Raw genomic sequence first — 55,144 nt, 5'->3', positions numbered from 1 at the left:
TCGCCAGCAGTTCTACCAGGACCACCCCTGGATGCGCGCCTTCGGCGAGAGCCTGTTGGTCTATCGTCCGCCCATCGACACCAAGGCGGCGGTCAGCCTGGCCGAGACGAAGGGCAACGGTAACCCGGAGATCGCCCTGAACTGGATCACCCCGCACCAGAAGTGGGGCATCCATTCCACCTACAGCGACAACCTGCTGATGCAGACCCTGTCGCGGGGCGGGCCCATCGTCTGGATGTCCGAGGATGACGCGCAGTCCATCGGCGTCGAGGACAACGACTGGATCGAGCTGTACAACGCCAACGGCGCCATCGCCGCCCGGGCGGTGGTCAGCCAGCGGGTCAAGAACGGCATGGCGATGATGTATCACGCCCAGGAGCGGATCCTGAACATGCCGGGCTCCGAGATCACCGGCACCCGAGGCGGCATCCACAACTCGGTGACCCGCGTGTGCCCCAAGCCGACCCACATGATCGGGGGCTACGCCCAGCTGTCCTACAGCTTCAACTACTACGGCACCGTGGGCTCCAACCGCGACGAATTCGTCATCGTGCGCAAGATGAAGAAGATCGACTGGCTGGATGGCGAAGGCAATGACACCGTGCAGGAGGCCGTGAAATGAAGATTCGTTCCCAGGTAGGCATGGTCCTCAACCTCGACAAGTGCATCGGCTGCCACACCTGCTCGGTGACCTGCAAGAACGTCTGGACCAGCCGTGAGGGCGTCGAGTACGCCTGGTTCAACAACGTCGAGACCAAGCCCGGCATCGGCTATCCCAAGGAATGGGAGAACCAGCGCAAGTGGAAGGGCGGCTGGCTGCGTCGCCAGGACGGCCGTATCGAGCCGCGCATCGGTGGCAAGTGGCGAGTGTTGGCGAACATCTTCGCCAACCCCGACCTGCCGGAGATCGACGACTACTACGAGCCGTTCACCTTCGACTACCAGCACCTGCACACCGCCAGGCAGGGCGAGCACCAGCCCACCGCAAGGCCGCGCTCGCTGATCTCCGGCCAGCGCATGAACAAGGTCGAGTGGGGCCCGAACTGGGAGGAGATCCTCGGTACCGAATTCGCCAAGCGGCGCAAGGATGCCAACTTCGAGCAGGTGCAGGCCGACATCTACGGCCAGTTCGAGAACACCTTCATGATGTACCTGCCGCGGCTGTGCGAGCACTGCCTCAACCCCACCTGCGTGGCGTCCTGTCCGAGCGGGGCCATCTACAAGCGCGAGGAGGACGGCATCGTCCTGATCGATCAGGACAAGTGCCGCGGCTGGCGGATGTGCATCTCCGGCTGCCCCTACAAGAAGATCTACTACAACTGGAAGACCGGCAAGTCGGAGAAGTGCATCTTCTGCTACCCGCGCATCGAGGCCGGCCAGCCGACCGTCTGCTCCGAGACCTGCGTGGGGCGCATCCGCTACCTCGGCGTGCTGCTCTACGATGCCGACCGCATCGAGGAAGTGGCCAGCTCACCCGACGAGCGCGATCTCTACCACCGCCAGCGCGAGATCTTCCTCGACCCCCACGACCCGGAAGTGATCGCCCAGGCGAGGAAGGACGGCATCACCGACAACGTGATCGCCGCCGCCCAGGCCTCGCCGGTCTACAAGCTGGCCATGGACTGGGGCCTGGCGCTGCCGCTGCACCCCGAGTATCGCACCCTGCCGATGGTCTGGTACGTGCCGCCGCTGTCGCCGATCCAGTCTGCTGCCGAGGCCGGCAAGGTCGAGTTCGACGGCGTGATGCCCAGGATCGAGTCGCTGCGCATCCCGGTGAAGTACCTGGCCAACATGCTCACTGCCGGTGAGGAGGCTCCCGTGGTCCTGGCGCTCAAGCGCCTGATGGCCATGCGGCTCTACATGCGTGGCAAGCACGTCGAGGGCAAGGCCGAGACCGAGGTGCTGGAGAGCGTGGGGCTCAGCGAGGCCCAGGTGGAGGACATGTACCGCTATCTGGCCATCGCCAACTACGAGGACCGTTTCGTGATTCCCACCAGCCACAGGGAGATGGCCACCGAGGCCTTCCCCGAGCGCGGCGGCTGTGGCTTCAGCTTCGGCGACGGTTGCCACGGCGACAGCGGCCAGAGCCTGTTCGGTGGCCGCAAGCAGACCACCACCCTGGTGCAGTCGGTGGAGGTCTTCGACCCCCACGCAGAGACCGAGGAGGCCCGTCATGGCTGAAGCCGCGATGCAACACTCCGAGCCGATGAGCGGCATGCTGAGCCTGCGCGTGCTGGCCCGACTGCTGGACTACCCGAGCGAGGCGCTGCAGGCCGCCGCCGGCGAGATGATCGAGCTCCTCGATGCGGAGCGGCGCTGGTCGGCCGCGTTGCGCACCACCCTGATGGACTGGTGCCAGCGCCTGGCCGAGGCCGAGCTGATGGAGCTCCAGGCCGAATACGTGGCGCTCTTCGACCGCGGCCGGGCCACCTCCTTGCTGCTCTTCGAGCACGTCCACGGCGAGTCCCGCGATCGCGGCCAGGCCATGGTCGACCTGCTGGCCGAGTACCGGGCCGCCGGCTTCGAGCTCGACGCCCGGGAGCTGCCCGACTACCTGCCGTTGTTCCTGGAGTACCTCTCCACCCGGCCCGAGGCCGAGATCGGCCGCTGGCTGGGCGAGATCCGCCATATCCTGGCGCGCCTCACGGCGCGCCTCGAGGAGCGCGACGCCGATCACGCCCTGGTGCCCCTGGCCCTGCTGGCGCTGATCGGTGCCGAGGCGGACGTCGACGCCCACCGCGACCCCGTGAAGGAAGAGGCACGGGACGACACCCCCGAGGCCCTGGATGCGGTCTGGGAGGAGGAGGCGGTGCGTTTCTCCGCCGCCTCCGACCAGGACTGTGCCCTGCAGTCGGCGGAAGGCCGCCGCCTCGCCGAGCGCAAGCACCAGGTGTCGAGCGACCCCGTCAAGATCATGCCCGGCACCGGCTCGACCGACCGCGCCGTGAGCGATCGCTAAAGGAGAACCGTCATGTTTGGCGAATACCTGCAACACCTCATCTACGGCTATTACCCCTACCTGGCCGGGACGGTGTTCCTGGTCGGCAGCCTGCTGCGCTACGACCAGGGGCAGTTCACCTGGAAGACCGGCTCGAGCCAGATGCTCTCCTCGAAGAACATGCGCCTGGCCAGCAACCTCTTCCATATCGGCATCCTGGTGATCTTCTTCGGGCACCTCTTCGGCATGCTGACGCCCCACTGGGTCTATGCGCCCTTCCTCAGCGCCGGGACCAAGCAGGTGATCGCCATCGTGATCGGTGGCATCGCCGGGGTGATGTGCCTGGCCGGTGGCGCCATGCTGCTGCATCGCCGCCTCACCAACCCGAGGGTTCGTGCCTCCTCCAGCCTGATGGATACCCTGATCCTGGCCCTGCTGGTGTTCCAGGCGGCGCTGGGTGTCACCACGGTGTTCTTCTCCCTGGGCCACCTGGACGGCGAGATGATGCTGACCCTGGCCGCCTGGGCCCAGGCGATCGTCTTCTTCGGGGGCGGCGCCGCGGACTACATGACCGAGGTCTCCTGGATCTACAAGCTGCACGTCTTCCTGGGGCTGACCATCATCCTGCTCTTCCCCTTCACGCGGCTGGTGCACGTGTGGAGCGTGCCCTTCGGCTATGTGACGCGCCGCTATCAGATCGTGCGCAAGCGGGGCTGAGACCAAGCAGACACGGGGCCGGGCGTTACCGGCGACAGGCCGTCGAGGGGGCGCTGTGAACCCCTCCCTGGGCGCTACCGATGCCATCCCTGGCATAGGACCCCCTCTCCGGCCTGTCCCCGGCGCCCTCAAGAGTCAGTGCAGGTGCACCAAGGATTCCTCACCATGCAGAAGATCGATATCGAGCAGGTTCCGGGGGGCTCCACTCCGCCTCCCATCCGGGTCGGCGAGGCCGCCATCGACCAGGCCGCCATCGCCCAGGAGATGCAGTACCACCCCGCCGACAGCGCCGGCGATGCCCAGCTCAAGGCGGCCCGGGCCCTGGTGGTGTGCGAGCTGCTGCGCCAGCGGGCGGGCCAGCTGGGCCTGGCGGTGGACGAGGAGGCCGAGATCGAGGCATCCATCGCCGCCTTGCTGGAGCGGGAACTGGACGTGCCCGAGCCCGCCGAGGCGGACTGCCGGCGCTTCCATGCCGCCCATCCGGAACGGTTCAGCGAGCCCACCCGCCTGCGGGTCCGCCATGTGCTGCTGGCGGCGGCGCCGGACGACCCCAAGCACCGGGACGGGGGGTATCGGCTGGGAGAGCGGCTAATCGGCGAGCTGCAGGAGGCGCCGCAGCGCTTCACCGAGCTCGCCCAGCGTCATTCCGCCTGCCCCTCCAGGGACGACGGTGGGGAGCTGGGCTGGCTGGTACCCGGCCAGACCGTGCCCGAACTGGACCGGGCCCTGCAGCACCTGCCGAAGGGGCTCCATGGCCGGCCCCTGGCGTCGCGTTACGGCTGGCACGTGGTTTCGATCGATGCCCGGGAGGAGGGCCGTGAGTTGCCCTTCGATGAGGTGGCCGAGCGGGTTCGCCACAGCCTCCGGGAGCAGGCCACCCGTCGGGCGCTGCGCCATTACCTGCTGGCCCTGGAGGCGGCGATCGGCGTCGAGGGAATCGCGCTCGACGACGATGCCGCCGGCGCGCTGATGCAATAGGCCCGCCTTTCCAAATGCCCGACGTTGATGAGCGCCGGGGACAAGGCGAAGCGAGGGTCTTTTGACCAGGGGCGAGGCGGAAGGAGAAGAACATCCAGTGAATGTTCTTCCCGCCGAGCGGGTTGCCCATGGATGGCCAACCCAGGCCCTGCAAGCGGCGCAGGATGCAAGAGCGCCGCAGGGCAAAAGTAGCGCCCACGGACGGGTTTACAGCGCCCTCGCGAAGGCTTGGCGCCGGGAAAGCTCATTCCAGGGAGATTGTTCATGTCTCATGTTTCCTCCGATGCTCCCTTCGAGCCGCTGGGCATCGCCGTGCTGACGGTCTCCGATACCCGCGGCTTCGACGAGGACGGCAGCGGCGACCTGCTCGGCGAGCGCCTCACCGGTGCCGGCCATGCCCTGGTGGAGCGCCGCATCGTGCCCGATGACGTCTACCGCATCCGGGCCGTGGTCTCGGCCTGGGTGGTGCGCGAGGATATCCAGGTCATCCTGGTCAACGGCGGCACCGGCTTCACCGTCCGGGACACCACGCCCGAGGCCCTGTCACCGCTGTTCGACAAGGCCGTGGACGGCTATGGCGAGCTGTTCCGCGCGCTCTCCCGGGAGACCATCGGCACCTCCACCATCCAGTCCCGGGCCGTGGCCGGGCTGATCGACCGCACCCTGGTGTTCGCCATGCCTGGCTCGCCCCGGGCCTGCGCCACCGCCTGGGACGGCATCCTGGCCGACCAGCTGGACGCCCGCACCCGGCCCTGCAACTTCGTCGCCATGGTCCAACCCGAGATCGCGCCCTGCGCGTCCCGCCAGGCGTCGCCGACCGACGCGGACCGGGTCCAGGGAGCCGAGGCATGAACTGCGGTTGCGAGGCGCCGACGCGCACCGGGCTGCTGGACCTGTTCGACGCCCGGACGCGGATGATCGCCGCCGCCAAGCCCATTGCCGGCGTCGAGTGGCTGCCCCTGGACGAGGCCGGTGGCCGGGTGCTGGCCGAGCCGGTGCGGGCCCGGCGGGACATGCCCGGCGTCGACAACAGCGCCATGGACGGCTATGCCCTGCGCCTGGCGGATCTCGCGGCGACCGGGGGCGCGTTGCCGGTGGTCCAGCGGATACCCGCCGGGGCCGGGGTGCAGTGCCTGGCCGAGGGCGGCTGTGCGCGAATCTTCACCGGGGCGCCGCTGCCCCGGGGCGCCGACGCGGTGGTGCCCCAGGAGCACACCCGCGTGGATGCCGCGGGCCGGGTGCACTTTCCCGCCGAGGTCCCGGCCGGGGGCAATATCCGTCGCCGCGGCGAGGAGCTCCGCGCCGGGGAGGCGCTGCTCGAGGCGGGGGCGGTGCTGTCGCCGGCCGCCGTCGCCCTGCTGGCCGGCCAGGGCATCGACACCGTGCCGGTGCGTCGACGGCTGCGCGTCGCGCTGATCAGTACCGGCGACGAGCTGATCGAGCCCGGCCAGGCCTGGACGCCGGGGGCCGTCTACAACAGCAATGGCGCCATGCTGCGTCAGTTGCTGGTCGCCCAGGGCTGCGAGTGCCTCGAGCTGGGGGTGGTCGTCGACACCCCCCGGGCCTTGGCGCAGGCCTTCCTGCGCGCCCGCGAGGCGGCCGACCTGGTGCTGTGCACCGGTGGCGTCTCGGTGGGGGAGGAGGACCATGTGCGCCCGGTGCTGGAGACCCTCGGCGGTCTCGACTTCCACGGCGTGGCCATCAAGCCCGGCAAGCCCTTCGCCCTGGGCTACCTGGGGACCTGCCGGGAGGCCGGCACGCCGCTGATCGGCCTGCCCGGCAACCCGGTGGCCTCCCTGGTCGGCTGGCAGTTGCTGGCACTGCCCTTCGTGCACGGCCGCCAGGGACGCACGCCGGCGCCGCTGCAGCACTTTCCGGTGACCGCCGGCTTCTCCCGCCGGGCCCCGCGGGGGCGGCGCGAGCTGCTGCGGGTGGTGCTGGACTGGATTGGTGGCGACCCCGTGGCGTTCCTCGCGGGCGGTCAGGGCTCCCATATGCTGGGCGCTGCCCGCCAGGCCCACGGCTACCTGATGATCGACCCCGATACCCCAGTGGAGGAAGGCCATGCCTATGCCTATTGCCCCGGTGCCCAGTTCCTCGACTGAGCTGCTGCTGCGGCCCCGGCAGCTGCGCGACCTCGTGGCCGGCGTGCCCTGGCTGGGCGGCCTCGACGACGAGGCCGTCGGCGCGCTGCTGGCGGATTCCCGGATCCGGTCCCTCAAGAGCCGCGAGTGGCTGTTCCGCCAGGAGGCGCCTGCCCACTGGCTGTACATCGTGATCAGTGGCGCCGTGCGCCTGGTGCGCTCCGCCGCCGACGGCCACCTGGCGACCATTCGCTGCGTCGAGCGCGGTGGTCCGCTGGGGGAGTTGAGCATGGTGTCCCGGGAGGGTCGCTACCTCTATTCCGCCGAGTCCCTGCGGCGCACCCAGCTGCTGGTGATTCCCGCCGATCGCTGTCGTGCCCTGCTCGATGCCCAGCCGGCCTGCCGTGCGGAGTTCATGAGCCGCCTGGCCCTGGAGCTCACCGAGCGTCTGGAGGACCTGGCGCTGCTCACCCAGGCCGATGCGATGGCCCGCCTGGTCAGCTACATCCTGCGTCAGCTGCCGTCGGGACGGGCCAGCGGACCCCGGGTGGTACGCCTGACCATTCCCAAGTGCTGGCTGGCTGCCCAGCTGGCCATGACGCCGGAGACCCTGTCGCGTCTGCTGTCCCGGCTACGCGAGGCCGGTGCCATCAACGTCGAGCGCCAGCGCCTGGTACTGCTCGATGAGCAGAAGCTGCACGACATCATGCTCGCCAACGAATGACGTTGGGAGTATCGCTTTCAGCCGTGCCTTCCGGGGCTGATCCGTCGACAGGTCTTCGAGGGGGCGCTGTAGACCCTTCCATGGGCGCTACTTTTGCCCTCCCTGGTCAAAAGACCCCCTCTTCGACCTGTCCCCGGCGCCCCTCGTTACGTCCCCTGGTGACTACCTTGCTCCCGCAATCCTTAGGAGGTGTCATGTCTCGACCAACCAAGCCGGATGTCCTGGTCTACGCCTGCTCCGGCTGCTCCGACGTGGCCCAGCTCGCCAACGAGGTGGCCCTGCGCCTCGATCACGGCGGCCAGGCGGAGATGTCCTGCATCGCCGGCGTGGGCGGCGGCGTGCCCGGCCTGGTGCGCACCGCGCGTGCCGGACGCCCGGTGGTGGCCATCGACGGCTGCCAGATGCACTGTGCCCGCCACTGCCTGGACAACGCCGGCGTCACGCCCACCGAGCATGTCCGCCTCTACGATCAGGGCCTGAAGAAGCGCAAGGGCCGGCGCTACGACGAGGCGACCATTGCCAGGGTCACCGAAGAGGTCGGCGAGCTGATCGCGCGATTGCCGGTGTAGCGGACAGGCCCGACCTGAACGGCGATGCCCCGCCCGGCTTGCCGGGCGGGGCGCGCTCTGGTCGGCTGGCGCCGGGTGTGAGCGTCAGCCGATCGGTTGGGCGCGGCGGCCGGAGGCTTCGGTGGTCGTGGCCTCGGCGGCGGCGCCGAGGGCGTCACGACTGGCGATGGCCTCGTCCTGTGCTTGCCACAGCTCGCGCTCCGCCTCGCTGGCCCTGGGCGAGAACAGCCCGGTCTGCGCATAGATCAGCCCGATCACCGGCGACAGCCAGCAGGCGAAGGCCAGCGGGATGTACAGCAGGTTCTCGACATTGCCCTCGACGATGCCCAGCCCCAGCGCGCTGATCACGAAGGCCCCGCCGGCGTTCCAGGGAATCAGCGGGGAGACCAGGGTGCCGCCTTCCTCGATGGCCCGGGACAGGTTCAGGGTCGAGTAGCCCAGGCCCCGATAGGTGGGCGCGTACATGCGGCCGGGCAGGGCGATGGAGAGGTAGGGGTCGCCGGCGACCAGGTTGGTGGCGACCGAGGTCAGCACCGCCGAGGTCTGCACGCCCTTGAAGCTGCGCACCCGGGTCATGATGGCGCGGATGATCGCCTCCAGGCAGCCGGTCTTCTCCAGCGCGCCGCCGAAGCCCAGGGCGATGAGGATCAGCGAGATGGTCCACATCATCGACTGGATGCCGCCGCGGTTGAGCAGGCTGTCGATGGCGTCGATGCCGGTCTCGATCCCGTAGCCACTGTTGGCGTAGGTGAGCAGGTCATGCACGCCGACACCTTGAGCGAGCATGGCGGTGACCGCCCCGGCCAGCACGCCGGCGAACAGCGAGGGGATGGGCGGCATGCGCTTGACGGCGAGCCCGATCACCAGCAGCGCCGGCAGCAGCAGCCAGGGCGAGATGGTGAAGTTGGCCTCCAGCGCGGCGGTGATGGCCGTGATCTTGTCGAAGGAGGCGGCCTGGTCATCGATCAGGGTGAAGCCCGCCACCAGGTAGATGACGAAGGCGATCAGCATCGACGGGACCGTCGTCGGCATCATGTTCTTGATATGGGAGAAGACGTCGGTGCCGGTGACGGCCGGGGCGAGGTTGGTGGTGTCCGACAGCGGCGAGACCTTGTCGCCGAAGAAGGCGCCCGAGACGACGGCGCCGGCGGTCCAGTACACCGGGATGTCGAAGCCCGCGCCGATGCCCATCAGCGCCAGGCCCACGGTGCCCACGGTACCCCAGGAGGTCCCCAGCGAGACCGAGACCACCGAGCAGAGCAGCATGGCCGCGGCCAGGAAGATGGCCGGCGAGAGCAGCGTCAGGCCGTAGTAGATCAGGGTCGGCACGGTGCCGCTGGCGATCCACACGCCGATGATCATGCCCACGCAGATCAGCACGGACACCGAGGGCAGGGAGACGTGGATGACGTGGAAGACCCCTGCCTCGATATGCTTCCACTTGAACCCCAGCCTGATGCCCACCAGGGAAGTGATGGCCAGGCCGATGGCCAGGGGAATGTGCGGGGTGAAATCGCCGAAATAGAACAGCTGGATGCCGAGCACCAGCAGGGTCAGAACGACGGGGGTCAGGGCCAGGAGCAGACCAGGCTTGCGATAGCGGCTTGTTGTTGTTGGATCTGTCATCTTGATGTCCTCGATCGTGAAAGGCTTGGTGATGGCTCTTGTTCGGTCAACAATGGCGTTTGCGGTTGGCAACTCCTTGAAACGCTGGGAAGGGGGCCGTGAAACGGGAGCCCCCGCTAGATCAATACCCGCAGGCACTGCCCCGTGTGATAGAGCGTGAAGCCGCCTTCATAGCTACAGCTCCACAGCGGCTTGACCTTGATGGGGTCCGGCGTATGGAGGGGCAACGGCAGCAGGGCATCGTCGCCGGTGGTCAGGTAGTGGGCGAAGCCCTTGCCCACCACCGTTCCGGTGGTGACGCCGCGGCCGTTGTAGCCGGAGACCCCGAGAATGCCGGGCGCCGGCTCGAAGAGCCGCAGCGTGTGGTCCGGCGTGAAGGCGATCCTGCCCGTCCAGGAGGTCTGCCACTCGACCTTGCCCAGTTGAGGGAAGTAGTGGCGCTGGACGCGATCCGCCCAGCAGCGTACATAGGCCATCGGTCGGCCATCGCCCCGGCCCAGGCTGCCCAGGATCAGGCGTCCCTCGGCATCGCGCCGCATGCTGCTGAGCACCATCCGGGTGTCCCAGGCCCCCTGGCGCTCGGGCAGGATGTCGCCGGCGATCTCCTCGGGCAGCGGGGGCGAGGCGACCTGGAAGAAATGGCCGAGGAAGAAGTGGTCCTTGACCCGGTTCCAGTCGTCCTCGGTATAGGCGTTGGTGGCCACCACCACTCGCGGCGCCAGGACACTGCCCTGGGGCGTGGTGACACGCCAGTCGTCGCCCTCGCGGGCCACGCCCCGCGCCGGGCTATGGGTGTAGAGGCTGGCCCCGGCGGCGATGGCGGCACGGGCCAGCCCTCGGGTATAGGCGGCGGGGTTGAGGGTCCCGGCGCGACGGTCGAGCAGGGCGCGGCGAATCTGCCGCGTGCCGACCGCCTGCCGGCAGTCCTGATCCTCGAGCAGCGCCACGGGTGCGCCGCGGCGCTGGAACTGCTCGGCGCGGCGCGCCAGCTCCTGCTCCCCCTTGGCGTTGTGCGCCAGGTGGAGGGTGCCGGTGCGTGTCGCCTGGCAGGCGATGCCATGGCGCTGGATCAGCGAGAAGACCTCGGCGGGGGCCTCCCCGAGGATCGTGTTGACGCGTTCGCCCTGCGCCTCGCCCAGGGCCTCGAGGATGTCGTCCGGCGGGAGCCACAGGCCGGCATTGACCAGGCCGACATTGCGCCCCGAGCCGCCGCAGGGGATCTCCCCTGCCTCGATCAGGCTCACGGCGACGCCCGCCTCGGCGAGATGCAGCGCGGTGGACAAGCCAGTGATGCCGCCGCCGATCACCACCACCTCGGCGGTCCCGTGGCCCTCTAGCATGGGCACGTCCGGCGCTGGTTCCGGGGACGTGCCGTGCCACAAGCACCCTTCCTTCATGACGCCTCCTTCTCGTTGTCGGGGTCGGTTCCTGCCGCCGGCATGGCCTGGCGCCCCGGGGCGGGCACGCGGGCCCGGTCGCCATGAGGTGTCATGGCACGAGGGGCAGGAGCCGTCAGGGCATGAACGGCGATGGCCGCCCCCGAGGCGGGGACGGCGGGGCGGGGTCAGTCGAACTTGATGCCCTGGGCCAGGGGCAGCTCGCGGGAGTAGTTCACGGTGTTGGTCTGGCGACGCATGTAGCTCTTCCAGACATCCGAGCCGGACTCGCGACCGCCGCCGGTCTCCTTCTCGCCGCCGAAGGCGCCGCCGATCTCGGCACCGCTCGGGCCGATGTTGACGTTGGCGATGCCGCAGTCGCTGCCGACATCCGAGACGAAGGCCTCGGCCTCGCGCACATCGGTGGTGAAGACGCAGGAGGATAGCCCCTGGGGCACGTCGTTCTGCAGGGCCAGGGCCTCGTCGAAGTCGCGATAGCTCATGACGTAGAGGATCGGGGCGAAGGTCTCGTGCTTGACCAGCTCGTCCTGCCGGTCGACCTCGACGATGGCCGGCGCCACGTAGTAGCCGTCGGGGTACTCGTCGGCCAGCCGGCGCTCGCCGCCGAAGACCCGGGCCCCCTGCTCACGGGCCTTGCCGAGCACGGACTGCATCTGGTCGAAGGCCTGGGCATCGATCAGCGGGCCGACCAGGCTGCCGCCCATCGGATCGCCGATGCTGACGCCCGCGTAGGCCTTCTTCACCCGCTCGAGGACCTCGTCACGCACGGACTCGTGGACGATCAGCCGGCGCAGAGTGGTGCAGCGCTGGCCGGCGGTGCCCACCGCGGAGAACAGGATGGCGCGTACGGCCATGTCCAGGTCGGCGCTGGGGGCGAGGATCATGGCGTTGTTGCCGCCGAGCTCGAGGATGCTGCGACCGAAGCGGGCGGCGACGCGCGGCGCGACCTCGCGACCCATGCGGGTGCTGCCGGTGGCGCTGATCAGCGGCACGCGGGGATCGTCGGTCAATCGCTCGCCGGCCTCGCGCTCGCCGAGGATGACCTGGCTGAGATCCGCCGGGGCCTCGTCGCCGAACTCGGCCATGGCGCGCTCGAGGAGCGCCTGGCAGGCCAGGGCACAGAGCGGGGTCTTCTCGGAGGGCTTCCACAGCAGGCTGTTGCCGCAGACCAGCGCCAGGGCGGCGTTCCAGGCCCAGGGTGCCACCGGGAAGTTGAAGGCAGTGATCAGGCCGATTGGGCCCAGCGGATGCCAGCTCTCGCGCATGTGGTGGCCGGGGCGCTCGGAGGCGATGGTCAGGCCGTACAGCTGGCGGGACTGGCCGACGGCGAGGTCGCAGATGTCGATCATCTCCTGCACCTCGCCAAGGCCTTCCTGGTAGATCTTGCCGCACTCCAGGGTCACCAGGGTGCCCAGGTCCTCCTTGTGGCGGCGCAGCTGCTCGCCGAACAGCCGTACCAGCTCGCCACGGCGCGGCGCAGGGACCCGGCGCCAGGCCTCGAAGGCGGCCTGGGCACGGTCGATGCGGGCCTGAACCTGCGCACCGCTTTCCAGTCGGACCCGGCCGAGCTCGCCGCCGTCGGTGGGCGAGGTCACGGCATAGTCGCCGTCACGGTAAAGGGCGTCGGCGACCCCGAGGCGCTGCATGATGGACGCGATCATTCTTCCTCCTACTGCTGATAGGCGTGTGCTGAGAACGCAAGCAGTATTGCCGGGCTGATTGACGCGGCTCAAACGACGTTTTATACAGAGGTCATTCCATTTTTTCTTGTTGGGGCCGAAATGAGCCGTCGTCACCTGCCCACCCTGACCGCCATGCAGTGCTTCGAGGCCTCGGCCCGGCACCTCAGCTTCACCCGCGCCGCCGAGGAGCTCAGCCTGACCCAGAGCGCCGTGAGCAAGCAGGTCGCCCAGCTCGAGTCGGTGCTCGAACACCCGCTGTTCCGGCGGGTGCGCAAGCGACTGCAGGTCACCCCGGAGGGGTCGCTGTACCTGACCGAGGTGCGCAAGATCATGGCCCAGGTCGAGATGTCCACCCGCTACATGCAGTCCTACGGGGGCCAGAGCGAGGTGCTCAACGTCACCACCCTGCCGACCTTCGGCGCCCGCTGGCTGATCCCCCGGCTCAACGGCTACCGCTTCCGGCATCCCGGCGTCTACCTGAACATCGCCAACCGGGTGGAACCCTTCGACCTCGAGGAGCAGCGCGTCGACGTGGCCTTCTTCTTCGGCCACGGGGCCTGGCCGAAGGCGGAATGCATCAAGCTGCTCGACGAGACCATGGTGCCGGTCTGCGCGCCCTCGGTGGTACCCGACGGCGGCATCGGCGACCCGCTGGCGCTGACCGACCTGGTGCTGCTGCAGAGTGCGACGCGGCCGGAGGCCTGGCACGACTGGTTCGCCGCCCAGGACTGCTACACCGCGCACAGCTACCACGGGCCACGCTTCGATACCTTCTACATGGCGATGAGTGCCGCCCGGGCGGGCTGTGGCGTGGCCCTGGTGCCCCACTTCCTGGTCGAGGAGGAGCTGGCCGCCGGCCAGTTGACGATCCCCTGGGCGTTCTCGCTGACCAGCCGGGATGCCTACTACCTGGCCTATCCCGAGTACAAGGGCGAGGTGGCCAAGGTGAAGGGCTTCATCGAGTGGATCCTCGAGCACCGGGACGCACCGGCTCGCGTGGACGGGGCCCGGCCGGTGCGTTAGCTCGGGCGGGGGCCGGCCTCGGCGCAGGCCAGGACATGCGTCACGAAGTGGCGAACCTTGGCGAGCTCGCCGAGCGGCTCGGGGTACACCAGGTAGTAGGCGTCGGGGCTGCGCAGCCCATGGGGCCAGGCGAGGCGCAGGCGCCCCGCGTCGAGCTCGTCGTCGACCAGGAAGCGCGGCACCAGCGCCAGCCCGCCCCCTGCCATTACCGTGCGGATCAGCATCTGGAAGGTCTCGAAGCGCGTGCCATGATAGCTGCGGTCGGTGCTCACCCCCTGGTCGGCGAACCAGCGGTGCCAGGCGTCGGGGCGGGTCGAGAGGTGCAGCAGGCGGCGGTCGGCCAGGTCCGCGGCGCATGACGGTGCCTGGCGTGCCAGGTAACCGGGGGCGCCGACCGCGACCACCTCCTCGTCGAACAGCTTGTGGCATTCCAGGTTGGGCCAGCGTCCGTGGCCATGGAAGAAGGCCACGTCGATATCCTCCTGTTCGAGATCGAAGGCCTGTACCCGGTCGGTGATGCTCAGGCTGATGCGCGGATGGGCCTCGAAGAAGGCCGGCAGGTGGGCGGTAAGCCAGCGGCTGCCGAAGGTCGGCAGGGTCGCCACGCGCAGTACCTCGCTATGTCCGCTGTAGGTCATGATGGTGTTCGCGGACATCTCGATCTGGGCGAGGATCTTGCGCACCTCGCTCAGGTACAGCGACCCCTCCGGGGTGAGCACCAGGGTGCGGCGCACGCGGCGGAACAGCTTGTGCTGCAGGTAATCCTCGAGCTGGGCGACCTGCTTGCTGATCGCACTCTGGGTCAGGCTGAGCTCCTCGGCGGCCCGGGTGAAGCTCATGTGGCGGGCGGCCGCCTCGAAGCATTGCATGGTGGTGGTCGATGGCAGGTGGCGTACCGTCATGGCGTCTCGGTTGCTGGTGCAAGACCGCCATTCTAGCCAATCCGGCGCCGGCATGCCGCCACGTGCCTCTGCTGATCCATTCTCTCCAGGCATTCATCATCCCCAAAAGAGGACACCTGCTCGGGGTGTCTCGGGTAATGCATGAACTCCTGGAATGATTAGCGTGTTTTTTTTCGTTTGAAGCCCCCGCGAGGCGCTGGTTTCATCGTGGCCATGACAATTCCCCCGATGAATCGACAGGAACCGGACATGGACTTGCCTCACGTCAGTGGCTCGCTGGGTATCGTGCACCCCCTGTGCCTCGAACGAGGCCGCAACGCCGAGGTCTGGGACGAACAGGGGCGGCACTACATCGACTTCGTCGGCGGCATCGGCGTGCTCAACCTGGGGCATGGCCATCCGGCCGTCGTCGAGGCCGTCAAGGCCCAGGCCGAGACCCTGATGCACTCCGCCTTCAACGCCCTGCCGCACCGCGGCTACCTCGAGGTGGTCGAGGCCCTGGATGCCTTCGTGCCGGTCGGCTATCCGCTGTCCTGCATGCTGACCAACAGCGGGGCCGAGGCCACCGAGAACGCCCTCAAGGTGGCGCGCGCCGCCACCGGCCGCCAGGCGATCATCGCCTTCGACGACGGCTTCCATGGCCGCACCCTGGCGGCGCTGAACCTCAACGGCAAGGTCAAGCCCTACAAGACCCGCCTCGGCGCGCTGCCCGGACCGGTGCATCACCTGCCCTTCCCGAGCCGCGACAGCGGCGTGAGCGCCGACGAGGCCCTGGCGGCCCTGGCGCGGTTGTTCGAGGTGGAGGTGCCGAGCGACGAGGTGGCGGCGATCATCGTCGAGCCGATCCAGGGCGAGGGCGGCTTTCGCCTGCTCGACGCCGACTTCGCCGCCCGCCTGCGGGCCCTGTGCGATGAGCATGGCATCGTGCTGATCCTCGACGAGATCCAATCCGGCTTCGGCCGTACCGGCAAGCGCTTCGCCTTCTCCCACCTGGGCATCGAGCCCGACCTGCTGCTGATGGGCAAGAGCATCGCCGCCGGCCTGCCGCTGGCGGCCCTGGCGGGCAAGCCGGCGCTCATGGATGCCCTGCCCAAGGGGGGGCTGGGTGGCACCTACTCCGGCAATGCCGTCGCCTGTGCCGCCGCCCGGACGGTGATGGACCTGATGAGCGAGGACAACCTGCGCCGATGGGGCGAGGCCCAGGAGACGGCCATCGTCGCGGCCCACCGTGACTGGCGGGAGCGGTTCCCGATGGTCGGTGCCCTGACCGGCATCGGCGCCATGCGTGGCATCGTCCTCGAGGACACCGCGTATGCCACGGGGGCCGAGCACCTGGCGGCGCTGCTGGCCGCCGGCCGTGAGGCCGGGGTGCTGCTGATGCCCAGCGGCCGCCGGCGCAACGTGCTGCGCCTGCTGGCTCCGTTGACCGCCGAGCCCGAGGTGATGGACGAGGGGCTGGCGCGCATCGCCCGGGCCCTGGAGTCGCTGCGCCCATGATCGCCCGGCTCAATGCGGGGGAGGTCGCTGCCGGGGACTACCGGCGCTTCCTCGAGGCCCTGGCGGACGCCGGCTTCGAGGGCGAGATCGCCCCGGACTACGCCAATCGCACGGTGCTGGCCACCGACAACTCCCTCTACCAGCGCCTGCCCCAGGCGGTGCTCTATCCCCGGGGCGTGGCCGACCTGGAACGGATCGCCCGGCTGGCCGGCCGCGAGGCCTTCCGCCGGGTGGTGCTGGCGCCACGCGGCGGCGGCACCGGCACCAACGGCCAGTCGCTCACCGACGGCCTGGTGGTCGATGTCTCCCGGCACATGACCGCCATCCTCGACATCGACGTCGAGGCGCGTCGGGTGCGCGTCCAGGCCGGGGTGGTCAAGGACCAGCTCAACGCCGCGCTCGAGCCCCACGGGCTGTTCTTCGCCCCGGAGCTCTCCACCTCCAACCGCGCGACCCTCGGCGGCATGATCGCCACCGATGCCAGCGGCCAGGGCAGCTGCGAGTACGGCAAGACCCGCGATCACGTCCTCGAGCTCGACAGCGTGCTGCTGGGCGGCGAGCGCCTGACCACCCGGCCGGTGGACGAGGCCGAGCTCGACGCCCTGTGTGTGCGCGACGACGCCGTGGGCCGGGTGCACCGGGTGGCCCGCGAGATCATCGACCGCGAGCGCGAGCGCATCCGCGAGACCTTCCCGCCGCTCAACCGCTGCCTGACCGGCTATGACCTCGCCCACCTGCGCACCGCGGACGGCAGGTTCGACCTCAACAGCGTGCTGTGCGGCGCCGAGGGGTCGCTGGCCTTGACCAGCGAGGCGGTGCTCAACGTGCTGCCGATCCCGAAACACTCGACCCTGGTCAACGTGCGCTACGCCGGCTTCATGGACGCCCTGCGCGACGCCAAGGCGCTGATGGCGAGCCGTGCGGCGCCGACCTCCATCGAGACGGTGGACGACACGGTGCTGGGCCTGGCCCAGCGGGACTTCGTCTGGGACAGCGTCGCCGAGTTCTTCCCGGAGACCGGCGACACCCCGACCCACGGCATCAACCTGGTCGAGTTCAACGACGACGACCCCGCGCGCCTGGCCGAGCGGGTCGCCGCCTTCTGCCGTCACCTGGAAGACGACGCCAGCGTCGAACGCCTGGGCGCTACCCAGGCCGTGGGCCGCGAGGCGATCGCCCGGGTCTACGGCATGCGCAAGCGCGCCGTGGGCCTGCTCGGCAACGTCCAGGGCGAGAAGCGCCCGCTGCCCTTCGTCGAGGACACCGCGGTACCGCCGGAACACCTGGCCGACTACATCGCCGAGTTCCGCGCCCTGCTCGACGCCCGCGGCCTGGCCTACGGCATGTTCGGCCACGTCGACGCCGGGGTGCTCCACGTGCGACCGGCGCTGGACATGAAGGACCCGGCCGACGAGCGGATGATCCGCGAGATCTCCGACGCGGTCGCCGCGCTGACGCAGAAGTACGGCGGCCTGCTGTGGGGCGAGCACGGCAAGGGCGTGCGCTCCGAGTACGCCCCGGCCTTCTTCGGCCCGCTCTACCCCAGCCTGCAGCGGCTCAAGGCCGCCTTCGACCCGCATAACCAGCTCAATCCGGGCAAGATCGCGACGCCCTATAGCGCGCCTATCCAGACCCTCTCCGACGAGGGGGCATCGAGGGCAGGTCGCAGCGAAGGTCATTTGCCAGGGATGGCAAATGTAGCGCCCAGGGAGGGGTTCACAGCGCCTTCGCGGAGGCCTGCCCCCGATATAGCCCCATCCACCAGGGTCGGCGCCCTTGGCCCGCCCGACGCCGCCACGGAACAGGCCACCGAGGAACAGCCGGTCAAGTGGGTCGATCCGGGGCTGCTGACCATCGATGGCGTGCCGACCCGCGGCCAGCTCGACCGCCAGATCGACGAGCGGGTCTGGCAGGCCCACGGCGACGCCGTCTACTGCAACGGCAACGGCGCCTGCTACAACTACGACCCGAATGACGCCATGTGCCCGTCCTGGAAGGCCACCCGCGAGCGCGTCCACTCGCCCAAGGGCCGCGCCAGCCTGATGCGCGAATGGCTGCGCCTGCAGGGCCATGCCGGCGTCGACGTGGTCGAGGCGGCCAGGCAGCAGCGGGCCGAGGGCGCCTGGGGGGCCGTCAAGGCCTTCCCCGGGAAACTGAAGAACACCCTGGCCCGGCGCCGCGGCGCGGCCGACTTCTCCCACGAGGTCTACGACGCCATGGCCGGCTGCCTGGCCTGCAAGTCCTGCGCCGGCCAGTGCCCGGTGAAGGTCAACGTGCCGACCTTCCGCTCGCAGTTCCTGGAGGTCTACCACGGCCGCTACCTGCGTCCCGTGCGCGACTACCTGATCGGCGGGCTGGAGTTCATGGTGCCGTATCTCGCTCCCGTGGCGCCGCTCTACAACGCCGCCCTGGGCAGCCGCCTGGTGGATCGCCTGCTGGCCGGGCCCATCGGCATGGTCGACAGCCCCCGGCTGTCCCGGGCCCGCCTCGACAAGCAGCTCGCCGCCTGGGGCGTGGCCCCGGCCACGCCGACCACGCTCGGCCGGCTCAGCGAGGCCCAGAAGGCACGCAGCGTGGTGCTGGTGCAGGACGCCTTCACCAGCTACTTCGAGTCCAAGCTGGTGATGGACGTCGTCGAGCTGCTCGAGCGCCTCGAGGTGCGAGTGTTCGTCGCGCCCTTCGCCCCCAACGGCAAGCCGCTGCACGTCCAGGGCTTCCTCGGCGCCTTCGAGCGCACCGCGGCGAAGCAGGCGAAGCGGCTCGAGACCCTGGCCGCCTTCGGGGTGCCGCTGGTCGGCATCGACCCGGCGATGACCCTGACCTACCGCCAGGAATACGTGAAGGCACTGGGCGAGACGGCCGTGCCCGAGGTCCAACTGCTGCCGGAGTGGCTGGTCGAGCGGGCGCCGGCCCTGGCACCGGCGGGCCTCGACCTCGACGACCCGGGCTATCGGCTGCTCGCCCACTGCACCGAGACGACCAACGCCCCGGGCACGCCCAAGGCCTGGCAGCAAGTATTCGCCGCCTTCGGCCTCGAGCTCGAGGTGCTGGCCTCGGGCTGCTGCGGGATGTCCGGCACCTATGGCCACGAGGCGCGCAACCGCGACACCTCGGCGACCATCTACGCCCAGTCCTGGCAGCCGCGGGTGGAGGACCCGAGCAATGCCGACCGCCTGCTGGCCAGCGGCTATTCCTGCCGCAGCCAGGCCCGGCGGCTCTCGGATACCACCCTCCCCCATCCGCTGCAGGGGCTGCTCGAGGTGCTGCGCCGGGCATCGCCGGCCCGACCCCATCCTGAGCCCACCAACCAGACACAGACCCCCATGGAGGCATGACCATGACCCAGACGTCCCTCGTTTCCCCCGATACGATCCGCGATCGCTTCTCCACGGCCATGTCGGCCATGTACCAGGCCGAGGTGCCCCAGTACGAGACCCTGCTCGCGCTGGTCGAGCAGGTGAACCGCGAGACCCTCGAGCGCGACCGCGCCCTGGCCGAGCGGCTCGAGGCCCATGACGAGCTGGCTCGGCTGAGCGTGGAGCGCCACGGCGCCATCCGGGTGGGCACCGCGGCGGAGCTTTCCATGCTGCGCCGCCTGTTCGCCGTGATGGGCATGTACCCGGTGGGCTACTACGACCTCTCCGAGGCCGGCGTGCCGGTGCATTCCACGGCGTTTCGTCCCGTCGACGACGCCGCCCTGGCCCGCAACCCCTTCCGCATCTTCACCTCGCTGCTGCGCCTCGAGTTGATCGAGTCCCCCGCGCTTCGCGAGCGCGCCGCGGCGATCCTGGCCGAGCGTGACATCTTCACCCCCGGTGCCCGGGAGCTGATCGCGCTTCACGAGGAGCAGGGCGGGCTCACCATTGATCAGGCCGAGCGCTTCGTCGCCGAGGCGCTGGAGACCTTCCGCTGGCACCACGACGCCACCGTGGGCCTGGACACCTACGAGGCCCTGCACGCCGAGCATCGGCTGATCGCCGACGTGGTCTGCTTCCGCGGCCCGCACATCAATCACCTGACCCCGCGCACCCTGGACATCGACGAGGTCCAGCGCCGCATGCCGGCGGCCGGCATGAACCCCAAGGCGGTCATCGAGGGGCCGCCCCGTCGCGACTGCCCTATCCTGCTGCGCCAGACCAGCTTCAAGGCGCTGGAGGAGCCGACCCGCTTCCTCGGCGAGCGTCAGGGCACCCACACCGCCCGCTTCGGCGAGATCGAGCAGCGCGGCGTGGCGCTGACCGCCGAGGGCCGGGCCCTCTATGACAGCCTGCTCGGCGAGTCCCGCCGCCAGGCCGCCGGGCCGGGCAACAGCGAGCACCAGCAGCGCCTGGCGGCGGTCTTCGCCGACTTCCCGGACCGCGAGGAAGCGCTGCGCCGCCAGGGGCTGGCCTTCTTCGAGTACCGGCTCACCGAGGCCGGCCGCGCGGCCGGACGGGTCGAGGAGACCGACCTGGAGGCGCTGATCGGCAAGGGCCTGGTGCAAGCCCGGCCGCTCACCTACGAGGACTTCCTGCCGGTCAGCGCCGCGGGCATCTTCCAGTCGAACCTGGGCGGCGGCCAGAGCGCGGCCTATGCCGGCAACGCCAACCGCGAGGCCTTCGAGGCCGCCCTCGGCGTGCCGGTGACCGACGAGCTGGCCCTCTACGCCGAGCGCGAGCGGGCCTCCCGGGCGGCGGTGCTCGCGGCCCTGGCGGCCTGATCCCGTGCCGGAGCCCTGATCCCTCCAGCGGCTCGGTTATCATGGGGGCATCGCCCACGGACAGGGATGCCCCATGCCGCTGCTCGACAGCCTCTCGCCGCTTGCCGCCTCCCTCAACCTGCTGCTGATCCTGCTCTCGGTGTTGACCTCGGCCTTCACGGCGGCGGTGGGCGCCGGGGGTGGGGTCCTGATGATCATGGCCCTGGCCCAGGTGATGCCGGCGGTGGCGCTGATTCCGGTGCACGGCATGGTGCAGCTGGGCTCCAACGTCGGCCGCATGGCCATGACCTGGCGGCACGTCGACCGCGCCACCCTGCTGGCCTTCCTGCCCGGGGTGGCACTCGGTGCCCTGGCCGCCGCCTGGTTGCTGATCCGGCTGCCGGACGGGGTGCTGGAGCTGTGCATCGCCGCCTTCGTGCTCTTCACCTGCTGGGGACCGGGCCTTCCCAGGCGCGCCCTGGGCCGGGCCGGCACCCTGGTCGTCGGGGCGGTGACCACCCTGCTGTCGAGCCTGGTCGGGGCCAGCGGCCCGGTGGTGGCGGCCTTCATCAAGCAGAGCCAGCCCGGGCGGCTGGCCAAGGTGGCGACCTTCTCCGCCTGCATGATGGCCCAGCACCTGACCAAGGCCTTCGTGTTCGGCGTGGCGGGGTTCGTCTTCCAGGACTGGCTGGCGCTGATCCTGGCCATGGTCGGCGCCGGCTTCGTCGGCACCTGGCTGGGGCTGCGCCTGCTGCATCGCCTCTCCGAGCACCGCTTCGATCGCCTCTTCCGCGCCGCCCTGACGCTGTTGTCGCTGCGCCTGGCCTGGCTGGGCCTGCAGCGCCTGGGGCTGGGATGAGCCCGGCCCGCGCGCCCCTCGTTGACGCGGCCGGCGCACGGCGGACGAGTGGCCTTGCCGAGCTTGGGATATGCTGAGATGCATGACCGGCCCACACCGGCCCTCCCACAGGCTGCCATCGGGAACCCGCCATGCTGCGTCGAGCCCTCTCCCTGCAGACGCTGATCGCCCTGTCGATCGTCGGGCTGATGCTGATCATGGCGGGGGTGCTGCTGTGGCATGGAGCCCGGGGGGCCGATCGCGTGCTGGTCAGCGCCGTCCGCGACACCGGGTACCAGCTCGCCCTCACCACCGAGGAGCGCTCCCGGCGCCTGATCGACCCGGCGCGGGTGGTGGTGCGCCTGCTGGCCCGGGACGACCTCGCCTCCGACGAGCTGCTGGCCGATCGCCTGGAGGACCTGCCGCTGCTGGCCGGTGCCCTGGAGACCCATGAGGTGGCCAGCGCCGTCTTCATCGGCTATGCCAACGGCGACTTCCTGCTGCTGCGGCCGGTGGCCCGCGTGGCCGAGGACCGCCTGCCGCAGGTCGAGGGCATCGCCCGGGCCCACTACCTGGTGCAGGCGGTCTCCCGGGATCCGCGCGGCCATCGCTACGGCGAGTGGCGCCTCTACGACGAGGCCCTCGAGCTGCTGGGGCGGCAGGCCATGCCCGACTACGACTTCGACCCGCGCACCCGGCCCTGGTACCGGCAGGCCCAGTCCTCCGTCGACGAGCACCTCACCGCGCCCTATGTGTTCTCCACCACCCACGAGATCGGCGTGACCCTGTCCCGACGCAGTGCGGATGGCCGCGCCGTGGTGGGGCTGGATGCCTCGCTGGCGGACCTCGGCGCCGAGATCGCCTCGCTCAGGCTCACGCCGGGGACGCGGCTGGCCGTGGTCTCCCGGCGTGACCGGGTGCTGGCCCACCCCGAGGTGCAGCGCCTGCTCGTCGACACCCCCGCCGGCCCGCGACTGGCACAGCTGCGCGAGCTGGAGGACCCGGTCCTGTCCCGCCTGGATGCGCTCGGCCGGCAGGAGGAGGCGGTGCGCTTTCGCGTCGCGGGGGAGCCCTGGTTCGGCATGCGCCTGCCCTTCCAGGCCATGGGCGAGACCCAGGCCCACCTGCTGTTGGCGGTACCGGAACGCGAGATGCTGGCCGGGACGCGCCGCCTGCTCTGGCAGCGCTCCCTGGTGGCCGGTGGCCTGGTGCTCGCCCTGCTGCCGCTGGGGATCTGGGTCGGGCATCGTCTCGGCGAGCCGCTGTACTCCCTGGCCGAGCAGGTCCGGGCCCTGGCCGGCTTCGACTTCGCCGGCTACCGCGGCACCGTCTCGCCGGTGCGCGAGGTCCAGCAGCTGAGCCAGGCCCTGGAGGGCATGGCCGGCAGCATCGCGGACTTCCAGCGCATGACCCGCACGCTCAGCAGCGAGCCCCACCTGGAGACGATGCTCGCCGGCGTCCTCGATGACCTGCTGCGGATCACCGACAGTCGCCATGGCGCCATCTACCTGGTGGACGAGGCCGACGCGTCGCGCTTCGCCTGTGTGGCGGAGGCGGGCAGCGGAGACGAGGATGCCCGCCTGCCCGGGCACCTGGTGCTGCCGACTGTGACGGAGGAGGGCCTGGCGGCGCTGAGCGGCCGGCTCGAGAGCCGCGGCTATCTGGTTCAGCCGCTGTGCAACCGCAGCGGGCACCGCCTGGGGCTGCTGCTGCTGGCCCTGCGCGGGGAGCCCGATGCGGGCGACGATCTGCCCTGGCGGCGTTTCGTCGAGGAGATGTCCGGGGCCGCCGCCGTGGCCATCGATATGCGCCGCCTGCTGGAGGGCGAGAAGCGCCTGCTGGACGCCATCGTCGAGCTGATCGCCGCGGCGACCGATGCCAAGTCCCCCCATACCGGCGGCCACTGCTCGCGGGTACCGCAGCTCGCCGAGATGCTGCTGCAGGGCGCGGAGCGCGACCGTACCGGGCCCTTCGCCGCCGAGACGGTGGACGAGGAGCGGCGCACCGCCTTCCACCTGGCCGCCTGGCTCCACGACTGCGGCAAGCTGACCACGCCCGACGAGGTCATGGAGAAGGCGACCAAGCTGGAGACCCGCTACAACCGGATCCACGAGATCCGCACCCGCTTCGAGGTGCTGTGGCGGGACGCCGAGGTGGCCTATTGGCAGGGCCGCGCCGAGGGCGGCGAGGCGGGGGCCCTCGTCGAGGATCGGGACCGGCGCCAGGCCGAGCTCCAGGCGGCCTGGCGGCTGGTCGCCGGTGTCAACCAGGGCGGCGAGCGCCTCGACGAGGCCCGGGCCCGGCGGCTGGACGACATCGCCGAGTGGCGCTGGTGGCGGCATTTCGACGATCGGCTGGGAGTCTCGGAGGACGAGGCCAAGCGCCTGGCCCGGGAGCCCGAGGTCGCCCTGCCGGCGGCGGAGACGCTGCTGGCGGACCGGCCCCGGCACCTGATCGACTGGGCCGTCAAGCCGCCGCCGGTGGCCCCGGAGGACCCCGACAACCGCTGGGGCTTCGACATGCGCCCCCCGGAGGTGGCCGGCCACCAGGGCGAGCTCTACAACCTGCGGGTGGTGCGCGGCACCCTCAACGACGTGGAGCGCTTCCGCATCCAGGAGCATATCGTCCAGACCATCATCATGCTGGATTCGCTGCCCTGGCCCGCCCACCTGCGCCAGGTGCCGGCCATCGCCGGCAACCACCACGAGCGCATGGATGGCCAGGGCTATCCGCGCCGCCTGGTGCTGGCCGGGGCGAGCCTGGAGGAGCGCATCATGGCGGTGGCCGACGTCTTCGAGGCGCTGACCGCCGCCGACCGTCCCTACAAGCCCGGCATGACGCTGTCGCAGTCCCTGGCGATCCTGGCGGGCATGGTCCGGGATGGCCACCTGGATCCCGAGGTCTTCCAGCTGCTGCTCGACAGCGGGGTCTGGCGCGACTATGCGGCGTGCTTCCTGGCAGCCGAGCAGGTCGACCGCGTGAACATCGACGACCTCAAGGCCCAGGCGGGACTGGCGCGCCCGGTCTCATGAAGGAAAAAGGGGCGAAGCCGTGAATCGGGCAGGCAATTGGCGCCTTTCGCCCTGTACAGGCTGGCTGGGTGGGTCATAATGCACTCATGTAGCAAGCCAAACATCAGGGGAACGTCAATGGGGTCCACGAGCTTCCTGCGGTGGCGCCAGGCCGCCGTCGTCACGTTGCTGGCCGGCCTGCTGGTCGTGGCCGGCGCCGCCCAGGCGGGGAATCCGCGCTATGCCGGCATCGTCATCGATGCCGACACCCACGAGATCCTCTACGCCGAGAATGCCGATGCGCCTCGCTACCCGGCCTCGCTGACCAAGATGATGACCCTCTACCTGCTCTTCGAGGCCCTCGAGGGACGCAGCATGAGCCTCGATGACCGCCTGCCCGTATCGGCGGCGGCGGCGGCCATGCCGGCCACCAAGCTGTACCTCAAGCCCGGCGAGCGGATCCCGGTGGAGACGGCCATCGAGTCGCTGGTCGTAAAGTCGGCCAACGACGTGGCCGTGGTGGTCGCCGAGGCGCTGGGCGGCAGCGAGGCGCACTTCGCCCGGATGATGACCGACCGGGCCCGGGAGCTGGGCATGCACGACACCACCTTCCGCAACGCCTCCGGGCTGCCGGATGACCGCCAGATCACCACCGCCCGGGACATGGCCGTGCTGTCGCGGCGGCTGATGCTCGACTTCCCCCAGTACTATCCCTACTTCTCGCTGCAGCGCTTCACCTGGCGGGGCAAGACCTATCGTGGCCACAATCGCCTGCTCGCCAACTACCCCGGCACCGACGGCCTCAAGACCGGCTTCATCCGGGCCTCGGGCTTCAACGTGGCGACCTCGGCGGTGCGTGACGGGCGGCGCATGCTGTCGGTGGTGATGGGCGGCTTCACCGCCGCCTCCCGGGACGAGCACATGGCCGAACTGCTGGATCGCGGCTTCGTGCGGGCCTCCCTGGCCGATGGCCGCGGCTGGCTGGCCCGCACCCAGATCGCCGGCGGGCGCCTGATGCCCGGCGCCGCGGCGCCGACGCGCCCCGCGGGGCAGATGCTGGCGAGCCTCGATACCACCACCACCCCCGCGAGCCCGGTCAGGGCCCGGCCGGCACCTGCCGAGCCGGCGGAGGCCGCTACGGCCGGCACCCCGACGGCCGTCGCCCCCTCCATCGACGAGACCCTGGTGCCGGCCCGGCCCGTCATGGCCGAGCCTGTCGAGACGCCGCCGACGACGGCGGTCGGCAGCGTGGACTCGGCCCCGGTGACGTCTCCCGACGATCCCATCCGCCAGGTGCTCGCCGAGGGCGATGCGGCCAATGGCGGCTGGGGCGTGCAGATCGGTGCCTTCAGCGATGCCGACCACGCCCGGCGCCTGGCCGCCCGGGCGGCCGATCGCCTGGCCACCGAGCTGGCAGATGCCCGGGTCTCGGTGCCCCGTGTCGACGGCGCGGGCGTCTATCGCGCGCGCCTGGTGGACATGCAGGAGGGGCAGGCCCGCAGTGCCTGCCGGCGCCTGCAGGCTCAGGGCATGGAGTGCATGGTGGTCCAGGCCAGCCTCTGATCTCTCGATGGCTTGTCCATCCGGAGCCTTCTTAGGATGATCGCAGTTAGCCGTGTCGCTCGGGGCTGATCCGGCGACAGGTCTTCGAGGAGGCGCTGTAAACCCATCCCTGGGCGCTACCGACGCCATCCATGGCGTAGGACCTCCTCTCCGACCTGTCCCCGGCGCCCCTCGTCATACCCAAATGCCATAGCCTTGTGAACCTGCCCGGAAGACTTGCCGCCGTCCACGGCTCCCCTTAGGTTGGTAGGGAATCCTCGCCCCGCCGGTTTCGCCGGCGGGGTGGTTTTTTCTCCCTCCCCGGGTCCCGGGGGAGCCGACGCAAGGAGGCGGTTCGCATGTCATCGTCGCTGAAGGGCATCCTGTACATGTGTGGTGGGGTGCTGTGCCTGGCGTTGGGCGACGCCATCACCAAGTGGCTGGGCGAGACCCATTCGCCGCTGCAGATCATCTTCTTCCGCACCCTGGTCTCGTTGCCGCTGATTCTGCTGATCGCCCGGTTCAACGGCGGGCTGCGGACCCTGCGCACCCGGCGGCCGGGGGTGCACCTGCTGCGTGGCCTGATCTTCACCGGCACCATGATCTGCTTCATGTGGGGGCTGACCCTGCTGCCGCTGGCCGAGACCACCGCCATCGCCTTCGCCGCGCCGCTGTTCGTGACCCTGCTGTCGGTGCCGCTGCTCGGCGAGCGGGTCGACCGCTTCACGGTCCTGGCCACCCTGCTGGGCTTCGTCGGGGTGCTGGTGGTGGTCCGGCCGGGCGGCGACAGCTTCCAGCCCGGGGCCCTGGTGGTGGTGGCGGCGGCGGTGTTCTACGCCCTGACCATGATCACCGCGCGTCGCTACGGCGAGCGCGAGCACCTCTGGGCGATGGTCTTCTACACTACCCTGGTGCCGTTGCTGGTCTCGGCCACGACCCTGCCCTGGGTCTGGCAGACGCCTGCCGCCCTGCACTGGCCGGCCTTCCTCACGGCCGGTTGCCTCGGGGTGGGGGCCATGGCCGGACTGACCCTCGCCTTCCGCCATGCCCCGGCAGCGCTGGCCGCGCCCTTCGACTACACGGCCCTGCTGTGGGCGGTGCTGCTGGGCTGGGGAATCTGGGACGAGGTGCCGGACCTGTGGGTGTTACTGGGCGGCTCGCTGATCATCGTCAGCGGCCTGGCCATCGCCTATCACGAGCGACGCACCGCCCTGAACCGCCGCCCCAGCGCCTAGGCGCGCGGGCAGCCGGGCTCAGCGTCTCGGGAAGGCGCGGGCGGCGGCCTCGGGATCCGGGGTGCCGCAGATGGCGGAGATCACCGCCAGGCCGTCGGCCCCTGCCCGGTACACGTCCCGGGCGTGCTCGGCCTTGAGCCCGCCGATGGCCACCGTCGGCAGGGGGCTCGCCGCCACCAGCTCGGCCAGGCCCGCGAAGCCCAAGGGCTGGGCGTGGTCGTGCTTTGACGGGGTGGCGAAGACCGGCCCCAGGCCCAGGTAGTCGAGCCGCCCCGCGTCGATCCGGGCCAACTGCCCATGGGTCTGCACCGAGAGGCCGAGGATGGCCTCGGGGCCCAGGGCCGCGCGGGCATCGGCCACCTCGCCGTCGTCCTGGCCGATATGCAGGCCATCGGCACCGCTGGCCAGCGCCACCTCCAGGCGATCGTTGATGATCAAGGGCACGCCGCTGCCGGCCAGTGCCGTCTTGAGCCGGCGCGCCAGGGGCACGAACTCGGCGTCGCTGGCATGCTTGTCGCGCAGCTGCACGAGGGTCACCCCCCCGCGCACCGCGGCCATGACGGTCTCGACCAGCCCGCGGGCCTCGCACAGGCCCGGGTCGGTGACCAGGTAGAGGGACAGGTCAACTCGCATCGGTGATCTCCAGGCGCGTGCGCGCGGTGAGAGTGGGGCCGTCCAGGGCATGGAGGGCATCGAGGAAGGCCACGGCGAAGCTGCCCGGGCCGGCGGCGGACTCGCCGGCGGCGGCATAGCCGGCCAGGGCACTCGCCAGGGCGGCGAACTCGGTCACCTCCTCGCGGGCATGCGCCATGGCGGGCGAGGCCCCCAGGGCCAGCAGCACATTGGCCATGGTGTTCATCGCCACATGGTTGGTGATGTTGTGGACCAGCGGCGTGGACGCGCGCACCCGAGCCAGGTGCTCGGCGGGATCGATGGAATGCATAGGGCCTCCCGGGGGAGGGGAGGCGCGGGCCCGGAGGTGAGCCGGCACGACTCCCTCCGCCGGCATTATCCGGGTCAGGTGATGAGGGTGCCTCTCAGCCGGTGCGGCTTGCCGCGCCGGCGCCCCTGTCGTCAGTCGTCACTATCCCCGTTCGGCCGCAGGCTGTAAAGGCGCGGCGGTTCAGGCCGCCAGCTGCAGGGCCACCAGGGTCAGCAGGCTGGCCTGGCTGAGGTGCTGGAGACTCCGCGTGCGGCTGGCGGTCTCGGGCTCGCCGGGATCATCGCGCTCCGGGCGCAGCAGCGCGGTCGCCGCGGCGGCCAGGCCGATCAGGCCCAGCGGCAGGCCGACCTTGCCCCAGCAGGCGATCAGGCCGCCCGCGGCGAGCACCAGCACCCCGCCCATCACCAGCCAGCCGGCTCGCTGCCGGGCGGCGGTCGACGCCATCGGCATCGCCTGTGTCATCGGCATGCTCCTCCCGTGTCGTTGTTGTCGTCATCAAGGCTCACGATGTAACCACGTTAGGGGCGTCAGCTTAAGGGGCGCTTAAACAACGATGACATTTCGATAACAACGGTGACGCGAGGCGGTCAGCGCCGGGGCAGTCGGGCGACGACGCGCAGCCCGCCGCCGGGCGCCGCGTCCAGCTCCAGGTGGCCGCCATGGCGCTGCACGAGGCGGTCGACGATGGACAGGCCGAGGCCGGCCCCGGCTCCGGGCCCGGCGCGGTGGAAGCGCTCGAGGGCCTGGGCACGCCGGGCCGGGGGAATGCCGCTGCCCTGGTCATCGACGCTCAGGCCGAGATGGTGCGCCCTGGCCGTCAGCGAGACTCGCACTCGGGCGCCCTGCGGCGAGTGCTGCAGGGCGTTGCCGACCAGGTTCTGTACCAGGGTGCCGATGGCGCCGGGCTCGGCGATCAGCCCCCAGTCGGCGCCCTCGTCGGCGTCGAGCCGGATGTCCTGGCCGCGATCGGCGGCCAGGGGCATCAGTTCGGCCAGGGCCTCGCGGGTCTCGTGGAGCAGGTCGACCGGCTGGCCCGTGGCATCGGCCTCCTGTTCGGGGTCCAGGCGGGCCAGGGTCAGCAGCTGGGTGACCAGGCGGGTGGCCCGGGCGACCCCGTCGCGCAACTGGGTGAGCGCCTCGCGGCGGTCGTCCGGGTCCTGGGTGGCCAGGGCGTTCTGGGCGTGCAGGTCCAGCACCGCCAGCGGGGTGCGCAGCTCGTGGGCGGCATCGGCGATGAAGCGCTTCTCCCGGGTGCGCATGTCACGGATCCGCTCGAGCAGCCGATTCAGGGCGCCGGCGATGGTGGCGAGCTCCCGGGGCAGCGGCGAGGTGGGCAGGGGGGGCAGGTGCTGGGGATCGCGGCTCCGGATCTGGTCGGCCATGCGGGACAGCGGGCGGAGCCCCCAGCCGATGGCCCACCACAGCAGCAGCGCCAGCACCGGGAGCCCGACGAGGTCCGACATCAGGGTGCGCAGCGCGATGAGCCGCACCAGCTCGCCCCGCACGTCCTCCCGCTCGCCGACCAGCACCCGCAGGCCGTCATCGGGCCCGCTCAGGGCGTAGACCCGCCAGTCATTGTCGTCCAGCTGCACGTCCTCGTAGCCGTCACGCAGCGGGGTGAAGGGCCTCGGCGGCGCGCTGGCCGAGCGCAGCAGCAGGGTGTCCCCTCGCCAGACCTGGAAGGTCAGCTTGCTCTCGTAGCGATGGCCGGCGATGCGCTGGTCGGCCTGGTCGGCCCGTTGCAGGGCGCTCTCGAGGCTGGCCAGCAGGGCGTCGCGGCGCTCCTCGGGCAGCGGGGCGCGCATCAGGCCCTCGAGGAGTCGGGCGTTCTGGGTCAGGCGGGCGTCGAACAGCTCCTCGACCTCGTGGGCGGCATCCCGGTAGCTGGTGACGCCGATCACCAGCATGCTGAGCCCGAACACCAGCAGCACGATCCCCAGGGTACGGCGGCGGATCGAGCTCATTCGCCGCCGTCCCGGGGCGGCTTGTCCATCACGTAGCCGATGCCGCGCAGGGTGCGGATCAGCTCGGGGGCGAGCTTGCGGCGCAGGTGGTGCACGTGGACCTCGATGGCGTTGCTCTCGACGTCCTCGTCCCAGCCATAGACCAGCCGGGTCAGAGTATCCCGCGTGAAGACCCGTCCCGGGTGGCTGAGGAACTCCTGCAGCAGGGTGAACTCGCGTCGCGAGAGCTGCACCGGCTCGCCCCGGAAGCTGACCCGGCGGGTCCCGGGGTCGAGCTCGATGCCCCGGAAGTGGATCACGCTGCTGGCGTGCCCCTGGCTGCGGCGGAGCAGGGCACGCAGCCGCGCCTTGAGCTCGGCGACTTCGAAGGGCTTGGTCAGGTAGTCGTCGGCGCCGGAGTCCAGCCCCTGGATGCGGTCGTCGATGCCGTCCCGGGCGGTCAACACCAGCACCGGGACCCGGTTGCCGGCCCGCCGCAGGTGCTCGAGCACCGCGATGCCGTCCAGCCGGGGCAGGCCCAGGTCGAGGATGACGGCATCGAAGGGCTCGTCGCCCCGCAGGGTGACCAGGGCCGCCTGGCCGTCGTCGAGGATGTCGACGGTGTAGTGCTCCGGTTTCAGCGCCAGGCGAATGCCCGACGCCAGGCTGGGGTCGTCCTCCACCAGCAATATGCGCATGAGCGGTCCTTGTCAGTCATCGAGCTCGGCGAGCCGGCGGCGGATCGCCTCTCGGCGGCCGGCATCGGCCCGCTCGCGCCCGGGCGAGGCGGCGCGTCCAGGGCTCGCCGCGCCTGTCCCGGCTCGTGCAGATAGTCGCCCCAGAAGAACAGGCTGTCGAGTCCCGCGTTGGTCACGGCCGGCACGCTCATGCAGTCGTCGCCCGGTCGCCCGTTCACCGGGGTGGCCCGCTTGTGAGAGTCGGTGAGCTGCTGGCTGTCGAGCACCCGCAGGATCTCGTCGAAGTGACGTCCGGTGCTGGCCGGATAGGTCAGCGTCAGGCGGCGCGGTCAGGGGGCCGGGGCGGCGGCCCCCAGGAAGCGCTCCTGCCAGTAGTCCTGTGACAGCGAGGTGATGCTGACCCGCCGGCCGCGTCCGGGGGCATGGATCATCTCCCCGTCGCCCAGATAGATGCCCACATGGCTGGCCTGGCCCCGCCCGGCGGTGGCGAAGAACAGCAGGTCGCCGGGTCTCGCCCGCTCGATCCGCGGCAGGCGCTCGTACTGGCGACGGGAGGTGCGCGGCACCCGGATGCCGGCCCGGGCATAGACCCGCTGGACCAGCCCCGAGCAGTCCAGGCCGCGAGACGAGGTGCCGCCGTAGCGGTAGGGGGTCCCCAGGGTCTGGCGGGCCTCGGCCAGGATCAGGGCGCGGTCCACGCTCAGCTGCGCCGCGTCGCGGGTCGCCAGGTCGCGGCCCGCGCAGCCGACCAGGGCCAGCAGCATCAGCAGCCAGCCGGCATGGCGGCCGAGGCGGGGCAAGCGGGCGTTGGTCGCCATGCGCTGTCTCCCGTGCACCCTGCCCCGGCTCTAGTCCGCCAGGGCCGGGCTCGTGAACATCAGCGGAAGGAGATGCGGGTCCCGTGGGCGAGCATCTCGTCCGGGGTCATGGCATGGCCCGGCACGCCGATCATCTCGTCCCCGCACTGGTCGGACCAGGTGAGCACGCCATGGGTCAGGCCCAGGTCGCCCAGCAGGTCGCGGATCTCGCCGGTGCCGAGGAAGGTGCAGGTGCGCCCCTCCTTGTCGGACAGCGTGGAGATGCCATTGGCATGGTGGAAACGCACGGTATAGATGCCGTCCATGGACTCCACTTCGACGATCGGCGACAGGCCATGGGACAGGGCATGGGACAACTGCTTGAGGGTGATGTGATCGCCCAGGGACATGTCGATGGCGGTCATGGAGAGCTCCTGGAAACGCGTGGCGTGTATAGCCAATGTAGAATCCTCCGCGGCGGCCTGCCAATCCTTCGTGAGCTCGGGGCGACCACGCCAGGCGCCGCGCGCGACAGGGTCGCGCCCGCTGGCAGGGTCTGTCGTTATTGTATAGGAATTGTATAGGCCTGGGCGGCGCCATGGTCGACCGGGGTGGAAAAGTCCTGCGGTTGCCACCATACCTGTAGAATGTCTCACGACCCCCGACAAGGAGATCCCATGAGTTTCAAGGGCGAGCAGCATCCCGGCGTGAAGACGCCGACCGGTGATACCGACGGCTTCCGCCTCAATCACACCATGCTGCGGGTGAAGGACCCCCAGGCGGCACTGGCCTTCTACTCGCGGGTCTTCGGCATGCGCGTGCTGCGCCGCCTCGACTTCGAGGAGATGCAGTTCTCGCTGTACTTCCTGGCCCGGCTCGACGACGAGGACCGGGTGCCGGAGGATACCGACGAGCGCACCGTCTGGACCTTCAGCCAGCGGGGCCTGCTGGAGCTGACCCACAACTGGGGCACCGAGGACCAGGCCGACTTCGCCTATCATGACGGCAACGCCGAGCCCCAGGGCTTCGGCCATATCTGCTTCTCGGTGCCGAACCTGGAGGCCGCCGTGGCCTGGTTCGATGCCAACAGAGTCGAGTTCATCAAGCGTCCCGACCAGGGCAAGATGAAGGACGTGGTCTTCGTCAAGGACGTCGACGGCTACTGGATCGAGGTGATCGAGGCCGCCCGCATGGTGGGCAAGGGGGACTAAGGCCCTCGGCGCTGGCGATCCGCGATGCGACGAGGCCGCCCTTGGGGCGGCCTCGTTCGTCGTGGTGTCCTCCATGCCGCGGTTCAGGAGAAGGCATAGGTGTCCATGGCCAGCACGCCGTGCTCCACGCTGCGATGCAGCCGCTCGGCCCGCCCGCCGGCGCCCATCGCCACCAGCAGGGGCTGGAAGTGCTCGGGGGTGGGGTGGTTGGCGAGGGCACCGGGGGCGTGCTGCCAGTCGAGCAGGGCGTCGCGGTCGCCTTCGGTCAGGCGCGCATGGACCCAATCGGCGAACTCGCTGACCCAGTCGGGCACCGGCGCCTCGAGGGCGTTCAGCGAGCGCAGGTCGTGGGTCAGGCTGCCGGAGCCGATCACCAGCACGTCCTCCTCGCGCAGCGCGGCGAGCCGCTCGCCGAGCGCCGCCAGTTCGGCATTGGACCAGTCCGTGGGCAGCGAGAGCGACACCACCGGCACCTCGGCCTGCGGGTACATCAGCGACAACGGTACCCAGGCACCATGGTCCAGGCCGCGCTCCACCGGCACGGCATTGAGTTCGCGGGCCAGGCGCTTGGCCAGCTCGGGCTCGCCCGGCGCCGGGTACTGGCACGCGAAGAGCGCCTGGGGAAAGCCGCCGAAGTCGTGGAGGGTCTCCGGATGCTCGCTGGTGCTGACCATCAGGCGCCGGCTGGCCCAGTGGGCCGAGACGACCAGGATCGCGCGCGGGCGCAGGGTCTCGCCCAGCTCGCGGAGGAAGGCATGGGCCGGGGTGCGGGTCAGCGCCAGCATCGGCGAGCCGTGGGAGATGAACAGGCTGGGTAACATGGTCGCGGTCTCCTGGTCAGGGGGAACGCCGCCCGGGCGGGCGGCGTCGCGGCTTGTCGACTCGGTCTAACGGGGGCTCAGGCGAAGCGGGGATGCAGGATCAGGCGACCGCCGCCCAGGCCGGCCTGCACGAGCAGGGCGATGGCCCAGAACACCGGGAATTCCCAGCCGCCGCCCTCGTTGGAGAACACCCAGCCGTTGCCGGCATGTACCCAGGCGGCGCCGAGCAGCGTCGGGATCAGGGCCAGGCTGATCCAGCGGGTGTAGACGCCGAGCAGCAGGGCCAGGCCGCCGCCCACTTCCGCCAGGATGGTCAGGTAGGCGAAGACGCCGGGCAGTCCCAGGGACTCGAAGTAGCCGACGGTGCCGGGCACCGTGAAGACGAACAGCTTGAGCAGGCCATGGGCCAGGGTCATGCCCCCCAGCGAGAGGCGCAGCAGGGTGATGGCCTGGGGCTGGAGGCGGTCGAGCGAGGTCGGCTGGATGGCTTGGGTGGTCATGGTCGTGATCTCCGTCGGGGATGTCTTGCGTTGTGATGGTGTCACTCTAGCCGAGACGAAAACGGAGATAATCGGCGACTTTCGCAAATGACTGTTGCGGTTTTAGCCACAAAGTGCGTCCGTCACAGCCCCAGTTCACGCTCCCAGCAGGGCGGGTCGCCCCAGGCCTCCGACAGTCGCGCCAGGAAGCGCTCGACCTTGGCCGGCAGGTGGCGGCGTGCGGGATAGAGGCCGTGGATGTCCAGGGTGACCGGGGCCTCCTCGATGAGGACGGGCACCAGTCGACCGCTCTGGATGCTCTCGGTGACCAGGAAGCTGGGCTGCTGGGCGATGCCGAGCCCGGCCTCGGCGGCGTGGGTCAGCACGTCGCCGTTGTTGCTCTCAAGCGGGCCGCGCACGGCGTGGCCGCGCCCGCCGAACTGCCAGTCTCCGCCGCTGCCGCCGGTGCGGTAGCGCAGGCACTGGTGGCGCTCCAGGTCCGCCAGGCGGCGTGGCGTGCCGTGCTCGGCCAGGTACCCCGGGGAGGCGCACAGCAGCAGCCGGCAGCGGGTCAGGCGGCGGGCCACCAGGCTGGAGTCGGGCAGGCTGCCGATGCGGATCGCCAGATCGTAGCCTTCCTCCAGCAGGTCCACCCGGCGGTCGTTGAGGTCGAGGCGCACCTCCAGGGCGGGGTGTTCGACCATGAAGCGGGCCACCAGCGGGGCGAGGTAGCGGGTGCCGAAGCTCATCGGGCCATTGAGGCGCAGCCGGCCGCGCATCTCGGTGGCGCCGCTGCCGACCTCCGCCTCGGCCTCCTCCAGGCTCTGCAGGATGCCCTGGGCACGAGCCAGGTAGCCTTCCCCGGCCTCGGTGAGGTGAAGTCGGCGGGTGGTGCGCTGCAGCAGGCGCACCCCCAGGTGCTCCTCGAGCTCCATCACCTGCCGCGAGATCCGCGTCCGCGACAGGTCCAGCGCCTCGGCGGCCCGGGTATAGCTGCCGAGCTCGGCGACCCGCACGAAGGCGGTCATGGCGTCCAGCAGGTTCATGATGGCGCTCCTTGTGTTCAGTAGCCGGTCATCTCGAGATAGCCCTCGCCCCGCGCCGCCCCGCCGTCGCGGTCGCGCACCGTCACCGCGCCCTCCCAGTAGGGCACCGAGGTGGCCATCCAGCGGTTGGGGTGCCGCGCGCTGACCTCCAGGTCGAGTCCCTGCGCCGGCAGGGTCAGCCGCCAGCGGAGGGGCAGCTCGCGGCCGGCGACGCTCCGGGTGGCCAGCGGCACCAGCGTCAGGGCCTCGCCGTCCAGCGCCCGGGTCTCGCCGTCCGCGGCGATCCAGGTGCCGAAGAGGGTCGTGTCCGAGGCCGCCTCGCCGCGCAGCTGGTAGACCATCAGCTTGTGGCCGCTCGCCAGGTGCAGCGAGAACCAGTCCCAGCCGCGGTGCCAGGGGGCCATCAGCCGGTTGCCCCACTCCCGGTCGAGCCAGGCGCGGCCGCTGACCGTCAGCCGCTCGTCCCCCAGGGTGACCGTACCCGTCACCCGGTAGAAGGGCTGGCTCAAGTAGATCGGTCCCGTGGCCTCGGCGCTCCCCTCGCCGAACGCCGGCTTGCCATGGCGTACCAGGGGGCCCTCGGCGTCGAGGGACAGCCGGTAGCCGAAGGCGGCCTCCCCCTGGCCGGCCTCGGCGCTCACCACGAGGCGGTCCAGGGCATCGCCCGCTCCCGCCGCGACCCGGCTCTCCAGGCGCCAGTCGTCGAGCCAGGCGCGGAAGGGGGCGGCGGTGACCCCGGCCTGGCGCGCCTCGGCGTCGCCCCCCTGGCCGGCGCCCCGGGCGAAGCGCTCGGCGACCCGGTGGTCGGCGCCGCGGGAGACCGCCACATGGGCCATCCACAGCTGGTCGGCGGCCCAGGCCCCGGCGGCGGGCGCGCTCGGCGGGCGCAGGGCCCGGCGGAACAGGGTCCACTGGATGCCGAGGGGCGTCCCCTCGGCATCCCGCAGGTTGGCGGTGAGGTACCACCACTCGAGACGGGTGCCGGGGTGGGGGCCGTGATCCTCGGGGAAGCGCAGGCTCGCCTCGGGGGCGACCGGGGTGAAGCCGCCGGCGTCGGCGCCCAGCCCGGCGAAGCCGGCGCGGGGCTCCCCGGCGGAGTCCCGCTCGCAGCCGATCAGCAGCCCTGTCACCACCAGCCCTATCGCCAGCAGCCCCGTCACCAGTCGCCTCCGCCCCCTCATGGTGCCTCCTCGGCGAGCAGCGCCCGGGGCGACGTGCGCCACAGCGCCAGCGACGGCAGGGCCGCCGCCAGCAGGGCGGCCCCCAGGGCGGTCGCCAGGGTCAGCAGCATCTCGCCGGGGAAGACGTGCAGCGGGAGTCGCCAGCCGAAGGCGGCCACGTTGATGGTGTCGACCAGGCAGGCACTGACGGCCAGGCCCAGCGGCAGGGCGAGCAGCCCCGTGGCCAGGGCCGCCGCCCCCAGCTGGGCGAGCTGCACCCGCACCAGCCGGCCGCGGGGCACGCCCAGCGCCCACAGCGGGGCCAGCCGCATGCGCCGCTCCCGGGCCTGGGCCAGCAGGGTCGCCAGCAGCGCCAGGGCCGCCACGGCCAGGGTCAGGGCGTTCAGGGCCCGGGTGATGGCGAAGGTGCGCTCGAAGATGCCGGTGGCGAGCCGCTTGACCTGGCGCTGGTCGCGCAGCGCCGTCGCGTCGAGAGCGAAGCGGCTGCGCAGGGCGGCGGCCAGGGGCGTGGCCGCCTCGCCGTCGGCCAGCACGATGCCCAGGGCCCCCGCCGGGGCCTGGAAGCGGCGTCGCAGCTGGGGCGTGGCGAGCAGCACCTCGCCCCGGGGGTTGCCGTAGTCCGGATAGACGGCGACCACGCGGAGCCGCTCGACCCCGCCCGGTGCGGCCAGGGTGAGGCGATCCCCGGGGGCGATGCCCCGGGCGATGGCCAGCTGCTCGTTGACGAAGGCCGCGCCCCCGGCCAGCGCCCGCCAGGCCGCCTCCCGCCCGGCCAGGGTGGCCTTGAGGGGCCAGCCGGGCCGCACGGCGTCGCCGGGGGTGATGCCGAACAGCGCGACCGGCTGGCGGGGCGTCTCGGCGTCGCCGATCGTCAGCAGGGTCGTCTCGCCGCCGGCGGTGGCCAGGCGTTCGGCCACCTCGGGGCGTGCGGCCAGCCAGGCATCGATCTCGTCGAAGCGTGCCGGCGGGGGGCGCAGGTAGAGGTCGGCGACCAGGCGCTGGTCGAGCCAGTCGAGGAAGGTCAGGCGAAAGCCGCCGACCATGCTGCCGACCCCCAGGTTGGCGGACAGCGCGATCAACAGGGCCATCATGGCCAGGGCCAGGCGTGGCAGCTGCAGCTGCAGGTCGGCCAGCGCCCACTGGACCAGCGGCCGGCGATGCATCCGCCGGCCCAGCCCGGCGAGACCGGCGGCCAGCAGCGGCGGCAGCCAGAGGGCGCCGGCCAGCAGCAGCGCCGCCACCAGGCCGAAGGCGGCGAGCAGCCCCTCGCCGGGCGGCCGCGCGGCCAGCCAGGCCCACAGGCCCAGGGCGGCCAGGGCGCTGGCGGCCCCGGCCAGCGCCTGCCGCCGCAGCTGGCGCTGGAAGCCCGCCCGCCAGGCCTGGGCCTGGCCGAGCCCCAGCACCGGCAGGCGGGCGGCGCGCCACAGCACGCCGCTGCCGGCGAGCAGGAGCCCGCCCAGGACGACGCCGAGCCCGCCCAGCCAGTAGTGCCAGGGCAAGCGCAGGGTGCGGCCGACCTCGGCGCCATACAGGCTCGACAGGGTGGCGGCCACGTCGGGCAGCAGGGCACTGGCCAGGCCGACCCCGCTGGCGATGCCGGCCAGCGCCCCGGCGAGGCCCAGCAGCACGAGTTCCACGGCCAGCAGGCCGACCAGGGTGCGGCCCGGTACGCCCAGCGCCCGCAGGGTGCGCAGCAGGCCCAGGCGCTGCTCGAGGGCCAGGCCCAGGGCGGCCTGGACGATGAACAGCCCGACGATCAGCGCCAGCAGGGCCATGGCGGTGAGGCTGAGGTGGAAGCTCGCCGTCAGCTCGCCCGGGGCCAGCCGCTGCTCGGCCCGAACCAGGCGATAGCCCGGCGGGGCCGCGGCCAGGGCGCCGGCGGGGACGACCAGGCGCGACAGGCCATCGTCGCTCGCCAGCAGGCGGGCCGCGGCGGCGATGTCCATCACCAGGGTATTCGGCGGCAGCGCCGGGGTCGGCGCCAGCGGCGGCAGGCGCTGCCCCCCGGCCAGGGCGGGGGTGGCCCCGGGGGCCGCCCGGCGGGCCAGGCCCAGGGCGGCGAGGGTCTCCGGGGCCAGGCGTGTTCGCCAGGGCGGGGCGAGGAAGGCCTCGAGCCCGCCGCCGGCACCCGGCGAGGCGAGGGCGTTGTCGCCGGGGAGGGTGAGCGGGTCGATGCCGATCAGCGTCAGGCGCTCCCCGCTCGTCGTCGTCACCTCGCCCTCCAGGATCGGCGAGACGGGCAGGCCGGCGCGGCGCAGGGTCACGAAGTCCCACCGCTCGAGCGGCCGGCCGTCGCCCGGGGTCAGGCGGTCGAGGTCGGCATCGAACAGCGCCTCGGCGCGGGCATAGCTGTCCCGGGCCGAGGCGTTGATAGCCTGCACGCCGCTCCACAGGGCGCCGGCCACCCACAGGCCGAGCAGCAGCATGGCCAGCTGGCCGGGGTGGCGCCGGTAGTGGGAGAGCAGGGTCGCCAGGGCCACACCGAGCGGGCTCATGGCGGCGCTTCCCCGAGGCGACCGTGGGAGAGCCGCAGGCGGCGATTCAGGGGGGCGGCGACCCGGGGGCTGTGGGTCACCATCAGCAGGGCGCTGCCGGCCTCGCGCACCAGTTCCAGTAGCAGCGCCAGCACCTCGCCGGCGGTGGTCTCGTCCAGGTTGCCGGTGGGCTCGTCGGCGAGCAGCAGGGCGGGGCGCGGCGCCAGGGCGCGGCCGATGGCCAGGCGCTGCTGCTGGCCGCCGGAGAGCTGTTCGGGATAGTGGCGCTCGCGGCCGGCGAGGCCCAGCCGCGCGACCAGCCGCGCGGTCCAGTCGGGCGACTCCCGGCCGGCCAGGCGCGCCTGGAGGCGCAGGTTGTCGAGCACGTTCAGGCTCGGCACCAGATGATACTGCTGGAACACCAGGCCCAGGCGCTCCCGGCGCAGCCGCGCCCGATGCGGCTCGGCCAGCGACGAGATCGCCCGGCCGTCGAGGCGCACCTCGCCGCGATCGGGCAGGTCGAGGCCCGCGGCCAGGTGCAGCAGGGTCGACTTGCCGCTGCCCGACTCGCCCATCAGTGCCAGGCTCTCGCCCGCTGCCAGGGCCAGGTCGACGCCCGCCAGCACCCGCAGCGGGCCCTGGGGCGTGGCGTAGGCCTTGTGCACCTGGCGGATGTCGAGCATGACGAGCCTCCCCGGGACGGTGGCCTTGATCCTCCCACAAAAACGGCGCCACCCGAAGGTGGCGCCGTTGTCACGCTGTCACGATGCCGTCAGTGGTCGTGGTCATGCGCCTCGTCGTGGGAGGCCGGCTCGTGGGCGGCCTCGTCCTCATGACCGTGCGCGACCCTGCCGTCGTCCGCATCGGCCAGGGCGTCGTGGAGCAGCCGGGCGTTGTGGCGCATCATGCCCAGCCAGGTGCTGGCCTCGCCCTCGGCGGCCAGGGCATCGGCATAGAGGGTGCCGGCGACCGGCAGGCCGGTCTCCTCGGCGAGCTGGTCGATCATCGCCGGGCTGGTCATGTTCTCGTGGAACAGCGCCTGGACGTTGCGCTCGCGGATCACGTCGATCAGCCGGGCCATGTTGGCGGCGCTGGGCTCGGCCTCGCTGGACAGGCCCACCGGCGACAGGAAGCTCACCCCGTAGGCCCGGGCGAAGTGGCCGAAGGAGTCGTGGCCGGTGATCACGCTGGTGGCCTCGGGCAGGGCGTCGACCAGCGCATGGATCTCGGCGTCCAGGGCGGCGATCTCCTCCAGGTAGCGTGCGGCACGCTCCCGGTAGGCCTCCGCGTGGTCCGGGTCGGCACTGATCAGCCCGTCGCGGATGTTGGTGACGTAGAGCGGGCCGAGGCCCAGGTCCTGCCAGGCATGGGGGTCCAGGCCGCCGTGGGCGTGCGCGTCGTGGCCGTGTTCATCTTCATGGGCCTCGTCGCCATGGGCGCCGTGATCCTGGCCATGGCCGTGAGCGTCATCGTCGTCCGCCAGGGCGGCCTCGATGCCGTCGGTGGCCACTACCGTCGGCCCCGCGTAGTCGCTGGCGCCGGCCAGCCGTTCCATCCAGCCCTCGAACTGCAGCCCGTTGAACACCACCAGGTCGGCCTCGGCCAGGGCCCGGGCATCGGTGGGGCGCGGCGTGAAGACGTGGGCGTCGCTGTCCGGGCCCACCAGGGCGGTGACCTCGACATGCTCGCCGCCCACCCGCTCGACCATGTCGGCGAGGATGCTGAAGCTGGCGAGGACCTGGACCCGCTCCGCGGCGGGGGCGTTGGCGGACAGGGCGAGCAGCGCCGAGGCGCCGGCGAACAGGGCGGCTGCCCTGGGCAGGGGGCGGGTCGATGACATCGTGGGGGCTCCGGTAGTGTCAGGGGGAAGAGGCGGCGTCCAGGGGGCGGGCGGTGCGCCGCCAGCGGGCGGCCAGGCTGTGCTGGCGGCCGAACAGCGCGGAGAGCACGTAGGCCACGCCGGCCAGCAGGATGATCGCCGGCCCCGAGGGCAGGCTGAGGTGATACGACAGCAGCAGGCCGCCGGTGCTGGCCACCAGGGCGATGCCGATGGCGATGGCGATCAGGCCCTCGAGGCGCTGGCTCCAGAAGCGCGCGGTGGTGGCCGGCAGCATCATCAGGCCCACCGCCATCAGGGTGCCGAGCGTCTGGAAGCCGGCGGTGAGGTTGAGCACCACCAGGCCGAGGAAGACGCCGTGCACCACGCCGCCGCGCACGCCCTGGCCGCGCAGGAACAGCGGGTCCAGGCACTCCACCACCAGGGCGCGGAAGATCCCCGCCAGGACGATGACGATCAGGCTGGCGATGCCGGCGATCAGTACCAGGGCGGTGGTGTCCACGGCGAGGATCGAGCCGAACAGCACATGGGTGAGGTCCACGCTGCTGCCGCCCAGCGACACTAGCATCACCCCGGCGGCCAGCGAGATCAGGAAGAAGCTGGCCATGGCCGAGTCCTCCCGGTGGCCGGTCATCTGCGAGACGCTGCCGGCCAGCACCGCCACCAGCAGCCCCGAGAGGATGCCGCCCAGGCTCATGATCGGCAGCGAGAAGCCGGCGAACAGGAAGCCCAGGGCCACCCCGGGGAGGATGGCGTGGGCCATGGCGTCGCCGATCAGGCTCATGCCGCGCAGCATCAGGAACACGCCCAGCGGCGGGGCGGCCAGCGACAGCGCCAGGCCGGCGACCACGGCGCGGCGCATGAAGCCGTACTCGAAGGGGGCGAACAGCCAGGCGTCAAGCAGTGCCAGCATGGGAGGCCTCGGAAAAGTCGAAGGGCAGGCGCGGGGCGCGGGGCAGCTGGCCGGCGTGGTGGTCGAGCAGCGCCTCGGGGCTGACCCAGCGGCCGTGGCCGCCGGCCAGCAGCAGGACGTCGTCGGCCAGGCGCGAGAGCTGCTCCATGTCGTGGAGCACCACCAGGATGGTGGCGCCGGCGCGGGCCATGTCGCGCAGCACGTCCATCAGCACCTCGACGGTCTCGCCGTCGACGTTGGCGAAGGGCTCGTCGAGCAGCAGCAGCTCGGCCTCCTGCATCAGGGTGCGGCCGAGCAGGGCGCGCTGGCGCTGGCCGCCGGAGAGCTCGCCGAGCTGGCGGTGGGCCAGGTGCGAGATGCCGAGCCGCGCCATGATGTCCCGCCCCTTGCGATAGTGGGGGCCGCAGTAGCCCCTGAGGGCGCCATGGCTCGGCCAGGTGCCGGTCATGATCAGCTCTTCCACGCTCATCGGGAAGGTCAGGTCGAGGGCCAGCTGCTGGGGCAGCCAGGCGCAGCGCTCGCGGGGCACGCGGCATTCGACGCGGCCGGCCACCGGGGCCAGCATGCCCATGATCGCCGCGATCAGGGTGCTCTTGCCGGCGCCGTTGGCGCCGATCAGGGCGGTGACCGCGCCGTCCTGGAAGCGGCCGTCGAGGTGCTCGAGGACCGTCTGGCCGCCCCGGGCCAGTTGCAGGTCGTGGAGCTGCAGCCGTGCCATCAGCCCGCCCATCCCGCGGCCCACAGGACCGCCATCCAGAGGACGACCAGCGGGGCCAGCGCGAGCAGCAGCCGGCGGGTCGCCGACAGCGACATCAACGAGAAGTGGCAGGGCCCCTCGGGGCGGTGCCGGTGAGTGCGGTGCGCCATGGTGAAAGGTCTCCGAAAATGCGGAGAAGGTTATAACATAACAATATCGGCGCTGACCACTGTTCCGAGCCGCGGGTCAGTAGCGCAGCACGACGCCCAGGCGCTGGGGAGCGACCAGCCAGGCATATTCGCCCTCCAGTCGGAGCTCGCCGAGCGTCAGCCGCGTGGGCTGGAAGCGGTTCACCGCCGCCATGGCCTGCCCCGGCTGGGTGCGCAGCTGCAGCTCGCCGACCAGCATGCCGGTGGCGAAGTTGATCGCGCCATCCTCGGGGCGGTCGTCGCCGACGCCGATCGCCAGCCCGGCGACGCCGTTCACCGCCAGCGAGGACAGCCGTGCCTGCCAGCTGCGCCGCCGGCGCTCCTCCTCGGCCACCTCCCGCAGCAGGCGGCGGGCGCCCTCGAGGTCGTCGCCGCTCTGCTGCAGGCGTCGATGGGCCGCGGGGTGCGGCTGGCGGTCGAGGAACAGGCCGCCCAGGGCGAGCGTCGACTTCACCACCCCCACCCGGGCATCGAAGCGGTCCGCGTCGTCGCTCGCCTCGCTGGCCTGCCAGGCGTTCCACGCCAGGCTGCCGGCATAGATGCCGGTCCAGCCGAGCTGCCACAGCTCGGCCTGGCGGGCGCCGCGGGACAGGGCATCCTCGTAGGCCTGCCATTCGGTCGACGGCGACTGGGCGAGGGCCGGCAGGGGCAGGCAGAGCAGCAGGGCGAGGCAGGGCAGCAGGCGGCGAGGCATCGGGCGTCTCCATGGTCGTCGGGCCTATGCATCCTAGCATCGTGGCGACCGGAGTCGATCGTGCCGCAAGCGACCTGACCCGCCATCCGTCGCCGCGCTACACTGCCGGCCTTCACCCCAAGCGTTCGGAAGGAATCGACATGTCCCGCAAGACACCCCTGCGCTCCCTGCTCGCCGTCTCGCTGGCCGGTGGCCTGGTCCTGGCGGCCGGCACCGCCCAGGCGACCGGCAACACCGGGCCTTACCTGGGCGGCGGCATCGGCCAGATGCACGGCGACGGCGCCTTCGACGACGAGGCGGACCTGTGGAAGCTGACCGCCGGCTACAATGTCGGCTGGCTGCCCTTCCTCGACCTCGGCGCGGAGCTGGCCTACGTGAACGGCGACAGCCTGGACGGCGAGGTCGACGGCCGCTCGGCGACCCGCGAGGTGGCGAGCGTCCAGGCCATGGGCGTGGCCGGGCTCAGCTTCGGCCCGCTGGGCGTCTACGCCAAGGCCGGCATGGCCGACTGGGACGCCGAGCAGCGCGGCCGCGGAGTGAGTCGCGACCACTCCGGCACCGACCCGGTCTACGGCCTGGGGGCCCGTTTCGGGCTGCTGGGGCTGACCGGCCGGCTTGAATACGAGCGCCTCGACACCGACGAGATCGGCAACCTCGACATGGTCACCGCCGGGGCGGTGTATACCTTCTGAGGCGAGGCCAGCCCGGCCAGGCAGGCCCCGCTGTGGCTCTCGGCGCCGGCCACATCGGCAAGGTCCTGTGGCACCGCCGCATGGGCGGCCAGGACGTGCTGGCGCGGATGACGGCACGCTGATCTCGCCGAGCGGGATGGCGCTGGCCCGGGGGGCGGGGTGGCACGCCTCGGCAGGGTCGGCACCGGGATGGAAGCTCCCGCCGAGGCGGGTGCTACGCTTGAAGCGTTCCCCGCGTCATGGACGACCTCGCCGATGCCCGCCCCGCTTCTTCGCCCCCGCCTCCTGCCCCTCGCCCTGACCGCGTGCCTGCTCCCGGGGCTGGCGGGCTGCGGTGATGAGGACCCCGAGCCGCGATCGCCGACGGAGCCCGCCCCGTCCCGGGAGGCGAGTGACGTCCCGAGCGGAGCCCTGGTCGGCCGGGCGCCCCGGATGGACGCCGGGCGCCCGGCGGAGAACGCGGAGGCGCGGGTCGAGGAGCGACGCGCCTACACCCTGCAGTTCGAGGACGCCAAGCGCCTGGTCACCGCCTATCGGGAGACCCAGGCGGCCTGTGTCGCCGTCGACTCCTGTTGGGTGACGCACGGCCGGCTCGACACGCCGCGCCACGGCCTGGCGGGCGGGGAGCTGGGCATGCGCATCGATCGCGCCCGCCTGAAGGACGCCGAGCCGCTGCGGCTGATCGCCGAATCCCCGGCGCTCAGCGGCGTGGAGATCACCCGCCAGGACCGCACCCAGCAGATCATCGATCTCGAGGCCCGACTCGCCCAGCAGGTGGTGCTGCGTGAGCGGCTCACCGAACTGGCCGAGGAGGGGCGCGGCTTCAGCGAGCGGCGCATTCAGGACCTGCTGCAGGTGGAGCGGGAGCTGGCCCGCGTGCAGGGCGAGATCGAGTCCATGCAGGGCCGGCAGCGCCATCTCGCCCGGGTGACCGACAGCGTGGCCATCACCGCCCGCTACCAGGAGCAGCGCTGGGTCGAGCCCCACCAGCACGGCGTGCTCGCCCCCCTGTGGCGGGCGCTGGACCGCAGCGTCTCGCTGTTCTTCGAGTCGCTCGGCCAGGTCATCCTGGTGGTGGTCTTCCTCACCCCCTGGCTGGTGATCGGTCTGCCCGTGCTGTGGCTGCTCAGCCGGCTATGGCGCCCGCTGCGGCGGGGCCTGGGGCGGATGAAAGAGCGGCGGCGGGCGCGGCGTGGACAGGAGTAGGTGGCGTCAGGACCACAGGATCCACTCGGCCAGGGCCTCGCGGTTGACCACCTCGATCTGCTGGGCGCGGGGCTCGGCCTCCACATGGTGCGGATTCACCCCCAGCTCGCGCAGGGCATAGAGCACCAGCGGCCCGCGGCAGTGGAGCCTCAGCTCGCCGTCGCGCATGCCGTAGTCCACCGCCAGCATCTCGCGCTCCTCGGGCGGCAGGCGGCGGTCGGGGATCAGGCGCACCTCGACTCGTGTCTGCCAGTCGGCGTCCCCCGCCTGGCCGTGATCGCCCAGCATTTCGCCGGTGTCTTCCGGCACGCCGCGGAAACGGCTCAGCACGAAGTCCCGGTATTCGCGGTGTTTCTCGCAGTAGGCCCGAACGTGCCAGCGGCCGGCGGCGAAGACCAGGGTATGCGGCACCAGGATGCGGGCCTCCCCGGCGGGATTGCGGAAGGACGAATAGATCGCCTCCAGCCGACGCCCCGCCCGAGCCGCCTTGACCACCTCGCGCACCACGAGCGGGTCCACCGCCCGGCTCGGCAGCGGCAGCGACTCGGTGTCCGCCGCGCCCAGCCCCAGGCCGGCGAAGGGCGAGTCCAGGTCCGCGTGCGCACCCAGCAACTGCAGGTATTCCTCGACCCGGCCCCGGGTGAAACGCGGCCGGAACGCCTCCGTGGGAATGAAACCGCGCCGGGACTCGTCGTAGGCCAGGTTTTCCGGCACATGCTCCCGGTAGCATCGCAGCACCTTACTGTGCCTGTTGACGGCCGATGCCGAAGGCCTCGCCGATCTGCGCGGCCACCACTCGACCCTCCCAGAACGCCAGGATCTCGATCAGCCGATAGCGGGCCAGGGTATCCCAGGGGAGCGGTGTGTCGTTCATAGAGTCTCCGTCCTTGGAGGTCGCGGAGGAGTGGATGCCCCGCATCAAGACCGGGTTGATAAGCATCGTGGATGAATCTTCAGGGTGGCAGAGGGTGGTTAAGAATGCTTGTATGAAATGGCCGACAAGATGCTGCGAGGGACAAGGATGTCGTATTACCTCTACTGGGGTAAAGCTAGGCCGGAGGATGGAGGCGATAGCTGCCATCTGTTGCCATACCACAGCATGGATGTGGCGGCCGTGGGTTGGTACCTGCTCGAGCCTCAACGGCCCCTGGCCCAGCGTTTGGCCAGCCAGCTTGGTCTACCTCCCGACTCCTTGCGACGATTCTTCGTCTTTCTGCTAGGCCTGCACGATCTCGGCAAGTTCGCGCGTGCCTTCCAGGGCGTGGCCCGACCGGAAGGTGTCGAGTTGGTGCCCCCGATCGAGCGGCTGGCCTATACCGAGCGCCATGACCGGCTGGGGGCCTTGCTGTGGCAGTCATGCTGGATCGAGTGGCTGCAGGATGGCACGCTGCGCTGGCCCGATCGAGACCCCGACCGCAGGACGCGTCGACAGCTCAGCGAGACGATGCGGGTCATCCTGGCCCCGATGTTTGGCCATCACGGTCAGCCGGTGGAGGCCGGTCGGTTGGAGCCGACGGAGTTCTTCGGGCACGACGATAGCGCCTCGGATAGCGAGGCCGCCCGCCGGTTCATCGCCGACTGGGCCGCCCTGATCGAGCTCGACTGGCCGATCGACAAGCTGGTTTCGCCGGAGTGGCGAGAGGTTTTCCTGACCGTGAGCTGGACGATCGCCGGCTGGGCCACTCTCAGCGATTGGGTGGGATCGAATCGCGACCATTTTGCCTACTGCCAGGACCCGATGCCGCTGGCCGAATACTGGCCCATCGCGCTCGAACGTGCCGAGCAAGCGTTGCAGGAGAGCGGCTTTGCACAGCCTCCCGAACCGGTGGCTTATGCCGGGCTGGCCAGCTGGTTCGGCAGCCAGTCGGTCACGCCGACCCCGCTGCAGCGGGAAGCCGAAACCCTGCCCATCGGCGACGGCCCCCAGCTGTTCATCCTCGAGGACGTGACCGGCGCCGGCAAGACCGAGGCGGCCTGCATCCTCACCCAGCGCCTGCTGGCGGCGGGGCATGGCGAGGGGCTGTACTTCGCCTTGCCGACGATGGCGACCTCCAATGCCATGTATGAGCGACTGGGGAATCTGCATCAACGTTTCTATGCCGCGGCGTCGCGTCCTTCCTTCGTGCTGGCCCATGGCGCTCGCGAACTGAACGATACGTTCGTGAAGGCCGTGGCCGCGGAGCAGCCGAAAGACCGGGACTATGCCGCCGATGACATGTCGGCCACGACACGCTGCAACCGCTGGTTGGCTGATTCGCGCAAGAAGTCGCTGCTGGCCGATGTGGGAGTGGGCACCATCGATCAGGCGCTAATGGGACTGCTGCCGTTTCGGCATCAGTCGCTGCGCCTCTATGGTCTGACGCGCAAGGTGCTGATCGTCGATGAGGTGCATGCCTACGACCATTACATGCAGACCCTGCTCAATCAGCTGCTGGCCCATCATGCCCGCCAGGGCGGCAGTGCCATCCTGCTCACGGCCACCCTCCCACACGGCATGCGCGAGGCCCTGGCTGCGGCATGGCGGGAAGGGCTGGGGCAGGCACCGGCCTCGATGCAGGAACAGGCGTTCCCGCTGTTGACCCAGGTCGGCCATGACCTGGAGCGGGAAACTCCCCTGGCCACCCGGCCCGAAGTGTCGCGCGAGGTGGGCGTCGACTGGCTGACCACCGAGGAGCAGGCGCTCGACACCGTGATGGCGGCGGTCGAGGCGGGGGAGTGCGTCGCCTGGGTGCGCAACACCGTGGATGACGCCATTCGTACTTACGAGCAACTCCGCCAACGCCATCCCGATTCCGAGCGCTGCCTGCTGTTCCACAGCCGTTTCGCGATGGTGGATCGCCAGCGCATCGAGTCGGACGTCATCGAGCGGCTGGGCAAGGCCTCCACCTCCGATCGGCGTCACGGCCAAGTCCTTGTAAGTACGCAGGTCTTCCAGGAGTCCCTGGACTGCGACGTGGATCTCATGATCAGCGATCTCGCTCCCATCGACTTGCTGATTCAGCGTGCCGGGCGCCTGCAGCGCCATGTGCGAGGCTCGCGTCGCGCACCTGTTCTGTCCGTGCTGGCGCCGGAATGGAGCGATGAGCCGGATGCCCAGTGGCTGAAGCGCGCCCTGCCCGGCACCCAGGCGGTGTATCGCGATACCTCACTGCTATGGCTGACCCAGCGTGTGCTGCGCGAGTTCGGGGCGATCCGCATGCCCGATGAGGGCCGTTCCCTGATCGAGGGCGTCTACGGCCCGGTCGCCGACCGGGTGCCGGATGGCCTGCAGGAAGCGAGGTGGGAGCAGCGCGGCATGCAGGGGGTGGCCGTCTCGATGGCCAACTTCAACGCCCTGTCACTCGAGCAGGGCTATCTTCGCCAGCCGGAGGTCGATCAGTGGCAGGAGGATCTGGAGATTGGCACGCGCCTGGTCGACGAGCCGACGCTCAACGTCGTTCTGCTGAAGCGTTCGGCCGATGGCGAATTGGCGCTGTGGGCCGAGGGCGAGCGCCACGCCGCCATGCTCAGCCAGGTCAAGCTGCGCCAGAGCCAGGCGGAGAAACTGGCGGTCCTCCCGGCCGATTACCAGCCTCGATGGGAGGCACTTCAGGAACGCTACAAGGCACTGCGCTTCACCCGGCCCTGGCTGGTCGAGTCCGATACCACCTGCGCCTATGACGCGCAGTGGGGGGTGGTCTTCTCGACGTCTCCTGCAACAACGACAACCTGAAAAGGAGGTTTCGGTGAACCTGCTTAATGACTCCTGGCTGCCTTTCAGTAACAGGGAAGGGGCCATCGTCTACCGGCCGCCCACCGCGGTGGCCGATCCCGAGATCGTCGATCTCGCCCTACCGCGGGCGGATTTCCAGGGCGCTGCTTATCAGTTCCTCATCGGCCTGCTGCAGACGGCGCTGCCGCCGCAGGACCACGGCGACTGGCTGGATCGCTTTATCGAACCGCCCGACGTCGATGAGCTGGAGGCCGCTTTCGCGCCCCTTGCTGATGCCTTCGAGCTGGATGGAGACGGCCCGCGCTTCATGCAGGACCTCGACCCGCTCGACGACGTCAAGGACGGAACGGTCAGCGGTCTGCTGATCGATGCACCCGGGGCAAACGGCATCAAGAACAACACCGACTTCTTCGTCAAGCGCGGGTGTGCCGAGGCGATGTGCGCGGACTGCGCGGCGCTGGCCCTGTTCACCATGCAGATCAATGCCCCCGCCGGCGGAGCGGGCATTCGCGTCGGCCTGCGTGGCGGCGGGCCGCTGACCACGCTGGCATTGCCTGAGGCACCCGATGCCAGCCTGTGGTCTCGCCTGTGGTTGAACGTCGTGACGCCCAAGGCACTGACACGGTCCGGACTGGTATGGCGGACGCCTCATGTCGATGATGACTCACTGTTCCCATGGATGGCGCCGACCCGGGTCAGCGACAGGAAAGGCACGGAAGTTCTGCCCGAGGGCATGCATCCACTCCATCCCTACTGGTCGATGCCACGTCGCTTCCGGTTGCTGTTCGAGGACGAGCCGTGTCGCTGCGAGATCTGTGGGCGGGAAGCCACACGCGCCGTACGGCGCATCCGCGGCAGGAAGCAGGGTGCCAACTACGATGGACCCTGGCTGCACCCGCTGACGCCTTACCGGCGTGATCCCAAGAAGCCCAATGAGCCCCCTCTCTCCACCAAGGGACAGCCGGGCGGCCTGGGCTATCAGCACTGGTCGAACCTGGTGCTGCAGGATGCCGATACCAGCGGCGCGCTACCTGCCCTGGTGGTGCAGGATTATATCGCCGGCAAGGTGCCGGTCGCCGATGAGGAGCGTCGCTTCGGCGAAGAGATCGCCGCACTGCTCAAGCATGCCCGTTTGTGGGCCTTCGGCTATGACATGGACAACATGAAGCCCCGTGGCTGGTACAGCGTCGAGATGCCGCTGGTGGCTGTGCCCCCCTCGCAGCAGGAGCGGCTGCGTGACTGGGTCCAGCGTTTCACTGAATTGGCCCGCCAGATGGCCTGGATGGTGCGCACTCAGGTCAAGAATGCCTGGTTCGCCCGCCCCTCCGATGCCAAGGGCGACATGAGCCATATCGATCTGCAGTTCTATGACGCCACCCGTGGCGCCTTCTTCCATGCGCTGACCGGTCTCCAACAGGCATTGGTGGAGGCCGATGACACGCCGACCCTGCCTTCCGAGGTGGCCGAGGCGTGGTACCGCACGCTGAAACGCGAGGCGTTGGCACTATTCGAGGAGCAGGCATTGAGCGGTGCACTGGAGGCCGTGGATCTGCAGCGTGCGACTGCGGCACGACGTCAGTTGCAGAGTTTCCTGGCCGGGCGCAGCAAGGGCAGCAAGGTCATTCGTCAATTTGCCGAGACCGGCGGCTTCGCCTTGACCGCCGAGCCGGCCGCTACCGAAGAGGGCATGTCATGAGTGAAACGGAACTCGCACCCGCAGCGGAGGCGCCACCGCGCGTTCCCGAGTGGCTTTATGCCATCGAGCGCAGGGAAGCCGATGCCCTGCGGCGCTGGTGGCAGCGCTTGACGCTGTCCGTCGAGGCGTTGAAGTCCCATACCGATGCTCCGCCTTGGCACAAGGGCATGCGGGCGACGCTGCGGCGCTGTGACACCATCGAGGCAGCCATGCTGACGGAGGCCTTTCGACATCTATGGAGCCTGTTGCCAGCGAAAGATGAACAGTTACAAGGACAGCGTGATCAGCGCCTGCAGCTTTGGGCCTGTATCGCGCTGGTCGCGGCCGAACTTCGCGAGGAGCAGCCCCATATGCCGTTGGGGGCGCGCCTCGGTCAGCAGAAGCGTGAAACCGGCAAACCGTATATGAGTGAGCTGCGCTTTCAACAGCTGATGACGTCTCGCACGCCGGAAGAACTGGTGCAGCGCCTGCGCCGTGCCCTGGCGCTGATCGACAAGCGAGGCGTCAGCGTCGTTCACCTGGCCGACAACATCGCGTTGTGGTGGCGTGAATATCAAGGCGAGGCCTCGCCGCAACCCACCCGCCGTCTGGGCTTCGTGTGGGCCAACGACTATTTCGGCGCCACGGCCGGCTATCGGCAAGACAATCAGTGATTCGTCAACCAAGACAGGGAACCAAGCACATGAGCCACTTCATCCAACTGCACCTGCTGACCGCCTATCCGCCCGCCAACCTCAACCGCGACGACCTGGGCCGACCCAAGACCGCCATCATGGGAGGGGCGAAGCGCCTGCGCGTATCGTCACAGAGTCTCAAGCGCACCTGGCGCACTTCGGCGCTGTTCGAGGAAGCCGTGGGGCAGCATCGCGGCATGCGTACCAAGCGCGTGGGTATCGAGGTCGACAAACGCCTGCGGGAAAAGGGCGTGAAAGAGAAAGACGCCCGTGCCTGGGCCACGGAGATCGCCAAGGTCTTCGGCGAGGTGGCCAAGGGCGAGCTGGAAACCAGCCAACTGGTCCACGTCGGCCCCGAGGAGCAGGCCGCGGTCGATGCGCTGGTCGAGAGGCTGGCCGACGAGAATCGCGCGCCGGAGAAGGAGGATCTCGACCTGCTGCGCCACAGGCCGGCGGCCGTCGATATCGCGCTGTTCGGCCGCATGCTGGCGGCATCCCCGGCTTTCAACGTCGAGGCCGCCTGCCAGGTCGCCCATGCGATCACCGTGCATGCCGCCGAGGTCGAGGACGACTACTTCACCGCAGTGGACGACCTCAATACCGGCGATGAGCATCGCGGTGCGGCGCATGTCGGCGAAGCCGGGTTCGGCGCGGGCCTGTTCTACGGCTATGTCTGCATCGATCGCCGGCAGCTGATCGATAACCTCAACGGCGACGAGGCCCTGGCCGATCGGGCCATTGCCGCCTTGGTGGAAGCCGCCGTGAAGACCTCGCCCAAGGGCAAGCAGAACAGCTTCGGCTCTCGCGCCCACGCCAGCTACGTGCTGGCCGAGAAGGGCGACCAGCAGCCGCGTTCGCTTTCGGCCGCCTTCCTGCGGCCCATCCCGGGTCAGGACCAGGCGCTGGATGCCATCAGTCGCCTGGAGCGCCAGGCGCAGGCGTTCGATGATGCCTACGGGCCGGGTGCCGAGCGGCGTTTCGTCCTGGCCGCGGACCCCGCCTACCGGGAGCCGCGTCTGTCCGGCGGTGTCACCATGGGTAGCCTCACCGAACTGGCCGACTTCCTGACCAACGAGCAGTAAGGAGCCGACATGACGGAGTATCTGGTCTTTCGGCTCTATGCGCCGCTTGCGAGCTGGGGTGAGGCGGCGGTGGGCGAGTCGCGCCCCACCGCCACCTACCCGGGGCGCAGCGCCATCATCGGGCTTCTCGGTGCGGCGCTGGGGGTGCGTCGGGATGACGATGAGGGGCAGCGCCAACTGCGCGATAGCGTCGGGGTTGCCATCAAGCAGCGCTCCCCCGGTAGCCTGATGCGTGACTATCACACCGTGCAGGTGCCGGCGTCGCAATCCAAGGTGACGTACCGCACCCGGCGGGATGAATTGAGCGCTCCACGCAAGGTCATCAACACCATCCTCTCCAGCCGTGATTACCGCTGCGACGGGCTCTGGACCGTCGCCGTCTGGCTGACGCCTCAGGCGGAGTTGACACTCGAAGACCTGGAGCAGGCGCTCGAGACGCCGCGCTTCACGCTCTATCTGGGGCGCAAGGCGTGCCCACCGGCGGCGCCGCTGGCGCCGCGCCGGGAGACGTTCGACCAGCTGCGGGATGCCCTGGACACCGATTTTCCCCCGCTATGTGGGAAGGATCAGGAAGAGGAGCGAAAGGCCCTGAGACTGCCGGAAAACGCGCTCTATGCCTGGGAAGGAACTGCCAAGGCCCTGGATGGCAACGGTCAGGGCGTGGAGTCCAGCGAGGTCTGGGATATGCCGCTCAATCGCCGTCGCTGGCAGTTCGGGCCGCGCGTTGAATACCGCCGCGTGGTACGGGCAAGGGAGGAGCGCTGATGTACCTTTCTCGAGTACGTGTCGACCTCAACGGCCTTTCCCGAGGGGCCTTGTTCGACATCATGGACGGGCGAGCCTATGCCGCCCACCAACTGCTATGGCGTCTGTTCCCTGAGCATCAGGGGGCACGGCCGTTCCTGTTTCGCCAGGAAATGGAAGAGCCCGAGGACGGCGGAGCGCCGCGGGGCTTGCCGCTGTTCTATGTGCTGTCCGACCGCGAGCCTGTGCCGATTCCCGGCTTGCTCGAGGCGCAGTGCAAGGCTTTTTCCCCGGCGCTGGAAGTCGGGGATCGGCTCGCCTTTCGTCTGCGGGCCAATCCTACCGTGGCGAAGTCGGTGGCGGGCAAGCGGGGGCAGCGTGCCGATGTCTTGATGGCGGCCAAGTATCCCTTCGAGGCAGGTGGTGACAGGAAAAGCCAGGCCTGTATCGAGGCGATGGATGGGGCCGCTCATGGGTGGCTGGCAGAGCGTGCCGAATCCTGGGGATTCCGTTTGCCGGTCGAGCCCGAAGTGGGAGCCTATCGTCAGCATGCCTTGCCGAAGGACAAGGGCCGTCCCATCCGCTTTTCCAGCGTCGACTATGAAGGCTTGCTGGAGGTCACCGACCCGGGTCGGTTGACCGAAACGCTGGCTCAGGGCGTCGGGCGAGCCAAGGCCTTCGGCTGTGGCCTGATGCTGCTGCGCCGACCCTGATCGACACCGGGCAAGGAGGCCGAGATGGGATTCATTCCGCTCAAGCCCATCCCTGAGAAGGACCGCATGTCGATGATCTTCGTCGGCATGGGGCAGATCGACGTGCGCGATGGCGCCTTCGTCGTCATCGACGAGGTCAACGGGGAGCGCAAGCACATCCCCATCGGTTCGGTGGCCTGCCTGTTGCTGGAGCCGGGTACCCGGATCTCGCACGCCGCCGTCAAGCTGGCATCGGTCGTCGGCACCCTGCTGATCTGGGTCGGCGATGCCGGGGTTCGCCTCTACAGCGCCGGTCAGCCCGGCGGGGCGCGCTCCGACAAGTTGCTCTATCAGGCGCAGTTGGCGCTGGACGACTCGCTGCGGCTCAAGGTCGTGCGCAAGATGTTCGAGCTTCGCTTCGGGGAGCCACCGCCCTCGCGGCGCAGCGTCGATCAGCTCCGAGGCATGGAAGGCGCTCGGGTGCGCAAGACCTATCAACTGCTCGCCAGGCAGTACGGTGTCAAATGGCAGGGAAGGCGCTATGACCCGACTCAGTGGGATGCCTCGGACGTGGCCAACCAGTGCCTGTCCGCGGCGACGGCCTGTCTTTACGGCATCACCGAGGCGGCGATCCTGGCAGCGGGCTATGCGCCGGCCATCGGCTTCCTGCATACCGGCAAACCGCAGAGTTTTGTCTACGATGTCGCGGATATCGTGAAATTCGAGACGGTAGTGCCCGCGGCCTTTCGGGTGGCGGCGCGCAGTCCGGTGGCGCCCGAACGCGAGGTTCGCATCGCCTGTCGCGATGCCTTCAAGCAAACGAAGCTGCTGCAGCGGTTGATCCCGATGATAGAGGAGGTGCTGGCGGCCGGTGAGATCAATCCTCCGCCCCCGGCGCCCGAGGCCATGCCGCCGGCGATCCCCGAGCCGGAGTCCGTCGGCGACCAGGGGCACCGGAGCAAGTGATATGGCGATGTTGGTCGTGGTAACCGAGGCGGTGCCGCCGCGCCTGCGCGGCCGGCTCGCCGTCTGGCTGCTGGAGATTCGTGCCGGCGTCTACGTCGGCGATGTCACCAAGCGCGTACGCGAGATGATCTGGGAACAGATCGATGCACTGGCCGAGGAGGGCAATGTCGCCATGGCCTGGGCCAGCAACCATGAGTCCGGCTTTGAATTCCAGACCTATGGCGAGAATCGCCGCGAGCCAATCGATCATGACGGTCTACGGCTGGTGCGTTTTCTTCCTCCTCCGCCAACTGACT

Annotated in this window: 52 protein-coding genes, 1 pseudogene and 1 riboswitch (2 of these 54 only partly in view); of the genes and pseudogenes, 28 read left to right on the top strand and 25 right to left on the bottom strand. The window is 70.3% G+C overall.

Annotation, left to right across the window (positions count from 1 at the left end):
• From OCT48_RS18770 to OCT48_RS18730, 9 genes are all read left to right on the top strand, one after another.
• A protein-coding gene (locus OCT48_RS18770) for a nitrate reductase subunit alpha (protein ID WP_263590646.1) crosses the window boundary here: on the top strand, positions 1–622 show its final stretch. The gene continues 3,236 nt to the left of window position 1, outside the view; 622 of the gene's 3,858 nt are visible here — the last part of the coding sequence; its start codon lies off the left edge, out of view; the stop codon is at positions 620–622.
• Positions 619–2,181 carry a nitrate reductase subunit beta gene (narH, locus tag OCT48_RS18765; RefSeq protein WP_263590645.1) on the top strand — a complete coding sequence of 521 codons (1,563 nt, stop codon included), beginning with the start codon at positions 619–621 and terminating at the stop codon, positions 2,179–2,181. The genes OCT48_RS18770 and narH overlap by 4 nt, the downstream gene beginning before the upstream one ends.
• On the top strand, positions 2,174–2,959 hold the full coding sequence (gene narJ / locus OCT48_RS18760) for a nitrate reductase molybdenum cofactor assembly chaperone (protein ID WP_263590644.1): 786 nt from the start codon (positions 2,174–2,176) through the stop codon (positions 2,957–2,959). The genes narH and narJ overlap by 8 nt, the downstream gene beginning before the upstream one ends.
• 12 nt (positions 2,960–2,971) lie before the next feature.
• Positions 2,972–3,655, top strand: coding sequence for a respiratory nitrate reductase subunit gamma (gene narI / locus OCT48_RS18755; protein WP_263590643.1), 684 nt, complete (start codon positions 2,972–2,974; stop codon positions 3,653–3,655).
• A gap of 165 nt (positions 3,656–3,820) precedes the next feature.
• On the top strand, positions 3,821–4,633 hold the full coding sequence (locus OCT48_RS18750; RefSeq protein ID WP_263590642.1) for a peptidylprolyl isomerase: 813 nt from the start codon (positions 3,821–3,823) through the stop codon (positions 4,631–4,633).
• Positions 4,634–4,897: 264 nt separating this feature from the next.
• Positions 4,898–5,485 carry a molybdenum cofactor biosynthesis protein B gene (gene moaB, locus OCT48_RS18745; RefSeq protein WP_263590641.1) on the top strand — a complete coding sequence of 196 codons (588 nt, stop codon included), beginning with the start codon at positions 4,898–4,900 and terminating at the stop codon, positions 5,483–5,485.
• Positions 5,482–6,738, top strand: coding sequence for a gephyrin-like molybdotransferase Glp (gene glp, locus OCT48_RS18740; protein WP_263590640.1), 1,257 nt, complete (start codon positions 5,482–5,484; stop codon positions 6,736–6,738). The genes moaB and glp overlap by 4 nt, the downstream gene beginning before the upstream one ends.
• Positions 6,698–7,441: a Crp/Fnr family transcriptional regulator gene (locus OCT48_RS18735; RefSeq protein WP_263590639.1), complete on the top strand. Its 744-nt coding sequence runs from the start codon at positions 6,698–6,700 to the stop codon at positions 7,439–7,441. The genes glp and OCT48_RS18735 overlap by 41 nt, the downstream gene beginning before the upstream one ends.
• Positions 7,442–7,635: 194 nt before the next feature.
• Positions 7,636–8,010, top strand: a complete 375-nt coding sequence (locus OCT48_RS18730) for a putative zinc-binding protein (RefSeq protein WP_263590638.1) — start codon at positions 7,636–7,638, stop codon at positions 8,008–8,010.
• 84 nt (positions 8,011–8,094) lie between these two features.
• On the opposite strand, the gene nhaC is transcribed toward OCT48_RS18730, so the two are convergent.
• The 3 genes from nhaC to OCT48_RS18715 all read right to left on the bottom strand — a co-directional run bounded on the left by nhaC (position 8,095) and on the right by OCT48_RS18715 (position 12,694).
• Positions 8,095–9,636, bottom strand: coding sequence for a Na+/H+ antiporter NhaC (gene nhaC / locus OCT48_RS18725; protein WP_263590637.1), 1,542 nt, complete (start codon positions 9,634–9,636; stop codon positions 8,095–8,097).
• Positions 9,637–9,752: 116 nt separating this feature from the next.
• A complete protein-coding gene (locus OCT48_RS18720; protein ID WP_263590636.1) occupies positions 9,753–10,976 on the bottom strand; it encodes an NAD(P)/FAD-dependent oxidoreductase in 1,224 nt (407 codons plus the stop codon).
• 224 nt (positions 10,977–11,200) lie between these two features.
• The gene (locus tag OCT48_RS18715; RefSeq protein WP_263590635.1) at positions 11,201–12,694 is read right to left on the bottom strand and encodes an aldehyde dehydrogenase family protein; all 1,494 of its coding nucleotides are present in this window, start codon (positions 12,692–12,694) and stop codon (positions 11,201–11,203) included.
• A 120-nt stretch (positions 12,695–12,814) separates the two neighbouring features.
• Here OCT48_RS18715 and OCT48_RS18710 point away from each other — a divergent pair, with 120 nt between their 5' ends.
• The gene (locus OCT48_RS18710; protein ID WP_263590634.1) at positions 12,815–13,738 is read left to right on the top strand and encodes a LysR family transcriptional regulator; all 924 of its coding nucleotides are present in this window, start codon (positions 12,815–12,817) and stop codon (positions 13,736–13,738) included.
• Here the strand turns inward: OCT48_RS18710 and OCT48_RS18705 are convergent.
• Positions 13,735–14,640 (bottom strand): LysR substrate-binding domain-containing protein, encoded by a 906-nt coding sequence (locus tag OCT48_RS18705; RefSeq protein WP_263590633.1) that lies wholly within the window; start codon positions 14,638–14,640, stop codon positions 13,735–13,737. The genes OCT48_RS18710 and OCT48_RS18705 overlap by 4 nt on opposite strands.
• A gap of 249 nt (positions 14,641–14,889) precedes the next feature.
• Here OCT48_RS18705 and OCT48_RS18700 point away from each other — a divergent pair, with 249 nt between their 5' ends.
• The 7 genes from OCT48_RS18700 to OCT48_RS18670 all read left to right on the top strand — a co-directional run bounded on the left by OCT48_RS18700 (position 14,890) and on the right by OCT48_RS18670 (position 27,441).
• Positions 14,890–16,137: an aspartate aminotransferase family protein gene (locus OCT48_RS18700; RefSeq protein ID WP_263590632.1), complete on the top strand. Its 1,248-nt coding sequence runs from the start codon at positions 14,890–14,892 to the stop codon at positions 16,135–16,137.
• Positions 16,134–19,472, top strand: a complete 3,339-nt coding sequence (locus tag OCT48_RS18695; protein WP_263590631.1) for an FAD-binding and (Fe-S)-binding domain-containing protein — start codon at positions 16,134–16,136, stop codon at positions 19,470–19,472. Before OCT48_RS18700 ends, OCT48_RS18695 begins: the two co-directional genes overlap by 4 nt.
• Before the next feature lie 2 nt (positions 19,473–19,474).
• Positions 19,475–20,836: a VOC family protein gene (locus OCT48_RS18690; RefSeq protein ID WP_263590630.1), complete on the top strand. Its 1,362-nt coding sequence runs from the start codon at positions 19,475–19,477 to the stop codon at positions 20,834–20,836.
• Between the two features lie 73 nt (positions 20,837–20,909).
• Positions 20,910–21,674, top strand: coding sequence for a sulfite exporter TauE/SafE family protein (locus OCT48_RS18685; protein WP_263590629.1), 765 nt, complete (start codon positions 20,910–20,912; stop codon positions 21,672–21,674).
• A gap of 131 nt (positions 21,675–21,805) precedes the next feature.
• A complete protein-coding gene (locus tag OCT48_RS18680; protein WP_263590628.1) occupies positions 21,806–24,685 on the top strand; it encodes an HD domain-containing phosphohydrolase in 2,880 nt (959 codons plus the stop codon).
• 117 nt (positions 24,686–24,802) lie between these two features.
• Positions 24,803–26,227, top strand: coding sequence for a serine hydrolase (locus OCT48_RS18675; protein WP_263590627.1), 1,425 nt, complete (start codon positions 24,803–24,805; stop codon positions 26,225–26,227).
• Between the two features lie 338 nt (positions 26,228–26,565).
• Entirely contained in the window at positions 26,566–27,441 is an 876-nt protein-coding gene (locus tag OCT48_RS18670) for a DMT family transporter (protein WP_263590626.1), read from the top strand.
• Positions 27,442–27,459: 18 nt separating this feature from the next.
• Here the strand turns inward: OCT48_RS18670 and thiE are convergent, their stop codons facing one another.
• The 8 genes and pseudogenes from thiE to OCT48_RS18630 all read right to left on the bottom strand — a co-directional run bounded on the left by thiE (position 27,460) and on the right by OCT48_RS18630 (position 32,247).
• Positions 27,460–28,074: a thiamine phosphate synthase gene (thiE, locus tag OCT48_RS18665; protein WP_263590625.1), complete on the bottom strand. Its 615-nt coding sequence runs from the start codon at positions 28,072–28,074 to the stop codon at positions 27,460–27,462.
• A complete protein-coding gene (locus OCT48_RS18660; RefSeq protein ID WP_263590624.1) occupies positions 28,064–28,384 on the bottom strand; it encodes a hydroxyethylthiazole kinase in 321 nt (106 codons plus the stop codon). The genes thiE and OCT48_RS18660 overlap by 11 nt, the downstream gene beginning before the upstream one ends.
• 34 nt (positions 28,385–28,418) lie before the next feature.
• A riboswitch (TPP riboswitch) is annotated at positions 28,419–28,521 on the bottom strand.
• A gap of 43 nt (positions 28,522–28,564) precedes the next feature.
• Complete coding sequence (locus OCT48_RS18655) at positions 28,565–28,846, bottom strand: hypothetical protein (RefSeq protein ID WP_263590623.1); 282 nt, start codon at positions 28,844–28,846, stop codon at positions 28,565–28,567.
• Positions 28,847–28,971: 125 nt separating this feature from the next.
• On the bottom strand, positions 28,972–30,348 hold the full coding sequence (locus OCT48_RS18650) for an ATP-binding protein (RefSeq protein ID WP_263590622.1): 1,377 nt from the start codon (positions 30,346–30,348) through the stop codon (positions 28,972–28,974).
• Positions 30,345–31,025: a response regulator transcription factor gene (locus tag OCT48_RS18645; RefSeq protein WP_263590621.1), complete on the bottom strand. Its 681-nt coding sequence runs from the start codon at positions 31,023–31,025 to the stop codon at positions 30,345–30,347. The genes OCT48_RS18650 and OCT48_RS18645 overlap by 4 nt, the downstream gene beginning before the upstream one ends.
• Before the next feature lie 173 nt (positions 31,026–31,198).
• Positions 31,199–31,348 (bottom strand): annotated as a pseudogene (locus tag OCT48_RS18640) (peroxidase); the annotation flags it as partial.
• A 6-nt stretch (positions 31,349–31,354) separates the two neighbouring features.
• Positions 31,355–31,843, bottom strand: a complete 489-nt coding sequence (locus tag OCT48_RS18635; protein ID WP_263590620.1) for a C40 family peptidase — start codon at positions 31,841–31,843, stop codon at positions 31,355–31,357.
• A gap of 59 nt (positions 31,844–31,902) precedes the next feature.
• On the bottom strand, positions 31,903–32,247 hold the full coding sequence (locus OCT48_RS18630) for a hypothetical protein (protein WP_263590619.1): 345 nt from the start codon (positions 32,245–32,247) through the stop codon (positions 31,903–31,905).
• A gap of 252 nt (positions 32,248–32,499) precedes the next feature.
• On the opposite strand from OCT48_RS18630, the gene gloA reads away from it, so the two are divergent.
• Positions 32,500–33,033 (top strand): lactoylglutathione lyase, encoded by a 534-nt coding sequence (gene gloA, locus OCT48_RS18625; RefSeq protein WP_263590618.1) that lies wholly within the window; start codon positions 32,500–32,502, stop codon positions 33,031–33,033.
• An 83-nt stretch (positions 33,034–33,116) separates the two neighbouring features.
• On the opposite strand, the gene OCT48_RS18620 is transcribed toward gloA, so the two are convergent.
• From OCT48_RS18620 to OCT48_RS18570, 11 genes are all read right to left on the bottom strand, one after another.
• Positions 33,117–33,854 (bottom strand): DODA-type extradiol aromatic ring-opening family dioxygenase, encoded by a 738-nt coding sequence (locus OCT48_RS18620; protein WP_263590617.1) that lies wholly within the window; start codon positions 33,852–33,854, stop codon positions 33,117–33,119.
• 77 nt (positions 33,855–33,931) lie between these two features.
• Entirely contained in the window at positions 33,932–34,354 is a 423-nt protein-coding gene (locus tag OCT48_RS18615) for a DoxX family protein (protein WP_263590616.1), read from the bottom strand.
• 122 nt (positions 34,355–34,476) lie between these two features.
• Positions 34,477–35,379, bottom strand: coding sequence for a LysR family transcriptional regulator (locus OCT48_RS18610; RefSeq protein ID WP_263590615.1), 903 nt, complete (start codon positions 35,377–35,379; stop codon positions 34,477–34,479).
• A 17-nt stretch (positions 35,380–35,396) separates the two neighbouring features.
• A complete protein-coding gene (locus tag OCT48_RS18605; RefSeq protein WP_263590614.1) occupies positions 35,397–36,560 on the bottom strand; it encodes a lipocalin-like domain-containing protein in 1,164 nt (387 codons plus the stop codon).
• Positions 36,557–39,055 carry an ABC transporter permease gene (locus OCT48_RS18600; protein ID WP_263590613.1) on the bottom strand — a complete coding sequence of 833 codons (2,499 nt, stop codon included), beginning with the start codon at positions 39,053–39,055 and terminating at the stop codon, positions 36,557–36,559. The genes OCT48_RS18605 and OCT48_RS18600 overlap by 4 nt, the downstream gene beginning before the upstream one ends.
• Complete coding sequence (locus OCT48_RS18595; RefSeq protein ID WP_263590612.1) at positions 39,052–39,717, bottom strand: ABC transporter ATP-binding protein; 666 nt, start codon at positions 39,715–39,717, stop codon at positions 39,052–39,054. Before OCT48_RS18595 ends, OCT48_RS18600 begins: the two co-directional genes overlap by 4 nt.
• A gap of 89 nt (positions 39,718–39,806) precedes the next feature.
• Positions 39,807–40,874: a metal ABC transporter solute-binding protein, Zn/Mn family gene (locus OCT48_RS18590; protein WP_263590611.1), complete on the bottom strand. Its 1,068-nt coding sequence runs from the start codon at positions 40,872–40,874 to the stop codon at positions 39,807–39,809.
• A gap of 19 nt (positions 40,875–40,893) precedes the next feature.
• Entirely contained in the window at positions 40,894–41,784 is an 891-nt protein-coding gene (locus OCT48_RS18585; RefSeq protein ID WP_263590610.1) for a metal ABC transporter permease, read from the bottom strand.
• Positions 41,768–42,502, bottom strand: a complete 735-nt coding sequence (locus tag OCT48_RS18580) for a metal ABC transporter ATP-binding protein (RefSeq protein WP_263590609.1) — start codon at positions 42,500–42,502, stop codon at positions 41,768–41,770. Before OCT48_RS18580 ends, OCT48_RS18585 begins: the two co-directional genes overlap by 17 nt.
• Positions 42,502–42,651 (bottom strand): hypothetical protein, encoded by a 150-nt coding sequence (locus OCT48_RS18575; RefSeq protein ID WP_263590608.1) that lies wholly within the window; start codon positions 42,649–42,651, stop codon positions 42,502–42,504. The genes OCT48_RS18580 and OCT48_RS18575 overlap by 1 nt, the downstream gene beginning before the upstream one ends.
• A gap of 76 nt (positions 42,652–42,727) precedes the next feature.
• Complete coding sequence (locus tag OCT48_RS18570) at positions 42,728–43,384, bottom strand: hypothetical protein (protein ID WP_263590607.1); 657 nt, start codon at positions 43,382–43,384, stop codon at positions 42,728–42,730.
• A gap of 140 nt (positions 43,385–43,524) precedes the next feature.
• On the opposite strand from OCT48_RS18570, the gene OCT48_RS18565 reads away from it, so the two are divergent.
• Together OCT48_RS18565 and OCT48_RS18560 are read left to right on the top strand one after the other, a co-directional pair.
• Positions 43,525–44,076 carry a porin family protein gene (locus OCT48_RS18565; protein WP_263590606.1) on the top strand — a complete coding sequence of 184 codons (552 nt, stop codon included), beginning with the start codon at positions 43,525–43,527 and terminating at the stop codon, positions 44,074–44,076.
• Between the two features lie 432 nt (positions 44,077–44,508).
• A complete protein-coding gene (locus tag OCT48_RS18560; protein ID WP_263590605.1) occupies positions 44,509–45,282 on the top strand; it encodes a DUF4349 domain-containing protein in 774 nt (257 codons plus the stop codon).
• Positions 45,283–45,288: 6 nt separating this feature from the next.
• Here OCT48_RS18560 and OCT48_RS18555 read toward each other — a convergent pair whose 3' ends face one another.
• Positions 45,289–46,020, bottom strand: coding sequence for a WYL domain-containing protein (locus tag OCT48_RS18555; protein WP_263590604.1), 732 nt, complete (start codon positions 46,018–46,020; stop codon positions 45,289–45,291).
• Between the two features lies 1 nt (position 46,021).
• Entirely contained in the window at positions 46,022–46,156 is a 135-nt protein-coding gene (locus OCT48_RS18550; RefSeq protein ID WP_263590603.1) for a hypothetical protein, read from the bottom strand.
• Between the two features lie 117 nt (positions 46,157–46,273).
• On the opposite strand from OCT48_RS18550, the gene cas3 reads away from it, so the two are divergent.
• The 8 genes in view from cas3 to cas2e are tightly spaced (at most 29 nt apart) and all read left to right on the top strand, a layout consistent with a single transcriptional unit that may run on beyond the window.
• Positions 46,274–48,994, top strand: a complete 2,721-nt coding sequence (gene cas3, locus OCT48_RS18545) for a CRISPR-associated helicase Cas3' (RefSeq protein ID WP_263590602.1) — start codon at positions 46,274–46,276, stop codon at positions 48,992–48,994.
• A gap of 13 nt (positions 48,995–49,007) precedes the next feature.
• Positions 49,008–50,690, top strand: a complete 1,683-nt coding sequence (casA, locus tag OCT48_RS18540; protein WP_263590601.1) for a type I-E CRISPR-associated protein Cse1/CasA — start codon at positions 49,008–49,010, stop codon at positions 50,688–50,690.
• Complete coding sequence (gene casB, locus OCT48_RS18535) at positions 50,687–51,343, top strand: type I-E CRISPR-associated protein Cse2/CasB (RefSeq protein WP_263590600.1); 657 nt, start codon at positions 50,687–50,689, stop codon at positions 51,341–51,343. Before casA ends, casB begins: the two co-directional genes overlap by 4 nt.
• Before the next feature lie 29 nt (positions 51,344–51,372).
• Complete coding sequence (gene cas7e / locus OCT48_RS18530; RefSeq protein WP_263590599.1) at positions 51,373–52,446, top strand: type I-E CRISPR-associated protein Cas7/Cse4/CasC; 1,074 nt, start codon at positions 51,373–51,375, stop codon at positions 52,444–52,446.
• A 9-nt stretch (positions 52,447–52,455) separates the two neighbouring features.
• On the top strand, positions 52,456–53,211 hold the full coding sequence (gene cas5e, locus OCT48_RS18525; RefSeq protein ID WP_263590598.1) for a type I-E CRISPR-associated protein Cas5/CasD: 756 nt from the start codon (positions 52,456–52,458) through the stop codon (positions 53,209–53,211).
• Positions 53,211–53,903, top strand: coding sequence for a type I-E CRISPR-associated protein Cas6/Cse3/CasE (gene cas6e, locus OCT48_RS18520; protein ID WP_263590597.1), 693 nt, complete (start codon positions 53,211–53,213; stop codon positions 53,901–53,903). Before cas5e ends, cas6e begins: the two co-directional genes overlap by 1 nt.
• A 24-nt stretch (positions 53,904–53,927) precedes the next feature.
• Positions 53,928–54,848 carry a type I-E CRISPR-associated endonuclease Cas1e gene (cas1e, locus tag OCT48_RS18515; RefSeq protein WP_263590596.1) on the top strand — a complete coding sequence of 307 codons (921 nt, stop codon included), beginning with the start codon at positions 53,928–53,930 and terminating at the stop codon, positions 54,846–54,848.
• Position 54,849: 1 nt separating this feature from the next.
• Positions 54,850–55,144, top strand: partial view of a type I-E CRISPR-associated endoribonuclease Cas2e gene (cas2e, locus tag OCT48_RS18510; RefSeq protein WP_263590595.1) — the 5' portion only. 2 nt of this gene lie beyond the right edge of the window; only the first 295 of its 297 coding nucleotides appear in the window; the start codon lies at positions 54,850–54,852; its stop codon straddles the right edge of the window (only 1 of its three bases is visible, at position 55,144).

Origin of the sequence: Halomonas sp. M4R1S46, assembly GCF_025725685.1 — a bacterium.
Taxonomy (GTDB): domain Bacteria; phylum Pseudomonadota; class Gammaproteobacteria; order Pseudomonadales; family Halomonadaceae; genus Halomonas.
Note: the sequence above shows the minus strand (reverse complement) of the source record. Positions and strands in the feature narration are given on the sequence as shown.

What these genes read in the sequence shown, in the direction of transcription:
- narH (WP_263590645.1), top strand. Translation starts at nt 619, where the DNA reads ATGAAGATTCGTTCCCAGGTAGGCATGGTCCTCAACCTCGACAAGTGC.
- narJ (WP_263590644.1), top strand. Translation starts at nt 2,174, where the DNA reads ATGGCTGAAGCCGCGATGCAACACTCCGAGCCGATGAGCGGCATGCTG.
- narI (WP_263590643.1), top strand. Translation starts at nt 2,972, where the DNA reads ATGTTTGGCGAATACCTGCAACACCTCATCTACGGCTATTACCCCTAC.
- OCT48_RS18750 (WP_263590642.1), top strand. Translation starts at nt 3,821, where the DNA reads ATGCAGAAGATCGATATCGAGCAGGTTCCGGGGGGCTCCACTCCGCCT.
- moaB (WP_263590641.1), top strand. Translation starts at nt 4,898, where the DNA reads ATGTCTCATGTTTCCTCCGATGCTCCCTTCGAGCCGCTGGGCATCGCC.
- glp (WP_263590640.1), top strand. Translation starts at nt 5,482, where the DNA reads ATGAACTGCGGTTGCGAGGCGCCGACGCGCACCGGGCTGCTGGACCTG.
- OCT48_RS18735 (WP_263590639.1), top strand. Translation starts at nt 6,698, where the DNA reads ATGCCTATGCCTATTGCCCCGGTGCCCAGTTCCTCGACTGAGCTGCTG.
- OCT48_RS18730 (WP_263590638.1), top strand. Translation starts at nt 7,636, where the DNA reads ATGTCTCGACCAACCAAGCCGGATGTCCTGGTCTACGCCTGCTCCGGC.
- nhaC (WP_263590637.1), bottom strand. Translation starts at nt 9,636, where the DNA reads ATGACAGATCCAACAACAACAAGCCGCTATCGCAAGCCTGGTCTGCTC.
- OCT48_RS18720 (WP_263590636.1), bottom strand. Translation starts at nt 10,976, where the DNA reads ATGCTAGAGGGCCACGGGACCGCCGAGGTGGTGGTGATCGGCGGCGGC.
- OCT48_RS18715 (WP_263590635.1), bottom strand. Translation starts at nt 12,694, where the DNA reads ATGATCGCGTCCATCATGCAGCGCCTCGGGGTCGCCGACGCCCTTTAC.
- OCT48_RS18710 (WP_263590634.1), top strand. Translation starts at nt 12,815, where the DNA reads ATGAGCCGTCGTCACCTGCCCACCCTGACCGCCATGCAGTGCTTCGAG.
- OCT48_RS18705 (WP_263590633.1), bottom strand. Translation starts at nt 14,640, where the DNA reads ATGACGGTACGCCACCTGCCATCGACCACCACCATGCAATGCTTCGAG.
- OCT48_RS18700 (WP_263590632.1), top strand. Translation starts at nt 14,890, where the DNA reads ATGGACTTGCCTCACGTCAGTGGCTCGCTGGGTATCGTGCACCCCCTG.
- OCT48_RS18695 (WP_263590631.1), top strand. Translation starts at nt 16,134, where the DNA reads ATGATCGCCCGGCTCAATGCGGGGGAGGTCGCTGCCGGGGACTACCGG.
- OCT48_RS18690 (WP_263590630.1), top strand. Translation starts at nt 19,475, where the DNA reads ATGACCCAGACGTCCCTCGTTTCCCCCGATACGATCCGCGATCGCTTC.
- OCT48_RS18685 (WP_263590629.1), top strand. Translation starts at nt 20,910, where the DNA reads ATGCCGCTGCTCGACAGCCTCTCGCCGCTTGCCGCCTCCCTCAACCTG.
- OCT48_RS18680 (WP_263590628.1), top strand. Translation starts at nt 21,806, where the DNA reads ATGCTGCGTCGAGCCCTCTCCCTGCAGACGCTGATCGCCCTGTCGATC.
- OCT48_RS18675 (WP_263590627.1), top strand. Translation starts at nt 24,803, where the DNA reads ATGGGGTCCACGAGCTTCCTGCGGTGGCGCCAGGCCGCCGTCGTCACG.
- OCT48_RS18670 (WP_263590626.1), top strand. Translation starts at nt 26,566, where the DNA reads ATGTCATCGTCGCTGAAGGGCATCCTGTACATGTGTGGTGGGGTGCTG.
- thiE (WP_263590625.1), bottom strand. Translation starts at nt 28,074, where the DNA reads ATGCGAGTTGACCTGTCCCTCTACCTGGTCACCGACCCGGGCCTGTGC.
- OCT48_RS18660 (WP_263590624.1), bottom strand. Translation starts at nt 28,384, where the DNA reads ATGCATTCCATCGATCCCGCCGAGCACCTGGCTCGGGTGCGCGCGTCC.
- OCT48_RS18655 (WP_263590623.1), bottom strand. Translation starts at nt 28,846, where the DNA reads ATGACACAGGCGATGCCGATGGCGTCGACCGCCGCCCGGCAGCGAGCC.
- OCT48_RS18650 (WP_263590622.1), bottom strand. Translation starts at nt 30,348, where the DNA reads ATGAGCTCGATCCGCCGCCGTACCCTGGGGATCGTGCTGCTGGTGTTC.
- OCT48_RS18645 (WP_263590621.1), bottom strand. Translation starts at nt 31,025, where the DNA reads ATGCGCATATTGCTGGTGGAGGACGACCCCAGCCTGGCGTCGGGCATT.
- OCT48_RS18635 (WP_263590620.1), bottom strand. Translation starts at nt 31,843, where the DNA reads ATGGCGACCAACGCCCGCTTGCCCCGCCTCGGCCGCCATGCCGGCTGG.
- OCT48_RS18630 (WP_263590619.1), bottom strand. Translation starts at nt 32,247, where the DNA reads ATGACCGCCATCGACATGTCCCTGGGCGATCACATCACCCTCAAGCAG.
- gloA (WP_263590618.1), top strand. Translation starts at nt 32,500, where the DNA reads ATGAGTTTCAAGGGCGAGCAGCATCCCGGCGTGAAGACGCCGACCGGT.
- OCT48_RS18620 (WP_263590617.1), bottom strand. Translation starts at nt 33,854, where the DNA reads ATGTTACCCAGCCTGTTCATCTCCCACGGCTCGCCGATGCTGGCGCTG.
- OCT48_RS18615 (WP_263590616.1), bottom strand. Translation starts at nt 34,354, where the DNA reads ATGACCACCCAAGCCATCCAGCCGACCTCGCTCGACCGCCTCCAGCCC.
- OCT48_RS18610 (WP_263590615.1), bottom strand. Translation starts at nt 35,379, where the DNA reads ATGAACCTGCTGGACGCCATGACCGCCTTCGTGCGGGTCGCCGAGCTC.
- OCT48_RS18605 (WP_263590614.1), bottom strand. Translation starts at nt 36,560, where the DNA reads ATGAGGGGGCGGAGGCGACTGGTGACGGGGCTGCTGGCGATAGGGCTG.
- OCT48_RS18600 (WP_263590613.1), bottom strand. Translation starts at nt 39,055, where the DNA reads ATGAGCCCGCTCGGTGTGGCCCTGGCGACCCTGCTCTCCCACTACCGG.
- OCT48_RS18595 (WP_263590612.1), bottom strand. Translation starts at nt 39,717, where the DNA reads ATGCTCGACATCCGCCAGGTGCACAAGGCCTACGCCACGCCCCAGGGC.
- OCT48_RS18590 (WP_263590611.1), bottom strand. Translation starts at nt 40,874, where the DNA reads ATGTCATCGACCCGCCCCCTGCCCAGGGCAGCCGCCCTGTTCGCCGGC.
- OCT48_RS18585 (WP_263590610.1), bottom strand. Translation starts at nt 41,784, where the DNA reads ATGCTGGCACTGCTTGACGCCTGGCTGTTCGCCCCCTTCGAGTACGGC.
- OCT48_RS18580 (WP_263590609.1), bottom strand. Translation starts at nt 42,502, where the DNA reads ATGGCACGGCTGCAGCTCCACGACCTGCAACTGGCCCGGGGCGGCCAG.
- OCT48_RS18575 (WP_263590608.1), bottom strand. Translation starts at nt 42,651, where the DNA reads ATGGCGCACCGCACTCACCGGCACCGCCCCGAGGGGCCCTGCCACTTC.
- OCT48_RS18570 (WP_263590607.1), bottom strand. Translation starts at nt 43,384, where the DNA reads ATGCCTCGCCGCCTGCTGCCCTGCCTCGCCCTGCTGCTCTGCCTGCCC.
- OCT48_RS18565 (WP_263590606.1), top strand. Translation starts at nt 43,525, where the DNA reads ATGTCCCGCAAGACACCCCTGCGCTCCCTGCTCGCCGTCTCGCTGGCC.
- OCT48_RS18560 (WP_263590605.1), top strand. Translation starts at nt 44,509, where the DNA reads ATGGACGCCGGGCGCCCGGCGGAGAACGCGGAGGCGCGGGTCGAGGAG.
- OCT48_RS18550 (WP_263590603.1), bottom strand. Translation starts at nt 46,156, where the DNA reads ATGAACGACACACCGCTCCCCTGGGATACCCTGGCCCGCTATCGGCTG.
- cas3 (WP_263590602.1), top strand. Translation starts at nt 46,274, where the DNA reads ATGGCCGACAAGATGCTGCGAGGGACAAGGATGTCGTATTACCTCTAC.
- casB (WP_263590600.1), top strand. Translation starts at nt 50,687, where the DNA reads ATGAGTGAAACGGAACTCGCACCCGCAGCGGAGGCGCCACCGCGCGTT.
- cas7e (WP_263590599.1), top strand. Translation starts at nt 51,373, where the DNA reads ATGAGCCACTTCATCCAACTGCACCTGCTGACCGCCTATCCGCCCGCC.
- cas5e (WP_263590598.1), top strand. Translation starts at nt 52,456, where the DNA reads ATGACGGAGTATCTGGTCTTTCGGCTCTATGCGCCGCTTGCGAGCTGG.
- cas6e (WP_263590597.1), top strand. Translation starts at nt 53,211, where the DNA reads ATGTACCTTTCTCGAGTACGTGTCGACCTCAACGGCCTTTCCCGAGGG.
- cas1e (WP_263590596.1), top strand. Translation starts at nt 53,928, where the DNA reads ATGGGATTCATTCCGCTCAAGCCCATCCCTGAGAAGGACCGCATGTCG.